A 57,436-nucleotide genomic window follows, 5' to 3' on the forward strand; every position below is an offset into this window, starting at 1 on the left:
ACCCGGAAGCTAAGCCTGCCAGCGCTGATGGTACTGCACTCGACAGGGTGTGGGAGAGTAAGTCACCGCCGCAATATTCTTCACGAGCGAAGGCCCCGAAACCCAGTGTTCCGGGGCCTTCGCCCATTCACCACCAAGCACACCCCGGTCGGGGTGTGCCTTCGCGCATTCACCCACGAAGCACCACCCACCGATAGGAGACCCCGGAACCGCGGGTTCCGGTGGCTGCCCTTCGTCGCCCCGGGGTCGGCACCATCTTCGGTCCGTGAACCCTGCGGGTCCCGCCACCCATCACGTCCATTGGGGCGCGGATGCAGCTCCCAGCATTCGTGGTGTCTTCCTTGATGCTGCCGGCTCCCCGAATGTGCTCCGGTCCTGCTTGGCATCGCGGGCACCTCGACCCCGGATGCCGACGTCTCACCAAGATCCCTCGTTGCTGGCCGGCGAGTGCGCTACCCGGTGTCAGTGCGTTGTCTCTGCGGTTGAGGGCGCGTCCCGGGCTGCGGGTCGGTCGCGGGGCTTCCGGTCGGCCACGGTGACCTTGCACAGATCGGCTGTTCCGCTCTCAGGAACCTTCGGATATTGACCTCTGGAGGGGCGGGAGTCTCGGGGGATGGGCTGGGTGATGGACCAATCGGTCGACCGCATATCATTGCACTCATGTCCTTGCATACCAGTCTTCAGCCGATCTTCGACACCGTCCTGCGGAGGAACCCCGGCGAGTCCGAGTTCCACCAGGCCGCGCACGAGGTTCTGCACTCCCTCGGAGCCGTCGTCGAGAAGCACCCCGAGTACCTCTCGCTCGCCGCGATCGAACGTCTCTGCGAACCCGAGCGCCAGATCATCTTCCGGGTGCCCTGGGTCGACGACAGCGGCCAGGTGCAGATCAACCGTGCCTACCGCGTGGAGTTCAACTCCTCGCTCGGCCCCTACAAGGGCGGCATGCGCTTCCACCCGACCGTGAACTCCGGCATCATCAAGTTCCTCGGCTTCGAGCAGACCTTCAAGAACGCGCTCACCGGCATGCCGATCGGCGGCGGTAAGGGCGGCTCCGACTTCGACCCCAAGGGTCGCAGCGATCTCGAGATCATGCGCTTCTGCCAGTCGCTCATGACGGAGCTCTACCGGCACATCGGCGAGTACACCGACGTGCCGGCCGGCGACATCGGCGTAGGCGAGCGCGAGATCGGCTATCTGTTCGGCCAGTTCCGCCGCATCACCAATCGCTTCGAGGCCGGCGTGCTCACCGGCAAGGGGCTGGCCTACGGCGGATCGATGGTCCGCACCGAGGCCACCGGCTACGGCCTCGTGTTCTTCGTCCGCGAGATGCTCGCCGTCCGCGGCATCGACCTCGGCAGCAAGTCCGTCGTCGTCTCCGGCTCCGGCAACGTGGCGATCCACGCCGCGGAGAAGGCCCAGGCGCTCGGCGCCACGGTCATCGGCATGTCGGACTCCTCGGGCTACATCGAGGACCGCGAGGGCATCGACATCGCGCTCATGAAGCAGATCAAGCTCACCGACGGGCTGCGGATCTCCGAGTACGCGGAGCAGCGCTCGAGCGCCCGCTACGTCGAGGACGGCAACGTGTGGGAGATCAGCACCGACATCGCCCTGCCGTGCGCCACCCAGAACGAGCTCGACGAGGATTCGGCCCGGGCGCTCGTCGCCGGCGGCGTGGTCGCCGTGGCGGAGGGCGCGAACATGCCGTGCACCCCGGCCGCCGTGCGGATCTTCACCGAGGGCAACGTGCTGTTCGGCCCCGGTAAGGCCGCGAACGCCGGCGGCGTGGCCACGAGCGCCCTCGAGATGCAGCAGAACGCCTCGCGCGACAGCTGGGACTTCGCCTACACCGAGCACAAGCTCGACGAGATCATGTCCGGCATCCACGAGCGCTGCGCGGCCGCCGCCGAGCAGTACGGCACCCCCGGTGACTACGTTGCCGGGGCGAACATCGCCGGCTTCGTGCGCGTCGCCGAGGCGATGCGGGCCCAGGGAGTCGTCTGAGCCGCGTACCGCCCGGCGTCCTCTCCCCGCAGACCCCGTAAGGCAGGGAACAGGGCCGAGCGGTCGCGTCGGCGCGGTCGGGACCCGGGTGCCGGGAGCCCTACGAGGAGCCGGCGCGGGGCGCGAACGTCCCGTACCCCTCCCCGAACCGGATGAGCGGACGGCCGGTGCCCCGGGCGCCGGCCGTTCCGCATGCCCGGACCTCGCCGACGATGAGCGTGTGCGTGGCGACCTCCAGCCGCTGCGTCAGCGCGAGCTCGAACCACACCGGCGCCTCGGCGACGATCGGCAGCCCGCCGGGGGAGCGGAAGGTCGGGACCGGGTCGAGGACGCCGTGGAGCGGCTGCCCGGGCTCGCCCAGCCACTGCGCCGTCCCCTTCTGCTGCGCGGACAGGACGCTGAGCGCCCAGGAGTCGGCGCGCTCGAGCGCCTCCATCATCCGCGAGCCGCTGTACACGCTCACCGCCATCGTCGGCGGGTCCCATGACACGTCGAGGAACGAGTCGACGGTGATCGCCTGCGGTTTCCCGGCGCGCAGGCATGTGAGAACCGCGACACTCCGGGAGATCTCCGCGGCCAGACCCCGGTAGGCGTCGACGAACCCCGGGTCCCCGACGGACGCGGAACGGCCTGGTAGGCGCGCCTCCGGGGACGCCGGAGACGGGTCGGCGGGTGCGGCGGACGGGCCGCCGGCGGGTGCGGGGCGAGGGTCGTCGGACATGCACTCCAGTCTAGGAGTCCTAGAATGGGGGCATGTCCGAAACCATTCCGCAGTCCGGCGGCGCCGCCACGATCGAGCGCCAGGCCCAGGAGCAGCTCGTCGAGCCCGGCGACCACGAGCGCTTCTCCCACTACGCACCCAAGGCGAAGATCATGGAGTCCATGGTCACCGGCACCCCGCTCATCGCGCTGTGCGGCAAGGTGTGGGTGCCCACCCGTGATCCCGAGCGGTTCCCGGTGTGCCCCAAGTGCAAGGAGATCTTCGAGACGATGCCCGAAGGACCCCAGGAGTAGATGACGGGTCCGCAGAGGGTCCCGGGAACCTCAGCGGCAGAGCACCTGCCACCCGCCTTCCCCGAACGCGCCGCGTGGGGAACAGCGGGCAAGCTGCGTGCCTGGCAGGCCGAGGCCCTGGAGCAGTACTTCCGCACCGAACCGCGCGACTTCCTCGCCGTCGCCACGCCCGGCGCCGGCAAGACGACGTTCGCCCTCCGGCTGGCCGCCGAGCTCCTCGCCCAGCAGAAGGTCGACCGGGTGACCGTCGTCGCGCCCACCGAGCACCTCAAGACGCAGTGGGCCGACGCCGCCGGGCGCGTGGGCATCCGGCTCGACCCGCACTTCAAGAACAGCCAGGGCCGCCACGGCGTCGGCTTCCACGGTGTGGCGGTGACCTACGCGCAGGTCGCGGCGAAGCCGGTGCTCCACCACAACCGGACCGCGGCCGCGCGCACCCTCGTCATCCTCGACGAGATCCACCACGCCGGCGACAGCCTGTCCTGGGGCGAGGCGATCCGGGAGGCCTTCGAGCCCGCCCGGCGCCGGCTGTCGCTCACCGGCACGCCCTTCCGCTCCGACACCTCGGCGATCCCGTTCGTCGAGTACGCGCCCGACGACGAGGGCATCCGCACCTCCCAGTCGGACTACTCCTACGGCTACTCCCGGGCGCTCAGCGACGGCGTGGTGCGCCCGGTGATCTTCATGACGTACTCCGGCCAGATGCGCTGGCGGACGAAGACCGGCGACGAGATGTCGGCGGTGCTCGGCGCCGAGGCGACGAAGGACATCCACGCCCAGGCCTGGCGCACCGCGCTCGACCCCAGGGGCGAATGGATCCCCGCCGTGCTCACCGCCGCGGACCGGCGCCTCACCGAGGTCCGCCGCACCGTCCCCGACGCCGGCGGGCTCGTCATCGCCACCGATCAGGAGACCGCGCGCGCCTATGCGAAGCGCCTCACGGAGCTGACCGGGGAGCCGGTCACCGTCGTCCTGTCCGACGAGGCCGGAGCGAGCCGGCGGATCGAGGAGTTCCAGGACTCCGAGCGCCGCTGGATGGTCGCCGTGCGGATGGTGTCCGAGGGCGTCGACGTGCCGCGGCTCGCCGTCGGCGTGTATGCCACCTCCTCTTCGACCCCGCTGTTCTTCGCGCAGGCGATCGGCCGCTTCGTGCGCGCCCGGCGGCGTGGGGAGACCGCCTCGATCTTCCTCCCAAGCGTGCCGATCCTCCTCGCACTGGCCAACCAGCTCGAGGCCGAGCGCGACCACGCGCTCGATCGGAAGCCGGACCCCGACGACGACGGCACGGTGACCTTCGACGACGAGGCGCTCGAGCGCGCCAATCAGTCGGAGTCCGCCCCCGACGACCTGCTCGGGGCCTTCGAGGCCCTCGACGCACAGGCGTCGTTCGATCGGGTGCTGTTCGACGGCGGCGAGTTCGGCGCCGGGGGAGCGGTCGGCTCGGACGACGAGCTCGACTTCATCGGCCTGCCCGGCCTGCTCGAACCCGACCAGGTCACCGCGCTGCTGCGCACCCGCCAGGCCGAGCAGACGAAGCGCAAGACCAACGGGGCCGGACCCGGGCCGGTCGCCGACACCGGCGACGAGCTCGAGCACCGCGCGCTCAAGGAGGAGCGGAACCAGCTGCAGAGCCTCGTCGGCGCCTGGGCGCGCCGTACGGGCAAGCCGCACGGCAAGATCCACGTCGAGCTCCGCGCCGCCTGCGGCGGGCCGGCGGTCGCGCAGGCGAGCCGCGCACAGATCCAGGCCCGGATCAAGAAGCTCCAGGCCTGGTTCGTCGGCCGCTCCTGAGCCGGCGGCTCAGCCGGAGTAGTACACCGTGGGGATCGCCGGCTCGCCGTCCTGCAGGCGGTGCGCCGAGCGCGGCAGCTCGCCGACGGACTCCGCGTGCCGCACCTGCGCGCGGCGCACGCCCTCGGCCCCGGTGAACGCGTCGTCGATCTCCCCGTCGACGACGAGGTCGACGAGCAGCGCCCGGCCGTCGAAGTCCGCCGGGAGAGCGGGAACGCCGATCGACTCCTCGGTCGCGATCGACCCGTCGTAGCTGCGCACCGCCTGCTTGATGCCGCCGTGCGAGGCCTTGGACTTCGACGCCTTCTCCACCGATACCCAGGTGCCTTCGGCTCCCTGGCGTGCGACGAGCTTGTAGACGAGACTCGCCGTCGGTGCGCCGGAGCCGGTGACCACGCGGGTGCCGACCCCGTAGGCGTCGACCGGGGCGGCCTGCAGCGCGGCGATCGCGTACTCGTCGAGATCGCTCGTCACGGTGATCTTGGTGTTCCGCGCCCCCCGCGCGTCGAGCTTCTCGCGCACCTCGTGGGCCTGGATCCCGAGGTCGCCGGAGTCGAGCCGCACCCCGCCGAGCTCCGGGCCGGCGATCTCGATCGCGGTGTCGAGCGCGGTGTCGACGTCGTAGGTGTCGAGGAGGAGGATCGTGTCCTTCCCGAGCGAGTCCACCTGGGCGGCGAAGGCCTGCCGCTCGGTGTCGTGGAGGAGGGTGAAGGAATGGGCCGAGGTGCCGATCGTGCGCAGGCCGTAGCGGCGCCCGGCCTCGAGGTTCGACGTCGATGCGAAACCGGCGATGACGGCGGCGCGCGCGGCGGCGACGGCGGCGGCCTCATGGGTGCGGCGCGAGCCCATCTCCGCGCACGGCCGGTCCCCGGCGGCGCCGCTCATCCGGGAGGCCGCCGAGGCCACCGCGGTGTCGTAGTTGAGGGCGGACAGGATGAGGGTCTCGAGCACGACGCCCTCGGCGAAGCTCGATTCCACGGACAGCAGCGGCGATCCGGGGAAATAGACCTCGCCCTCGGCGTAGCCGCGGATCGTGCCGCTGAACCGGTAGTCGGCGAGCCAGTCGAGGGTGGGGGCGTCGACGACGCCCGTGCTGCGGAGGAAGTCGATCTCTTCACCCGTGAAGCGGAAGTCCCGGAGCATCTCGAGGATCCGACCGGTGCCGGCGACCACACCGTAGCGGCGACCGTGCGGCAGCCGTCTGCCGAACACCTCGAACACGCTGCGTCGCTGCGCGGTGCCCGCGGCGAGCGCGGCCTGGAGCATGGTGAGCTCGTAGTGGTCGGTGAACAGCGCCGTCGACGGCGACGAGGGTGTGAGATCACTCATAAGGACGATCCTATTGCACACTTCCGGGCCGTCGAGCTGCGCGGGATCGCTTACAGTGGACGGGTGACATCCACCTCCGCGGGCTCCCAGGCCGTACTGGAACCTGAGGTCGAGGTCCGGACCGGGACCCGGCCGGAGACCCCCTGGGTGACCATCGTGTTCAACGATCCGGTCAATCTCATGAGCTATGTCACCTACGTCTTCCAGAGCTACTTCGGCTACTCCCGCCTCAAGTCGGAGAAGCTCATGTACGAGGTCCACGAGGACGGCCGCTCCGTCGTCGCCACCGGCTCCCGCGAGCAGATGGAGCGCGACACCGCGGCGATGCACGGGTTCGGCCTGTGGGCCGCCTGTCGCCGGGCCGACCAGGGAGACTCCTGAGTGAAGATCACCCCCGGACCCCGCGGCACCGCCCGCCTCGATCTCAGCAGCGCGGAGAAGAGCGTCTTCGTCTCCGTGTTCTCCGACACCGCCGCCCTGCTCGGCCATGACGAGGGACGGGACGCCGGTGAGCTCAGCGAGGCCGAGCAGCTCGCCCGGCTCGTCGGGATGGGCGGCGAGGTCGAGCGCCCCACCGACCCCGCACTCCTGCGGCTCCTGCCCGACGTCGACCCCGACGATCCCGAGCGCTCCGCGGAGTTCCGCCGCCTCACCGACCTCGACCTCCGCGAGTCCAAGCTCGCCAATCTCCGGATCGCCCTCCACTCGCTCGGGGCGAGCGGCCGCGTCGAGCTCGACGGTCCCGCGCAGCGCGCATGGCTGACCGCGCTCACCGATGTGCGGCTCGTCGTCGCGAGCCGGCTCGGTCTCGAGACCGACGCCGACCTCGAGGACCTCTACGCCCGCGAGGAGGAGCTGCCCGACAGCGAGGCGATGCTCGTCACCGTGTACGACTTCCTGACCTGGGCGCAGGAGCGCCTGGCCGGGATCCTGCTCGACTCCCTCACCCCACCCGAGAAAGAGGACCCCTGATGCGGCTCACCGCGATCGGCACCTCGGGCTCGTTCCCCGGACCCACCTCGGCGGCGAGCTGCTACCTCCTCGAAGCCGAGGCGGGCGGCCGCACGCACCGGATCCTGCTCGACCTCGGCAGCGGTGCGCTGGGCGCGCTCCAGGCCCACTGCTCTCCGGCCCAGATCGACGCCGTCGTCCTCACCCACCTCCACCCGGACCACTGCCTCGACGTCACCGGCCTCTACGTCCATCGCTGCTACGACCCCGATCACTTCTTCACCACCGGGGAACCCGGCGGCGGGCGCGCCCCGCTCCCGGTGTGGGGGCCGGCCGGCACCGAGCGGCGGCTCGCCGCGGCCTACCACACCGACCCGGGGCTGAGCCCGTGCGCCGAGCAGGCGCACGAGACCGACCTCACCACGGTGTTCGCCTTCCACGACATCACGCCCGGGGCCCGCTTCGAGGTGGGGCCCTTCGCGATCGAGTCCTTCCTCGTCGATCACCCGGTGGAGGCCTACGCCCTGCGGGTCACCGGGCCCGACGGCGGCGTGCTCACCTACTCCGGGGACTCCGACGAGTGCGAGGCGCTCGTCGCCGCCGCCCGGGACGCCGACGTGTTCCTGTGCGAGGCGGCGTTCCAGGAGGACCGCGACACGGTGCGCGGCATCCACCTCACGGGCCTGCGCGCCGGCCGGGTCGCGACCGCGGCCGCGGCACGGGCGCTCGTCCTCACCCACATCCCGCCGTGGACCGACACCGGGACCGTGCGCGCCGAAGCCGCGGCCGAATTCGCCGGCCCGATCGGCGTCGCCGCCCCCGGCGGCGCCTGGACCATCGACCCCATCCCGGCCGCCGGCCGGCCCACCTTCGAGGAGACCCGATGACACGACCCGACGGACGCGCAGTCGACGAGCTGCGCGAGGTGCGGATCACCCGCGGCTGGCTCGACCATGCGGAGGGGAGCGTGCTCGTCGAGTTCGGGCGCACCCGGGTGCTCTGCGCGGCTTCACTCACCGAGGGCGTGCCCCGCTGGCTCAAGGGCCAGGGACGCGGCTGGGTGACCGCTGAGTACGCGATGCTCCCGCGCGCCACGAACACCCGCAGCGCGCGCGAATCGATCAAGGGCAAGGTCGGCGGCCGGACGCACGAGATCTCCCGCCTCATCGGCCGCGCGCTGCGCGCGGTGGTCGACATGAAGGCGCTCGGGGAGAACACCCTGCAGCTCGACTGCGACGTGCTCCAGGCCGACGGCGGCACCCGCACCGCGGCGATCACCGGGGCCTACGTCGCGCTCGCCGATGCGATCTCCACCGGCCGCAGTCGCGGCTGGATCCCCGCCGCGGTCGACCCGCTCACCGACTCCGTCGCCGCGGTGAGCGTGGGGATCGTCGACGGCACCGCGGTCCTCGACCTGCCCTATGTCGAGGACTCCACCGCGCAGACCGACATGAACGTCGTGATGACCGGCTCCGGCGCCTTCGTCGAGGTGCAGGGCACCGCCGAGGGCGCGCCGTTCGACCGCACCGAGCTCGGCACCATGCTCGACCTCGCGACCACCGGCTGCGCCCGGCTCACCGAGATCCAGCGCACCGCGCTCGCCGCCCCGCTGGAGCGCTGATGACCCGGCGCTTCGTGCTCGCGACCCGCAACGAGAAGAAGCGGGTCGAGCTCGCCGCGATCCTGGGGCAGGCGCTGGGCGAGGACGTCGAGGTGCTCACCGCTGCCGACCTCGACCTGCCCGAGGTCGCCGAGACCGGCGTGACCTTCGAGGCCAACGCCCTGCTCAAGGCGCACTCGGCGGCCGCGGCCTCCGGGCTGCCGGCGATCGCCGACGACTCCGGGCTCGCCGTCGACGTGCTCGGCGGGGCGCCCGGGATCTTCTCCGCCCGCTGGGCCGGCCGCCACGGCGACGACGCCGCGAACCTCCGGCTGCTCCTCGACCAGCTCGCCGACGTGCCCGATGAGCACCGCGGCGCGGCCTTCGTGTGCGCCGCGGCCTACGTCGGACCCGACGGGGCGGAGCGGGTGCACCGGGGCCGGTTCACCGGCCGCCTCATCCGCTCGCCGCGCGGGGACAACGGCTTCGGCTACGACCCGATCTTCGTCCCCGAGGGCGAGGAGCGCACCGCCGCAGAGCTCACCGCGGCGGAGAAGAACGCCCGGTCCCACCGGTTCCTCGCTCTCACCGCTCTCGCCGCGGACCTCCCGCCGGCGCTGCGCTGAGGCTGCGCCGGCCGCCTGCCCACACCGTCCGGACGGCGGGCGTCGACTGTCCGCACGGCGAGCGCCGGCGGCGGCCCGACATTCTGCGATCACCCTGCTGACCAGGACGTGATCTCCGCTACACTGTGATCCAGACTGGCCGAACGATCGTTCGGCACTCGGGTGCGCCCGGCAGCGGCGGCATCGCCGCGGGCACAGTGAGAATGAGGAGATCCATGGGACATCGTCGCGTCATCGGAACCCTGGCGGCCGCCGCCGCGATCGCGCTCACCGCGAGCGCATGCAGCGCCGGCGCGAGCAGCACGAGTGAGGGCGAGGGCGGCGAGTCCCGCACCGACATGGTCGTCGCGCACACCGCGGAGCCGGTCAACCTCGACTTCACCACGACAGCCGGTGCCGCCATCCCGCAGGCGCTCATGGAGAACGTCTACGAATCGCTCGTGCGGATCGACCAGTCCGGTGAGCTCCAGCCCGCGCTCGCGACGAGCTGGGAGGTCAGCGAGGACCGGACCGAGTACACCTTCGACCTGCAGGACGGGGTGACGTTCTCCAACGGGGACGAGTTCACCTCCTCCGACGTCAAGTTCTCGTACGAGCGCGTGAAGTCCGACGCCTGGCAGAACCAGCTCAAGACGAAGATGGACATCGTCGAGAGCATCGAGACGCCCGACGACTCCACCGTGACGATCACGCTCACCCAGCCCTCGAACCGCTGGCTGTTCGACCTCGCCTCGCTCGTCGGTGCGGTGTTCAGCGAGGACGCCGTCAACGACCTCGCGAACCAGGCCGTCGGCACCGGACCCTTCGAGGTCTCGGCCTTCACCCGCGGCCAGGAGATCGTGTTCGACGCCCGCGACGACTACTGGGGCGAGGCCCCGGCGCTCGAGGAGGTCACCTTCAAGTACTTCCGCGACTCCGTCGCCGCGACGAATGCGCTGCGCTCGGGGGAGGTCGACGTCATCGGCAACCTCCAGGCCCCCGAGCTCGCCGGCGAGCTCGAGTCCACCGAGTTCCAGGTCATCGAGGGGACCTCGAACGGTGAGGTCGTGCTCTCGATGAACAACGCCGACGGCGTGTTCGCCGACCAGAAGGCGCGCGAGGCGGTCCTCTACGCGATCGACGAGCAGACGATCCTCGACACCGCCTGGGGCGGCTACGGCACGCTCATCGGCGGCATGGTGCCGCCCACCGACCCCTACTACGAGGACCTCACCGGGGTGTGGGAGCACGACGTGGAGAAGGCCCAGGAGCTCGTCGAGGAGGCCGGGATCGCCGGCGAGGAGATCCGCTTCGCGGTGCCCAACCTCCCGTACGCCACCGCGATCGGCGACATCGTCGTGTCCCAGCTCGAGGAGGCCGGTCTGTCGGCGACGATCGAGTCCCAGGAGTTCCCGGCGGTGTGGCTCGACCGGACCTTCACCAACCACGACTACGACATGTCGGTGATCAACCACGTCGAGGCACGCGACATCCTCACCGTGTTCGGCGAGGGGTCCTACACCGGCTACGACCACACCCGGATCGACGAGCTCGCCGCGCAGGCCGATGCCGGCACCGAGGAGGAGTACGTCGAGGGCATGAAGGAGGTCGCCCGGACGATCACCGAGGACGCCGGAGCCGGCTTCGCCTTCCTCTTCCCCAACCTCATCGTCGCCGACCCCGCGGTGCAGGGCCTGCCGGAGAACTGGGTGTCCGACGCGTTCCCGATCGCCACGCTCTCGTGGAGCTGACGGCGGGATCCTGACACCGATGCTGCGCTATGTCCTCGTCCGGGTGCTCCAGTTCCTCCTCACCGCCTGGATCGCCTCGATCATCGTGTTCGCCCTCATGCAGGTGCTGCCCGGCAACGCCGCGCAGGTGGCGCTCGGCACGAACGCCACACCCGAGGCGGTCGCCCGGCTCGAGGCCGAGTACGGGCTCGACCGCCCCCTCGTCGTCCAGTACCTCGACTGGATCGGCGGGGTCGTCATCGGCGACTTCGGCCGCTCCTACGTCACCGAGGCCGACATCACCCCGGTGATCTCGGACTCGATCCAGGTCACGCTCATCGTCGTCATCGCCTCGATGGCGCTCGCGCTGCTCATCGCGGTGCCGCTCGGCACCGCCGCCGCGGTGTTCCACAACCGTGCCGCCGGCGTGGCGATCTCCGGCGCCTCGCAGGTGGGCATCGCGATCCCGAACTTCCTCGCCGCGATCATCCTGGTGATGATCTTCTCGCTCGGCCTCGGCTGGTTCCCGTCGAGCGGCTGGCGGGCCCCGATCGAGGGGATCGGGGAGTTCCTCGAGCGGCTCGTCCTGCCCGTCACCGCGCTCGCGCTCGTGCAGGCCGCGATCCTCACCCGCTACGTGCGCTCGGCCGTGCTCGAGGTCATGCGCGAGGACTTCCTCCGCACCGCCCGCGCCAAGGGGCTCACCGCCGGCCGCGCGCTCGTCAAGCACGGCCTGCGCAACGCCGCGATCCCGGTCGTCACCGTCGCCGGCGTGCAGCTGGCCACGCTGCTCATCGGCGCCGTCGTCATCGAACAGGTGTTCGTGCTGCCGGGGATGGGCTCCGAGCTCGTCCGCGCCGTGTCCAACCGCGACCTCCTCACGGTGCAGGGCATCGTCATGGTGCTCGTCGTCCTCGTCCTGCTCCTCAACCTCATCGTCGATCTCCTCTACAGCGTGCTCGACCCGCGTGTCAGGAGGGCCGCATGACCCCCGAACCGCAGCACCCGGACCCCGCCGCTCCCGAACCGTCGGCGGCGGCGCGCACCGCTCCCGCCGCGACGGCCGGGTCAGCTCCGCGCAGTCCGATCCCGAACGGGAACGACCCTCGCAGCACCGACCAGCACGGCGCGGACCAGCACCGCACGGCCCCGGACGGCACCGACCCGGACAGCACCGATCCGACCGGCCCGGCGGCGCCCGCCCGGCAGCGGGTCGGCTGGAACGCCTCGCTCGTCATCGGGGTGGTGCTCGTCGGGATCGTCGTCCTCATGGCGCTCGTGTCCTACCTGTGGACCCCGTACGACCCGACGCAGGCCGTCCCGGACGACCGCCTGCAGGGGATGACGGGGGACCACTGGTTCGGCACCGACCGGTACGGCCGCGACACCTTCACCTGGATCATGTACGGCTCCCGGATCACCCTGCTCGTGGGCATCGTGTCCGTCGCGATCGCGATGCTCATCGGCGTACCGCTGGGCATCATCGCCGGGATGACGAACAGCGGGATCCTCTCCGGGCTCATCATGCGCGGCAACGACCTCCTGCTCGCGTTCCCGGCGCTCCTGCTCGCGATCGTGTTCTCCGCGGTCTACGGGCCGGGCACGGGACCGGCGATGGTGGCGCTCGGCATCGCCTCGATCCCGGGGTTCGCCCGCGTCGCCCGCTCGGGCACGATGCAGGTGATGAGCACCGAGTACGTCATGGCCGCGCGCGCTGCGAACCGGCGTGCGCCGGCGATCGCCGCGCGCCACGTGCTGCCGAACATCGCCGGGATGGTCGTCGTCCAGGGCTCGGTCGCGTTCGCGCTCGCCGTGCTCGCCGAGGCCGGCCTGTCGTTCCTGGGCCTCGGCACCCAGGCACCCACCCCGTCCTGGGGCCGGATGCTCCAGGAGTCCCAGCAGTTCCTCGGCACCCGGCCGGAGCTCGCACTGTTCCCCGGCCTGTTCATCGCGATCGCCGTGCTCGGCTTCAACCTGCTGGGCGACGGACTGCGCGACCGGATGGACCCCAAGCTCCGAGGACGGGAGTGAGATGAGCACACCGCACACACCCGCGGCCCGCGACACCGCGAACGGCGGCCCCGCGACGACGGACAGCACAGCGGACGCACCGCTCGTCGCCGTCGAGGACCTGACGATCAGCGCCGGCGGGCGCACCCTGCTCCACCCCACCTCGTTCGCCATCGGCGCCGGCGAGCGCGTCGGGCTGATCGGGGAATCCGGGTCGGGCAAATCGCTGACCTCGCAGGCGATCATGGGCCTGCTGCCCCAGGAGCTCACCGCGCGCGGCTCGATCGCGCTCGCAGGCGGCTCCGGCAACCTGCTGCAGCAGTCCGAATCGCAGCTCGCCCGGCTCCGCGGCCGGGAGATGAGCATGGTGTTCCAGGAGCCGATGAGCGCCCTCAACCCGCTCATGCGGGTGGGCGACCAGGTCGCCGAGGTCATGCGCATCCACCGCACCGCCGGTGCCGCACGCGCCCGGGAGCGCGCCGTCGAGCTGCTCGACAGCGTCCGGCTGCCCGACCCCGCAGCCGCCGCGCGCGCCTTCCCGCACCAGCTCTCCGGCGGCCAGCGCCAACGCGTCATGCTCGCCATGGCACTGGCGAACTCGCCCCGCCTGCTCATCTGCGATGAGCCGACCACCGCGCTCGACGTCACCGTCCAGGCGCAGGTCCTCGAACTCATCGGCGAGGCGGTCGAGAGGGAGAACACCGGGCTGCTGTTCATCACCCACGACCTCGCCGTCGTCGCCGGGGTGTGCGAGCGGGTCATGGTGATGTACCGCGGGGAGCTCGTCGAGTCCGGGACGAGCGAACAGATCTTCACCGACCCCCAGCACGAGTACACGCGCGGACTCCTCGCCGCCTCCGACCTCACCGCCACCGACGCACGCGGCCGCCTGTTCACCATTGCCACCGCCGCGCAGTACCACTCCGGCGCCGAGGCGGGCAGCGATACGGACAGCGACCCGGGCCGCACGACAGGCGCGGCGACGAGCACTCCGGCCGGCGAGGCGACGCGCGGGGGAGTGGGCACCTCGGCCGATCCCGATGCGCCGCTCATCGAGGTCACCGACCTCGTCAAGACCTACCGGCGGACCAAGTCCTCGCTGTTCGGACGCGCCGACGAGGTGCCCGCGCTCGGCGGGATCTCGCTCTCGATCCCCGCCGGCCGACGGTTCGGGATCGTCGGCGAGTCCGGCTCCGGCAAATCCACCCTGCTCAAGATCCTGTCCGGGCTCGACACCCCGACGAGCGGGCGCGTGCGCGTGGGCGACGTCGAGGTCGGTTCCGCCGGGGAAGCCGAGCTGCGCCGGATGCGCGAGGATCTGCAGATCGTGTTCCAGGATCCCTTCGCCTCCCTCGACCCCCGCATGCGGGTGGCCGACATCATCGCCGAGCCGCTCGTCCCGATGGGCGTCGCCGCCGGCGAGCGGCGCTCCCGCGTCGCCGACGTGCTGCAGGCGGTGGGCCTCGACGCCGATTCCGCGCAGCGCTACCCGCACCAGTTCTCCGGCGGGCAGCGGCAGCGTATCTCGATCGCACGCGCACTCGTGTGCCGACCGCGGATCCTCGTCGCCGACGAACCGGTGTCCGCACTCGACGTCTCCGTCCGCGCGCAGGTGCTCAACCTGCTCACCGACCTCGTCGAGGAGTACGCGCTCACACTGGTGTTCGTCTCCCACGACCTCGGAGTCGTGCGCCACCTGTGCTCCGACGTCGCGGTGATGCGCGGCGGGGAGATCGTGGAGTCCGGCCCCGTCGAGGAGATCTACACCGACCCCCAGCACCCGTACACGGCCGACCTCGTCGCCGCCACCCCGACCCTCGCGGCAGTCTTCGCCGACGCCGGATCCGACCCCAGGGAGCGACCATGACCTTCCCCCGCACTCTCGCCGACCTCTCCACCGCGGAGCTCGGCTCCGGCTACCAGGCCGGCGACTTCTCCCCGGGCGAGGTGCTCGACGCGGTCGCCGAACGGATCGCCGCGTGCGAACCGACGATCAACGCGCTGTGGCACGAGGACCTCGCCGCCGCGCGCTCCCGGGCGGAGGAATCCGGCGCCCGCTGGCGCTCCGGGCAGCCCCGCGGCGCGCTCGACGGGGTGCCGGTGACGATCAAGGAGAACATCGCCCGGAAGGGTGTGGCGATGCCCTCGGGTCACGCCGCCGGCGACCCGCAGCCCGCCGACCACGACGCTCCCATCACCGAGCGGCTGGAGGAGGCCGGGGCGATCATCGTCGGCTCCACGGTGATGCCCGACTGGGGGATGCTGTCCTCCGGGGTGTCCTCCCGGCACGGGATCACCCGGTCCCCGCTCGACCCGGCCCTCACCACCGGCGGCTCGTCCTCCGGGGCGGGTGCGGCGGCCGCCGCCGGCTACGGGCCGATCCACATCGGCTCCGACATCGGCGGCTCGATCCGGCTCCCCGGCACCTGGCTCGGTCTCGCCACCCTCAAGCCGAGCTTCGGTCGGATCCCGCTCGATGCCCCCTACCTGGGCCGCTGCGCCGGGCCGCTGGCCCGCACGGTCGACGACCTGCGCGCGGCGATGACCGTGATCGGGCGGCCCGATGCGCGCGACTACTCGCAGCTCCCGCCCTACTCGGGGGACTACCGGGTGCCGGACTTCTCCGTCAGTGGCCTGCGCGTCGCGGTGCACACCGAGGCGGGGTGCGGCATGCCCACCGACCCGGAGGTGGCCGCCGCCGTCGATGCCGCCGCGCAGCGCTTCGCGGACGCCGGGGCGCAGGTGACCCGGATCGCACCGTTCATGTCCGAGGAGCTGCTCGTCGACGTCGACCGGTTCTGGCGGGTGCGCTCCTGGGTCGACTACCACGGCCTCGACATCGAGGACCAGCGCCGGATCCTGCCCTATGTGGCCCGCTGGTGCACCGCCGGGGCCGATGTCCCCGGCGCGGAGCTGCTCCGCTGCTACCAGAGCATCCAGACGATGCGGCAGGCGACCGTCGCGGCGACCGAGCCCTTCGACCTCGTGCTGTCCCCGGTCGCGCCGGTGGCGGCGTTCCCGGCGGAGTGGCCGATGCCCTTCAACGATCCCGACCAGCCGATGGGGCACATCTCCTTCACCGTGCCCTACAACATGTCCGAGCAGCCGGCGGCGAGCGTCAACGCCGGGTACACGGCCGACGGGCGCACCGTGGGGCTGCAGCTCGCCGGCCGCCGCTTCGACGACGCCGGGGTGCTCGCCGCCGCGGAGTGGTTCGAGCGCTCCGCCGAAATCGCGGCACCGGAGCGCACCGTCGGCTGACCGCGGCCGCGGACCATCGTGCGCGGCAGCGCTCCCCGAGACCGCAGCGGCGGGCCCGGCCGAATGGCCGGGGCCGCCGCTGCATTCATCCCGCGAGGTGCGGGCCCGAAGCGCTGGGGCCGATCAGAAGAACGAGACCGAGACGGCGTCCCCCTCGATCGCGACCGAGCCGGAGACGCTGAGGTCACCGCTGCCGGTCCACGCTCCCTTGCCCTGCGTCTTGGAGTCCATTGTGAACTCGATCTTGCCGAGCGAGGAGGTGAAGAAGGAGCCGGCGGACAGATCCGAGCTCATCGTCGCGGAGACCTTGGGCTGCTTGCTGATCGTGTAGTCCACGCTGCCGTCCACCCCGTCGTCGAGCGCCTCGACGCCGGTCCGCGAGTCGGTGCCGCCGATGCCGAACGGGCAGCCCTCCGGCTCGAGGTCCTTCTTCTTCGCGCACTCGTTGAGCGCGTCCTCGACAGCCTTCTGCACGTCGGTGCTGAACGCGTCGGTGGCCTGCACGTCGATGGTCATCGACGCCGGCTGCGGCTGCTCGGTGGGGGAGAAGCCGACGGTGAGCTGATCCGATCCGGCCTGGAAGTACTTGCTCTCCGGGGTCGCCACCGCATAGGTGCCGGGCATCACCGCATACTCGGTGCGGCCGCCCTCCTCGGGGTTGAATTCCTCGCCGTTGACCGTGGCGCCCTCGATCTTGGGCAGCTCGACCGCGATCGTCTGCAGGACCGGGCCGGTGAGCACCCAGTTGTCGAAGAACAGGCCCTGGCGGCCCTCCTTGTTCGCGGTCAGGGTGAGCTCGTGCGGCTGGCCGCCGAGCGTGTAGACGGCGTCGATGGTGGCGGTGTCGCCGTTGATCGTCGTGTTCTCCACCGTCGCGTCGGTGATGACGTCCTCGGAGGCCGCGGCGAACTTCGGGTCGAGGAGCAGCTCGTTGGCACCGTCGGGCACGGTCGGCGCGGCGATCTCGTTCGCCGCCGCGATGTCCTGGTTCTCGAGCGCGGTGAGGTACTCCTGCGCGACGGTGTCCGGCCCGTACTGCGAGCGGTTGACCGAATTCACCACGATCGCGCCGATGACGACGAGGAGGATGACGACGCCCACGGCGGTGAGCGAGAGGATGAGCGGCAGCTTCGACTTCTTCTTCGCCTGCTGCTGCTCGGGCGGGACGTAACCCGGGGCCGGTGCCGGCTGCGGTGTCGCACCGGCGGCACCCATACCGGGGCCGGAGGCGGAGTAGGCCGGGGGAGGGGACCCCTGGGCCGGTCCCGAGGCGGAGTAGGCCGGGGGAGGGGTGCCGTGCTCCGGCTGTCCCCAGCCGCCGCCGGACTCGCCCTGCGGCGAGTAGCCGGGACGCGGCGGCACGCCACCGGGGCCTTTCGCCGGGGGGCCGGGCTGCTGCCAGCCCTGCGGACCGCGGGGATCGCCCGGGGAGCCAGGGGGGAGATTGCTTCCGGAGCTCATCAGGATCCGTTCCTCACAGTTGTCGGGGGGCATGGGACACTGGGATCAAAATTATCACGGAGGCCCGGACCGGGGTGTGTCGAAGCGGCAACATCCCATGACGGTTCGGGCATCATGGCATGGGTGAAGGGACCAGCGGACTCCGGGCGGGCGCCGGGCATGATCGGGCGGCACCCGGCCGTCATCGGACTGTTCGAGAGCGCCCGTGTGCTCCTCCTGCTCGTCCTCACCGCTCTCCTCCTGGCCGCCGTCGCGTGGTTCATCGGCATCGCCGAGCAGCGGCCGCTCGCCGCGATCGCCGCCTGGGCGGCCACCGGGCTCGGCGTCGTCCACGGTCTGAACGCCGACCTCGAGACGCATCGGCACTCCCTGCCGCCCACCTCGCTCACGCTGCTCGTCTGGCTGCTCGTGCTCCAGGCCGCGCGCCGGACCCGGCGCGCACTGCACGCCAACGAGCGGCTCGCCGCCGCCGGTGCCCCACTGGTGCTCACCCGCCCGCGCCTCATCGCCGGGTCCGTGCTCGCGGGCACCCACCTCCTGCTCGTCCTCGTGCTCGCGTTCGGCTTCGGAGCGATCGGTGCGAGCGTGCTCGGGTTCGCCCGGATCATCGTGCTCGTCGGCAGCGCGGTGCTGCTCGGCTTCGGATGGCGGCCCGACGCCGAGCCGGTGCGCGCCCGGGTGCGCGACCTGGCGGGGCCGCACTGGGCCGAGGCGCTGGCAGCCGGCCATGCGGTGTTCCGGAGGGCGGGGCTCGCCGCGCTCGTCGTGGGCCTGCTCGCCCTCGGCGCCGCGCTCGCGCTGCGCTGGGAGCAGGCGGCCTCCGTGCTCGCGCTCTACTCCGATGCCACCGCCGCGGCGGTCGGCCTCACCGCCGTCCAGCTCCTCTTCGCCCCGACACTCGTGGTGCTCGGCCTCGCCTGGACCTCCGGGGCGGGCGTCGTCCTCGCCTCCGGCGCGCTCGCCTCACCATTCACCGCGGTCGAGGTGCCCGTCGCCGGGTTCCCCGTGCTCGCCGCGGTGCCCCAGGACCCGGCCGGGGCGTTCGTCCTCGTCCCGCTCGCCGTCGTGCTGTGCGGGATCGTCGCGGTCATCGGGCGGCCCGCCTGGCACCTCGTCGATCTGCGAGCGGTCGCGGTGATCGGGATCGAGATGCTGCTCGCGGGACTGTTCGTCGGCCTGTTCGCGTCCGGGGCCGTGGGCCCCGGGGGCCTCGCCGGGTTCGGCCTGCAGCCGGTGCTGTTCGCCCTCGCGGTGGCCGGGGAGATCGCACTGGGAGCGGCGATCGGCTGGGGACTGGTGCGCCTGGCCGGGCGGGGCCGCGCCGCGGACTGAGCGCCGCACGCTGCATCGAGGCCCGCTGCGCTCTGAGCGGTCAGCCGGGGTACGGCTGTCCGGTCGTCTTCTCGAACCAGGTGGAGAGCCCGGAGTTGTACTCCGCCGTGCAGCCGACGGAGGCCTGCTCGGTGATCGCTTCGCGGATGCACGTCTCGTACTGCGCCTGCACCGGCCAGATGGCGATCGTGCCGAGGGTCGCCAGCAGCATGTAGAGGCAGCTGAGGGCGGCGAGGATCCCGAGGACGATCCAGCTGCCCTTCTTCTTCGTCCGGGCGCCGGCGATGAAGTAGCGGACCACCCACACGAGGGCGAGGACGGCGAAGACGCCGGCGGCCATCCGATAGGGGAGGGGGAACGTCGTGGCGAGCAGCGCCCCGCCGAAGAACAGCGCGAGGATCGTGCCTTCGCGGTTGCGCGCGGCGGCCGCGCGGGTCTCCGCGTCCTCGGTCCGGTCGGGCTCGGTGCGGGGTTTCTGGTCGACGGGGCTCACCCGTTCAGTCTGGCATAGAATGGCCGCGTGCGCTGTGTTCTCCTCGCCTCCGGATCCGGCAGCCTGACCCAGGCCGTGCTCGACGCCTTCGTCGTCCCCGATCCCGCCGGCGCGGCCGCACCCGGCCCGGCCTCCGGCCGCAGCGATGGTGCGGCGACCGGGCCCGCGAGCGGCGTGGAGATCGTCGCCGTCGGCTCGGACACCGCCTCCGCCGGAGCACTCGAGAGGGCGGCGCGCGCCGGGATCGACACCTTCGTCGTCGCCCCCCGCGACCACCCGGACCGGGACGCCTGGAACCATGCGCTCGCCGAGGCCGTCGCGGCCCACCGGCCCGACTGGGTGGTATCGGCCGGCTTCATGCGCATCCTCGGCCCGACGTTCGTCACCCGCTTCGCCCAGCGCATCATCAACACCCACCCCGCGCTGCTCCCGGCATTCCCCGGCGCGCACGGGGTGCGCGACGCGCTCGCCCACGGCGTCAAGGTCACCGGCACCACGATCCACCTCGTCGACGACGGGGTGGACACCGGGCCGATCATCGCCCAGTTCCCGGTCGCCGTCCGCGACGACGACACCGAGGACACCCTCCACGAGCGCATCCGCGCCGTCGAGCGCGCACGCATCGTCGAACTGCTCGCCTCCCTGGCCGAGCACCCCCTGGATGTCTCCGGGCGGCGCGTCACCGGCTTCGTGCCGGCGCCCGCCGGCCGGATCTGAACCGCACCCAACGAAGGAGAACCCGTGGAAGCCGTACGGCCCATCCGTCGCGCACTCATCAGCGTGTACGACAAGTCCGGACTCACCGAACTCGCCACCGGCCTCGCCGCCGCCGGCGTGACGATCGTGTCGACCGGCTCCACCGCCGCCCGGATCGCCGAGGCCGGGGTCGACGTCACCCCGGTGGAGGACCTCACCGGCTTCCCCGAGTGCCTCGAGGGCCGCGTGAAGACCCTGCACCCGCGCGTCCACGCCGGCATCCTCGCCGACACCCGCAAGCCCGAGCACCTCGACCAGCTCGCCGAGCTCGGCGTCGAGGCCTTCGACCTCGTCGTCGTCAACCTCTACCCCTTCAGCGAGACCGTCGCCTCGGGCGCGGGCTTCGACGAGTGCGTCGAGCAGATCGACATCGGCGGGCCCTCGATGGTGCGCGCCGCGGCGAAGAACCACCCGAGCGTCGCCGTCGTCACCGACCCGGCCCGCTACGCCGAGGTCGTCGAGGCCGCCGCGGGCGAGGGCTTCGACCTGGCGACCCGGCGCCGGCTGGCGCAGGCCGCCTTCGAGCACACCGCGGCCTACGACGTCGCCGTCGCGACGTGGTTCGGCGAGCAGGACTCCCGCAGCGACGAGATCGCCGGCCGGGCAGGCGGCGCCGCGGCAGGTGACGGAATCGAGACCGGCACGGCTGCGCTGCCGGGGTTCTTCGGGCTCGCCATGGAGAAGACCGCGGATCTGCGCTACGGGGAGAACCCGCACCAGAAGGCCGCGGTCTACGCCTCCCCGGGTGCCGGGGGGATCGCGAACGCCCGGCAGCTCCACGGCAAGGAGATGTCCTACAACAACTACCAGGACACCGACGCCGCGATCCGCGCCGCGAACGACTTCCGGACCCTGGCCGTCGCGATCATCAAGCACGCCAACCCGTGCGGCATCGCCACCGCCGACACCGTCGCCGAGGCGCACCGCCTCGCCCACGAGTGCGATCCGGTGTCCGCGTACGGCGGCGTCATCGCCGTCAACCGGGAGGTCACCGTCGAGCTGGCGGAGTCGATCGCCCCGATCTTCACCGAGGTCGTCGCCGCGCCGTCCTTCGCACCTGCCGCCCTCGAGGTGCTCCAGCGGAAGAAGAATCTGCGTCTGCTCGAGCTCGGTGAGCCCGCCGCCCCGGAGGCCGAGTTCCGGCAGATCTCCGGCGGCCTGCTCGTGCAGGACCGCGACGTGTTCCAGGCCCCCGGCGATTCCCCGGAGAACTGGACGCTGGCAGCCGGTCCCGCCGCCGATGCGCAGGCGCTCGCGGACCTCGAATTCGCCTGGCGCGCGTGCCGGGCGGTGAAGTCGAACGCGATCCTGCTCGCCCGCGGCGGCGCCTCCGTGGGCGTCGGCATGGGCCAGGTCAACCGGGTCGACTCCGCTCACCTCGCGGTGCAGCGCGCCGGAGGAGAGCGGGCCCGCGGTGCGGTCGCCGCTTCCGACGCCTTCTTCCCGTTCGCCGACGGCCTCGAGGTGCTCATCGCCGGCGGGGTCACCGCCGTCGTGCAGCCGGGCGGGTCGATCCGCGACGAGGAGGTCATCGCCGCGGCCGAGGCCGCAGGACTCACGATGTACCTCACGGGTACCCGCCATTTCTTCCACTGATCCTCAGTCCGCGGCCTCGGCGCCCCGCACCCGCGCCGAGGCGCGGGCCCGGGCGGCGGATGCCGGGGCTCGGCACGCCGCGCGCAGCGCCCACGTTCCGGTGCACGCCGCCCCCGGGGACACCGGGGCGGCCCGGCACGCGGCGGCGAGTGGCGATCCGGCACGACGGCATGCGGTGCGACGCCCGCCCCTGCGCCGCACCTCGAAGGGCCGCAACCCGATCGCGAAGCGCTGGATCTACTGGCGCCGCCGGTACTCGAACCCGACCCGCCGGGACTGGCTGCTCCTCATCTGCCTGCTGTGGATCCTCGCGTCCGCGGCGCTGAGCCTCGTCGACTTCCGGCTCGGCGGGATCGCGCTGGCGGCCTGTCCGCTCGCGCTCGCGGGCCTGCGCGCGATGCCGTCGCCGTGGGGCGAGATCTGGATCAACCGCTCCCGGGGCGTCGACATGGCCACGATGGTCCTCGTCGCCGTCCTGCTGCTCTCCCTCACCGTCACCGTCCCCAACGTCTGAGCGGTGCCCGGGATCGACTGTTTACAGCCGCCCGCATCCGATGTCAGGATGAATGCGTGGGCGGGGGGACCCCCGCCTGATCCCGACAGCGAAGGAGAATCACCATGGGACTCGGAGACCTGGGAAACAAGGCACAGGACGCTCTCAACACCGAGAAGGGCGAGCAGATCAGCGATCAGGGCATCGACAAGGCGCACGACGCGGCCTCCGGTGTGGGCGGCGGCAAGTTCGACGACCAGATCCAGCAGGGCCGCGACGCCGCCGACCAGCGCGTGGGCGACGACGGCGCCGACGAGAAGTGACGTTCCACCACTGACCCCCACCGCGTGAGCGCCGCCGGCGGCGGATCTGCGGACGTTCAGGGCCGGCACCCGAGAGGTGCCGGCCCTGAGCTGTGTCCGCGCCTCAGCTGATCTTCTCGACCGGGGCGTAGCGCATGAGGAGGCGCTTGGTGCCCTCCGAGCCGAAGTCCACGGTGGCGACGGTCTTGTCCCCGGCCCCGGCGACCTCGACCACGGTGCCGAGTCCGAAGGAGTCGTGGGAGACCTTGTCGCCCGGCTCCACCTGCGGCACCTCGCGGTTGGGGCGGATCCGGTTGGGGAACCCGCCCGGGGACGTCCCGGCGCGCGCCCCGCCGCGGCGACCGCCGCGGGAGCCGGACGCCCCGGACCCGTTCGCCGGGGAGCCCGCGCCGCCGGAGCGGGAACCGGGGGACCAGGCGCCGGAGAAAGCACGGTCGGCTCCGGAGGTGTTCAGCGATCCCGTGCTCTCCCAGTCGACGAGCGAGTCGCCGAGCTCGCTGAGGAAGCGGCTGGGCGGGTTGTACGTCGGCTGGCCCCACATGCTGCGGGTCTCCGCGCGGGACAGGAAGAGCTTCTGCCGGGCCCGGGTGAGGCCGACGTAGGCGAGGCGGCGCTCCTCGGCGAGCTCCGCGCTCGTGTTGAAGGACCGCTGGTGCGGGAACGTGCCGTCCTCGAGCCCGGTGAGGAACACGACGGGGAACTCGAGCCCCTTGGCGGTGTGGAGGGTCATGAGCGTGACCTCGCCGACGTCCTGATCCGGGATCTGGTCCGCGTCGGAGGACAGGGACACCTGCTCGAGGAACTCGTCGAGCGTGCCCTCGGGATTCGTCCGGCCGTAGTCCTCGGCGACCGCGACGAGCTCGGCGAGGTTGTCCACCCGCGACTCGTCCTGCGGGTCGGTGCTGCGGTGGAGCTCGGCGAGGTAGCCCGTCTGCTCGAGCACGGACTCGAGGATGCGCGACACCGGGGCGCCCTCCGCGGTGGTGCGGAGGTCGGCGAGCAGCTCGCGGAACCGGGTGATCGGGCCGAGCGAGCGGCTCGACAGGCCCGGGGCCTCCTCCGCGCGGTCGAGGGCGGCGGCGAAGCTCATCCGCTCGCGCTCGGCGAGCGCTCCGACGAGCGCCTCGGTGCGGTCGCCGATCGAGCGCTTGGGGACGTTGAGGATGCGGCGCAGGTTGACGTCGTCGTCGGGGTTCGCGATGACCCGCAGGTAGGCCAGCGCGTCCTTGATCTCCTTGCGCTCGTAGAAGCGGGTGCCGCCGACCACTTTGTACGGCATGCCGGCACGCATGAGCGCGTCCTCGATCGCGCGGGACTGCGCGTTCGTGCGGTAGAACACCGCGAAGTCGCCGTAGGTCAGGGAGTCGGAGTCCATGAGGGTGTCGATCCGCTCGGTGATGAAGCGGGCCTCGGCCTGCTCGGACTCCGCGACCCAGCCGGTCACCGGCTCCCCGGGGCCGGCGTCGGTCCACAGGCGCTTGTCCTTGCGGTCGTCGTTGTGGGAGATCACCGCGTTCGCCGCGGACAGGATGTTCTGGGTGGAGCGGTAGTTCTGCTCGAGGAGAATGACACGGGCCTGCGGGAAGTCCTCCTCGAACTCGACGATGTTGCGCACCGTCGCGCCGCGGAAGGCGTAGATCGACTGGTCGGCGTCGCCGACGACGGTGAGCTCCGCGGTGGGTGCGGGGAGGTCCGCGCCGGCGAGCTCCCGGATGAGCCGGTACTGCGCCGGGTTCGTGTCCTGGTACTCGTCGACGAGGATGTGCGCGAAGCGCGCTCGGTAGTTCGCCGCGATGTCGGGGAACGCGTCGAGCAGGTGGACGGTCTCCATGATGAGGTCGTCGAAGTCGAAGGCATTGGCCAGGCGCAGGCGCTCGGAGTAGCGGCGGTAGATCTCCGCGAGCGCCTGCTCGGAAGGATTGTTCTCCTGCGCTCGGGAGGCGTAGTCGTCCGCGGTGAGGAGGTCGTTCTTGAGGTTGGAGATCCGGTGCTGCAGGGAGCGCGGGGTGAACTTCTTCGAGTCGAGGCCGGCCTCGCGGACGCACTGCGTGATGAGGCGCAGGGAGTCCTGGGAGTCGTAGATCGTGAAGTTCGACTTCATCCCCAGGGCCTTGGCCTCACGGCGCAGGATCCGCACGCACGCGGAGTGGAAGGTCGAGATCCACATCCCGCGGGCGGCCGGCCCGACGAGCTCGGTGATCCGCTCGACCATCTCCTTGGCGGCCTTGTTCGTGAAGGTGATCGCGAGGATCTGGCCGGGGTGGGCGCGCCCGGTGCGCAGCGCGTAGGCGATCCGGCGGGTGAGCACGGCGGTCTTGCCCGAGCCGGCGCCGGCGACGATGAGGAGGGGGGAGCCGGTGTGCTCGACGGCGGCGAGCTGCTGCGGATTGAGGCCCTCGACGAGAGCGGCCGCGGTGGCCGGAGCGGCAGGGCCGGGGGCGGCGGGCTCCTGGGCCGAGGGGCCCGCGGGGGCACCGGCGGATGCGGCGGTGCTGGACGGCTCGGACGCGGGCGGAGCGTTGAGGAACTCGAACGGTGAAGTCATGGTGACACGCAATCTACCTGGCGGTGCGGACACGGGCGAGGTCGGCCGCCGCGGGCCGGCGGACGCGAAGCGACCGGGGACCGCGGCTGCGGTCCCCGGTCGTGGGCCGGGACGGACGGGCGATCGGGCAGGACCCGTCCACCGGGCGAGGGATCAGACGAAGACGGCGACGGCGACGGCGATCACCGCGGCGCCGAAGGTCAGGTGCGCCATCGCGGCCGAGGGGTGCACGACCGGGGCCGGCGGTGCGGTGTCGCCGGCGTAGCCGTCGGTGCGGGCCGGGGCGCCGGCACCGGCGTGGGCACGGGCCGCCTTCTCCTTGCGGGCGCCGATGAACGCGAAGACGGCGACGAGGATCGCGAGGACGAGCTTGATGCCGATCTTCATGTGGTTGATCTCCACGCCGTCGGTGAATTCGAGGACGGTGACGAGGAGCAGCCCGGTGACGAGCTGGAGGTAGGCGCCGTGGAGCATTCCGGACACGACTCGCGGCGCGCGCAGATTGGCGAAGTACGAGCCGATGATGATCGCCATGCCGAGCAGGTGGATGAAGACGAGAAGATCGCGAAGAATTTCCATAGGATCAACCTTAGTGGCAATAATGGTGGCTCCCGGCACGGGGTCGTCGCTGTGCCGATCCGCCTTGGTGTAATGGCAGCACGCCGGCCTTTGGAGCCGTGCAGTCTAGGTTCGAGTCCTAGAGGCGGAGCGACGTCCGGCAGGCCGGTCGCCACCGTAATTCTCTGTGCAGAGGAGCCCTCTTCCATGACTCAGCACCGCCCCGCAGCGGTCATCGTCCTCGCCGCCGGCGAGGGCACCCGGATGAAGTCCGCGACGCCCAAGGTCATCCACCCGATCGGGGGGCGGTCCCTCCTCCACCACGCCATCAACGCCGCCGCCGGCACCGCCCCGGAGCACCTCGTCGTCGTGCTCCGCCACGCCCGCGACCAGGTGGCCGAGCACGTGGCCGGGATCGCCGAGGTCATCGACCGCACCGTGCTCGTCGCCGACCAGGACGACATCCCGGGCACCGGCCGGGCTACCGAGTGCGCGCTGACCCAGCTGCCCGACGACCTCACCGGCACCGTCGTCGTGACCTACGGCGATGTCCCGCTGCTCACCGCGCACACGCTGAGCACGCTCGTCGAGCACCACGAGGAGCACCGCGGCGCCGTCACCGTGCTCTCCGCGCAGGTCGCCCGCCCCCGCGGCTACGGGCGGATCGTGCGCGACGCCGCCGGCGACCTCGAGCGGATCGTCGAGGAGAAGGACGCCGACGAGCAGCAGAAGCGCATCACCGAGATCAACTCCGGCATCTACGCCTTCGACGCCGCCGTGCTGCGTGAGTCGCTCGCGCAGGTCGGGACCGACAATGCGCAGGGCGAGAAGTACCTCACCGACGTCATCCAGATCGCCCGCGGCTCCGGCGCCCGGGTCGCCGCGCTCACCACCGAGGACGTGTGGCAGGTCGAGGGCGCGAACGACCGCGTGCAGCTCGCCCAGCTCGGCCGCGAGCTCAACCGGCGCATCGTCGAGGACTGGATGCGCGCCGGGGTCACCGTCATCGACCCCGACACCACGTGGATCGACTCCGACGTCACGCTCGCCTCCGATGTCACCCTGCTGCCCGGGGTGCAGCTCCACGGCGCCACCGACATCGCCTCGCACGCGGTGATCGGCCCGGACACCACGCTCACCGACACCGAGGTCGGAGCCGGCGCGCAGATCGTGCGCACCCACGGCCAGCTCGCGGTGGTCGGGGCCGGTGCGACCGTCGGCCCGTTCGCCTACCTGCGCCCGGGCACCCTGCTCGGTGCCGAGGGCAAGATCGGCACCTTCGTGGAGACGAAGAACGCGCGGATCGGCACCGGCTCGAAGGTCCCGCACCTGAGCTACGTCGGCGATGCGACGATCGGGGAGTACTCGAACATCGGCGCCTCCTCGGTGTTCGTCAACTACGACGGGGTGGCCAAGCACCACACCACGGTGGGGTCGTACGTGCGGACCGGCTCCGACACGATGTTCGTCGCCCCGGTGACGGTGGGGGACGGCGCCTACTCCGGGGCCGGCACGGTGATCCGGAAGGATGTTCCCCCGGGTGCACTCGCCATGACCGTCGCGCCACAGCGTAATGTTGAGAACTGGGTCGTCGAACAGCGACCGGGCACGCCTGCGGCGCAGGCGGCCGAAGCAGCCGCACAGGCGAAGAAGGAGTCCGACTAAGTGAACTCGATCACCACCGCGGGGGAGAAGAAGCTCGTCCTTGTCACCGGCCGCGCCAACATGGAGCTCGCCGAGCAGGTCGCCGAATGCCTCGGCACCGAGCTGCTGCCCACCGACGTCTACAACTTCGCCAACGGCGAGATCTACGTCCGGTTCTCCGAGTCCGTGCGCGGCACCGACGTGTTCGTCATGCAGTCGCACTGCTCGCCGATCAACGACTGGCTCATGGAGCAGCTGCTCATGGTCGACGCGCTCAAGCGCGCCTCGGCCAAGCGGATCACCGTCATCGCCCCGTTCTTCCCCTACGCCCGGCAGGACAAGAAGCACCGCGGCCGCGAGCCGATCTCCGCCCGTCTCGTCGCGGACCTCTACAAGACCGCCGGCGCGGACCGCATCATCACCGTCGACCTCCACACCGCGCAGATCCAGGGGTTCTTCGACGGGCCGGTCGACCACCTCGTGGCGCTGCCGATCCTCGCCGACTACGTCAAGGCCAACCACCCCGGCGACCTCGCCGTGGTGTCCCCGGACGCCGGCCGGATCAAGGTCGCGGAGAACTGGTCGGCGAGCCTCGGCGGCGTGCCGCTGGCCTTCATCCACAAGACGCGCGACATCTCCCGGCCCAATTCGACCAAGGCGAACCGCGTGGTCGGCGAGGTCGAGGGCCGCACCGCAGTGCTCGTCGACGACATGATCGACACCGGCGGCACGATCGTCCAGGCCGCCGACGCCTGCATGGAGGCCGGGGCCACCGGCGTCGTCATCGTGTCGACCCACGCGGTGTTCTCCGGCCCGGCCGTCGAGCGCCTGCGGGACTCGGTGGCCAAGGAGGTCATCGTCACCAACACGCTGCCGCTGTCCGAGGACATGAAGTTCGACAAGCTCACCGTGCTCTCCATCGCCCCGCTGCTCGCGCGCGCCGTCCACGAGGTGTTCGAGGACGGCTCGGTCACCAGCCTGTTCAACATCTGAAGCCCGTCCACCGTCCGAACCGGGCCTGCCCGGCCCGGACCTCCCCGCGGGGAGCCGCACCCGAGGCGCCCACCGGCCACCGAGCCGGCGGGTGCCTCGGCGTCGGTGGGACGGCACGGGAGTGCGGTCCGGAGGGCGCCGGCGGGCGACGAGTGGCGGCGGCGGCCCGGGAGGGACTACACTGGACGGGTTGCCTCGGCGAGGGAGGCCGGTTCCCCGGCACTCCGTTATCGACGCGGTCTTCACGTGACGGCTCGCTGAGTCGGCACCACGAGGATTGTTCGCCGTGGTGCCCACACCACTCACGAAGGAGCTTCACATGGCAGTCGACGCCAAACTCATCGCCGAGCGCCGGACCGAATTCGGCAAGGGCGCAGCCCGCCGCATCCGCCGCACCGACCGGATCCCCGCGGTCCTCTACGGCCACGGCCAGGACCCCATCCACCTCACGCTCGAGGGCCACGCCACGATGATGGCGCTCAAGACCTCGAACGCGCTGCTCGAGATCGAGAACCCCGACGCGACGAAGAACGAGCTCGCGATCGCCCGCGAGGTCCAGGTCAACCCGGTGACCCGCCACATCGAGCACGTCGATCTCATCATCGTCAAGCGCGGCGAGAAGATCGAGGTCGACATCCCGATCCACGTCGACGGCGAGGCCGCGCCCGGCACCATCGTGTCGGTCGACAACCAGACCCTCCTGGTGTCCGCCGAGGCCACCCACATCCCCGAGTACTTCGAGGTCTCCGTCGAGGGCCGCGAGGTGGGCGACCACCTCTACGCCGCCGACGTCACCCTGCCCAAGGGTGTCGAGCTCATCGCCGACCCGGAGATGCTCATCGTCAACATCTCCGCCGAGCTCTCCGAGGAGCAGCTCGAGGCCGAGCTCGAGTCCGAGGCCGTGGACGAGGAGGTCGCAGCCGCGACCGGCGCCGAGTCCGACGAGGACGCCGAGGCCGGCACCGAGGACGCCGAGGGCGATTCCGACGAGGAGAAGTCCGAGGACTGATCCCCGCGCGTGTGCGGACGGCCCGGGTCGTCCGCACGCACCGCGCCCGAGTGTGGGGCGTTCAGGGGAGAGTGGTGGCCACGACGGTCGCACTCTCCACCGGACGCCCCACAGTCATGTCCGGCCGCGGTGCGGACGGGGAGCCGGCCGGCCGAGGTGCGGGCCGGTACAGTGGGGGCGGCGATCCACGCGCACGGAGCGCGTGCGAGCAACGACGGAGGGAGAGCGGTGGCCGGCGACACGTGGCTCATCATCGGGCTGGGGAACCCGGGGCGGCAGTACGCCCGGACCCGGCACAACATCGGCCACATGGCCGCCGATGCGCTCGCCGCGCGGATGGGCGCGAGCTTCACGAGCACCCGCGCCAAGGCGGTCGCCGCGACCGGTCGGCTCGGGATGCGCGGGGGAGTGCCCGGACCGCGCGCCGTCGTGATGAAGTCGCTGACCTACATGAACGTGTCCGGGCCGCCGGTGGCGCAGCTCGCGCAGTTCCATTCGATCGACCCGGAGCGGATCATCGCGATCCACGACGACGTCGACCTCCCGTTCGACTCGATCAAGCTCAAGCGCGGCGGCGGCGAGGGCGGCCACAACGGCCTGCGCTCGATGACGCAGTCGCTCGGCACCAAGGACTACCTGCGGGTGCGCGCCGGGGTGGGACGCCCGCCCGGCCGGATGGACACCGCCGACTACGTGCTCAAGCCCTTCATCGCCGCGGAGCTCACGACCCTGCCGATCCTCGTCGACGACCTCGCCGACGCCGTCGAGCTCCTCACCGCCGAGGGCCTCGAGGCCGCCCAGCAGCGCTTCCACGGCCGCAGCACTGCTGTCTGATCCGTCGAGCCGACCCGGCAGGGTGACCCGGCCGGCCCGCCGCGTGGGATGCGGGACGGAGCGCGGTGCTCTCCCGGACCGTCATTCGAGGCCGAGCTCGCGCAGACCGTAGGGGTCGTCGCGCCGTGCCTGCTGCGCCCGGCTCCGGGCGAGCCTGCGGTTGTCCCCGCGGCCCAGCCACACCGCGGCGAGTCCGCCGCCGACCGCCCCGAACAGGTGCGCCTGCCAGGAGATGCCGGGATAGAGCGGCAGCACCCCGGTGAGCATCGACGCCCCGAACACCATGACCACGACGACGGCGACGACGGCGTACCCGATCCGGTGCGCCATCGACCGCACGACGAAGGCGCGGACGAGCAGGTATCCGAAGTACCCGAACACGAGCACCGAGGCGCCCACCGTCACCGTGCCGGGCAAGTTGACGAGCCAGGTGCCGACCCCGCCGACGAGCGCGATGAGCGCGGTGACGAGCCAGAAGCGGCGCGCTCCCTCGGCCGCGACGAGCAGCCCGAGGACGAGGAGCGGGACCGAGTTCGCGATGAGGTGGCCCCAGCCGGAGTGGAGGAGCGGCGCGAGGACGAGGCCGAAGGCGCTCGTCACGTCCCAGGAGCGGATGCCGTAGGTGTTGAAGGTGCCCGGCAGCACGAAATCGGCCGCGCGGATCACCCACATGAGGGCGAGGAGCGCGAGCGGGTGGACGAAGCGGGTCAGCGTCCGGCCGAGCTCGGCGGTCGGAGCGGAGGCGGGCGGGGACGAGGGCTGGAGCGGGCTCATGCGCCCAGTGTCCCAGAACCGCCTGAGCGTCGGATCGACAGGCACCCGGCCCTCCTGCGAGGGCCGGCGCGGAGCACACTCCGGACGACCGCCGCGGCCCCGCCCCGCGTGTGGCGCGCGCGTGCCGCGAGTAGACTGGAGCGCGTGCCTCTGACCGGAATCACCACCACCCTGCGCGCCCACCCGACCTTCGCCGACGCCGTCTCCGCGCTCGCCGACCCGAGCCACCGGGCCGGTACCATCAACGCCGTCAAGGGCCTGTGGCCGGCGCTCGTCGCCGACGCCGCGGCCGCCGGCACCGTGCTCGTCGTCACCGCCACCGGCCGCGAGGCCGAAGAGCTCGCGACCGCGCTCGCCGACCACCTGGCGCCCGACCGGGTGGCCGTGTTCCCGAGCTGGGAGACCCTGCCCCACGAGAAGCTCTCGCCGCGCTCCGACACCGTCGGCCGCCGCCTGTCCGTGCTGCGGCGGCTCGCCCACCCGCGCCCCGACGCGCCGCTGTCCGTGGTCATCGCTCCGGTCCGTGCGCTGCTCCAGCCGCTCGTCAAGGGACTCGGGGCGCTCACACCCGTCGAGCTCGCGACCGGTGACACCGTCGAGCTCTCCGCGCTCGCCGCGCAGCTGTCCGACCTCGCGTACTCGCGCGTGGACATGGTGTCCCGCCGCGGGGAGTACGCGGTGCGCGGCGGCATCCTCGACATCTTCCCGCCGACGGAGGACCACGCGCTGCGCCTCGAGTTCTTCGGCGACGAGATCGACGAGATCCGCCCCTTCGCCGTCGCCGACCAGCGCTCCCTGCCCGTCGCCGAGGGTGCCGAGTTCCGGCTCTGGGCCCCGCCCTGCCGCGAGGTGCTCCTGACCTCGGCGGTCCGCGAGCGGGCCCGCACGCTCATCCCGATCCTGCCCGCGGCCCGCGAGATGCTCGAGAAGATCGCCGACGGCATCGCGGTCGAGGGCATGGAGTCGCTCGCCCCCGTGCTCGCCGACGGCATGGAGCCGCTCATCGCCTGCCTGCCGGAGCACACCCGGATCGTCGTCACCTCCCCGGAGAAGGTCACCGCACGCGCCGAGGACCTCGTCGCCACGACGGCGGAGTTCCTCGCCGCCGCCTGGACCGGCGCCTCGGGCGGGGGCGAGGCACCGATCGACCTGTCCGCGGCGAGCTTCCGCACGCTCGCACAGACCCGCGAGGCCGCCGCCGCGATCGGCCTGCCGTGGTGGGAGGTCGGCGGGTTCGCCGTCGACTCCGAGCTCGTCGGCGACTCCGAGGTCGTCATCGACATCGACGCCCGCGCCCCGCGCGGCTACTCCGGCGAGGTCGAGGCGATCCTCGCCGACGTCCGCGCCCTCACCCACGCGTCCTGGCAGGTCTACGTCCTCACCGAGGGCAAGGGGCCCGGGACCCGGCTCGTCGAGGTGTTCACCGAGGCCGAGGTGCCCGCCGCCTTCGCCGACGACCTCGCCGCCCCCGGCACCCCGGGCACGGTGACGGTGACGACTGCCGCGGCGTACGGCGGCTACGTCATCGAGTCGGAGAAGCTCGCCGTGCTCACCGAGGCCGACGTGCTCGGCCGGGCGGCGGCCGCCTCGACGAAGGACATGCGCCGCCTGCCGGCCCGCCGCCGGCGCAACCAGGTCGACCCGCTCGACCTCAGCCCCGGGGACTTCGTCGTCCACGAGCAGCACGGCGTCGGCCGCTTCGTCGAGCTCGTGCAGCGCACCTCGGGCCGCGGGGAGGCCGCCCGCACCCGCGAGTACCTCGTCATCGAGTACGCGCCGTCCAAGCGCGGCCAGCCCGGGGACCGCCTCTACGTGCCCTCGGACTCCCTCGACCAGGTCACCCGCTACGTCGGCGGGGAGAGCCCGAGCGTCAACAAGATGGGCGGCTCGGACTGGTCGAAGACGAAGGCCCGCGCCCGCAAGGCGGTCAAGGAGATCGCCGGCGAGCTCATCCGCCTCTACTCCGCCCGCCGCGCCACCCGCGGCTTCGCGTTCTCCGGGGACTCTCCCTGGCAGCAGGAGCTCGAGGACGCCTTCCACTACGTCGAGACCCCCGACCAGCTCACGACGATCGACGAGGTCAAGGCCGACATGGAGAAGGAGATCCCGATGGATCGCCTGATCTGCGGCGACGTGGGTTACGGCAAGACCGAGGTCGCGGTGCGCGCGGCGTTCAAGGCGATCCAGGACGGCAAGCAGGTCGCCGTCCTCGTGCCGACCACGCTGCTCGTCCAGCAGCACCTCGGGACCTTCGCCGAGCGCTACTCCGGCTTCCCCGTGAGCGTCGGGGCGCTGTCGCGCTTCCAGACCTCGGCGGAGAGCCAGAAGGTCAAGGACGACCTCGCCGCCGGCACCCTCGACGTCGTCATCGGCACCCACCGGCTGCTCTCCGGCGAGGTCCGGTTCAAGGACCTCGGCCTCGTCATCATCGACGAGGAGCAGCGGTTCGGCGTCGAGCACAAGGAGACCCTCAAGGCGCTGCGGACGAACGTCGACGTGCTCGCGATGAGCGCCACCCCGATCCCGCGCACCCTCGAGATGGCCGTCACCGGGATCCGCGAGATGTCGACGCTGGCGACCCCGCCGGAGGAGCGCCACCCCGTCCTCACCTATGTGGGCCGCTACGAGGACCGGCAGGTCACCGCCGCGATCCGGCGCGAGCTGCTGCGCGAGGGCCAGGTGTTCTACATCCACAACCGGGTGCAGGACATCGAGCGGGTCGCCGGCCACCTCGCCGAGCTCGTGCCCGAGGCGCGGATCGCCGTGGCCCACGGCAAGATGAGCGAGGCGCGCCTCGAGCAGGTCATCGTCGACTTCTGGGAGAAGCGCTTCGACGTGCTCGTGTGCACGACGATCGTCGAGACCGGGATCGACATCGCGAACGCGAACACCCTCATCGTCGACCGCGCCGAGCGGATGGGGCTGTCCCAGCTCCACCAGCTGCGCGGCCGGGTGGGCCGCGGCCGCGAGCGCGCCTACGCCTACTTCCTCTACCCGCCCGACCACATGCTCACCGAGACCGCGCACGACCGGCTGCAGACGCTCGCCTCGCACACCGAGCTCGGCGCGGGCATGCAGGTGGCGATGAAGGACCTTGAGATCCGCGGTGCGGGCAACCTGCTCGGCGGCCAGCAGTCCGGGCACATCGAGGGTGTGGGCTTCGACCTCTACGTCCGGCTCGTCGGCGAGGCGGTCGCGAACTTCCGCGGCGACGGGCCCGTCGAGGAGCCGGAGATGCGCGTCGAGCTGCCGATCGACGCCCACCTGCCCACCGACTACGTCTCCCACGAGCGGCTCCGGCTCGAGGCCTATCGCAAGCTCGCCGCCGCGGCGAAGGAGGAGGAGATCGCCGAGGTGCTCGCCGAGCTCACCGACCGCTACGGTCCCTACCCGGCCTCCGTCGAGGTGCTCGCCGACATCGCGCGGCTGCGGATCCGCGCGCGGGCGTCCGGGGTCGCCGAGATCGTGGCGCAGGGGAACTTCATCCGCTTCGCCCCCGTCGAGCTCGCCGACTCCCAGCTCGTCCGCCTCAAGCGCCTCCACCCGAAGTCGCTCGTCAAGCCTGCGATCCGCTCGATCCTCGTGCCCAAGCCGCAGGCCGGCACCGGGTTCGACAAGCGGGACATGACCGACACCGAGCTCATCGGCTGGGTCACCGGCTTCCTCGACCAGATCCTCCCCGCCCCGGACCCGGCGCCCGCCCCGGATGCGGCCGAGGTGCCCGCCGGGACCGCCGAGGCGTCTGCCGGGACCTCCGCCGGGTCGGCCTGACATGGAGTGGGAGCGGCCGGACACGAGCACCCTCGCACCCGCCGAGGTCACGGCCTACATCCGCGCCCGCTGCCCGTGGGCGGCCGCCCACACGCACACGAGCCTGCAGAAGTACCTGCTCGAGGAGACCCACGAGCTCATCGCCGCGCTCGACGCGCACGCGGCCGCCGGGACCCCGGTGACCCGGGCCGAGGTCGTCGCGGAGCTCGGCGACGTCCTCTACCAGGTGCTGTTCCACGCTGCCCTGCTCGATGCCGCCGACGGTGACGATGACGGCGGTGAGGCGAACGGTGACGATGGCGTCGGTGACAGCAACGGCGCTGCGGGTGACCTTCTCCCGGCGACCGCGCTCCGCGGGGAGCCGGCCGCACCCCGTGCGATCGACGAGGTCGTCGCCGGGCTGACCGCCAAGCTCATCCGCCGCCATCCCCACGTCTTCGACTCCGACGGCCCCGTCGATCTCCGGGAGGTCGAGCGCCGCTACGAGGCGGTCAAGGCCGCCGAGCGCGCCGCGGCCGGCGCAGCGGGGGAGCAGCCTGCGCACCCTACCCCGGGTCCCGGGGCAGTGCCCCCGGCAGGGGCGGCGACGAGCGATCGGGCGGAGCAGGCGCGCGCCTCGTTCGCCTCGGTCCCGGTGACCCTGCCCGCGCTGACCCGCGCCCAATCCGTGCTCGGCCGCATCGACCGCCTCGAGCTGCCCGTGCCGGACGCTCCGGGCGCTCAGGTCGAGGCCGCCGCGATCGGTGCCGAGCTGTTCGACCTCGCCGTGCGCGCCCAGGCCGCCGGCATCGATGCCGAGGCCGCGCTGCGTGGGGTAACCTCCGAGGTGGAAGCGGCGGCGATCCGCGCTGCCGCCCGGGAGCCCCGGGGAGGAGAGCGCCCATGACGCACACCACCGAACCCGCGCTGTCGACGGCGCAGGCCTCCGCACGCATCCCCGTGCCGGGCACCTTCAACTTCCGCGATCTCGGCGGCCACCTCACCCCCGACGGCCCCGTGGCCACGGGCCGTCTGTTCCGCTCCGACGGGCTGGCCCACCTCACCCCCGACTCCCACCGGATGATCGACGCGCTCGGCATCCGCTCCGTCATCGACCTGCGCGAGACCAAGGAGTCCGCCTCCGCCCCGGACGCCCTCGGTGCACCGGTGCGCCCGGCGGGCCCTGCGCTCGACCACATCCGGCTCCCGCTGTTCGGCGACCGCTACTACCCGCTCGAGGCCGACCACCCCGAGCGGCTGCAGCTGCCCGACCACTCCCTGCCGACGATCTACGCGGCCGTGGTCGAGAACTGCGGGGAGCGCATCGCCGACACGATCCGGCTGCTCGCCGACGCCTCGGCTCCGGTCCTCTTCCACTGCTCGGCCGGCAAGGACCGGACCGGGATCGTCTCCGCCTTCGTCCTCACCCTGCTCGGGGTGGACCGGGCGGACGTGCTCGACGACTACCAGGCCACCGAGCGCTACCTCGGCGCGGAGTTCCTCGAAGCGATCAGCCGCAACTTCGCGCAGGCCGGGATCGTCGCGAACCTCTCCCACACCGCCACCCAGGCGCCGCGGGAGTACATGGCGGACCTGCTCGCGCGCGTCGACGCCGAGCACGGCTCCGTCGAGTCCTATCTCACCGGCCACGGGCTCGCACCGGCGGAGATCCACCGGCTGCGCGAGGTCTGTCTGACCCACGGGTGAGCCGCGGTCTCCGGCCTGCACTAGGGTGGGCCGTGGTGGAGTTCTCCGCCGTCGAACTGTGAGCGCGACAGAGGAGCAGGCATGGCCGAAATTCTTGCAGCCAATGCACGAGAGATTCTTGATTCCCGCGGCAACCCCACCGTCGAGGTGGAGGTGCTGCTCGAGGACGGCTCGGTCGGCCGGGCCGGAGTGCCGTCGGGCGCATCGACCGGTGAGTACGAGGCCGTCGAGCTGCGGGACGGCGATCCCGAGCGCTACCTCGGCAAGGGCGTGCAGGGCGCGATCGACGCCGTGCTCGACGAGATCAACGACGCGATCGCCGGCATCGAGGCCGACGACCAGCGCCTCGTCGACCAGGTGATGATCGACCTCGACGGGACCGACAACAAGTCCCGACTCGGCGCCAACGCGATCCTCGGCGCCTCGCTCGCCGTGGCCCGGGCCGCCGCGATGTCCGCCGACCTGCCCCTCTACCGGTACCTCGGCGGGCCCAACGCCCACGTCATGCCGGTGCCGATGATGAACATCCTCAACGGCGGCTCCCACGCGGACTCGAACGTCGACATCCAGGAGTTCATGATCGCCCCGATCGGAGCGGCGACCTTCCGCGAGGCCCTCCAGTGGGGTGCCGAGGTCTACCACGCGCTCAAGGCCGTGCTCAAGAAGCGCGGACTGTCCACCGGGCTCGGCGACGAGGGCGGCTTCGCCCCCAACCTCGACTCCAACGCCGAAGCCCTCGACCTCATCATCGAGGCGATCGAGAACGCCGGCCGCCGCCCGGGCAAGGACATCGCGCTCGCCCTCGACGTCGCCTCGAGCGAGTTCTGCGAGAACGGCACCTACACCTTCGAGGGCGGGTCGAAGACCGCCGCGGAGATGACCGCCTACTACGCCGAGCTCGTCGAGAAGTACCCGCTCGTGTCGATCGAGGACCCGCTCGACGAGAACGACTGGGACGGCTGGATCGGACTCACCGACGAGCTCGGCGACGCCGTGCAGATCGTCGGCGACGACCTCTTCGTCACCAACCCGGAGCGCCTGCAGCGCGGCATCGAATCGGGTGCCGCGAACTCACTGCTCGTCAAGGTCAACCAGATCGGCTCGCTGACCGAGACCTTCGATGCGGTGTCGCTCGCGCAGACCCACCAGTACACCGCGATGATCTCCCACCGCTCGGGCGAGACCGAGGACACGACGATCGCCGACCTCGCCGTCGCGACGAACGCCGGGCAGATCAAGACCGGTGCGCCGGCCCGCTCCGAGCGCGTCGCGAAGTACAACCAGCTGCTGCGGATCGAGGAGCAGCTCGGCGACGCCGCGCGGTACGCCGGGCGTGCGGCGTTCCCGCGCTTCCGCGCCTGAGCACGGGTCCGATCGCTCGGCCCGGGTGAGTTCGCCCGGATGAGCCGGAGACGGGTCCGGGCCCGCTGAGCAGGGCCGATCCGTGCGGACACACCGGGGTCAATCCCCGTCGGGGAAGGGAAGGCAGGGCACACTGGGTGTGTCGCGCCTTCCCTTCCCCTATGTGCGATTCCCGAGGTGTCATGAGCAAGCAGCGCAGGCGAGCCAGGTCGAGACCGGCCTCTGCCGCGCCCCCGCGCAGCCGCACCGGCACCTTCCGCAGCACCCGCCCCGCCGCCGTCGCGGCCGCCGATCCCGAATCGGTCGACGTCACCGCGGCCGGCCGGCGGATCTCCCTGCGCAGCCTCATGCTCATCGCCGTCGCGGTGGTGCTCGTGCTGATGTTCGCCCCGAGCATCAGCACCGGGATCCGCCAGTGGCAGCAGATCTCCGCGCTGGAGAAGGACATCGCGACCACCGGCGAGGAGGTCGAGCAGCTCAAGGACAAGCAGGAGCAGCTCCACGACCCGCGCTACATCGAGCGCGTGGCGCGGGAGGAGCAGTTCTACGTCAAGCCGGGGGAGGACGCCTACATCGTCGTCGACGACACCGTCGGCGACACCACCGCGGAAGGCGCCTCGACCGACGCCTCCGGCGACCGCGTCGACCGTCCCGTCCGGTCCCAGCCCTGGTACATCGAGCTCCTCGACTCCCTCAGATCCGTGGGCTACGCGACCAAGGAATCCGCCCCGCCGGAGGAGACCGAGCGCGGGAGCGGCGACGAGGAGCGGGACGCGGCCGCCGCGCGACACAGCACCGAGACCGGAACCGAGGACAGCCGATGATCACCCCGTGCACCACTGCCGACACCGCCACGATCCGCGAGCAGCTCGGCCGGATGCCGCGCGGCGTCGTGGGAGTCGCCGCCCGGTCGGCGGCCGGCGAGCCGCTCGTCGTCGCCACCGCGCCGCGCCTCGAGGACGGCACGCCGTTCCCCACCACCTACTACCTCACCCACCCGGACTACGTCGCCGAGTGCTCGCGCCTCGAGGCCTCCGGGGTGATGGCCGAGTGGACCGCCGAGGTCGCCGCGGACGAGGACCTCGCCGCCGCCTACCGGGCCGCCCACCGCGCCTACCTCGCCGCTCGCTCGCGGATCGGGAAGGATGCCGGGCTCGCCGAGGTCGAGGAGATCAGCGACTTCTCCGCCGGCGGCATGCCCACCCGCGTCAAGTGCCTCCATGCGCTCGTCGGCCACGCGCTCGCCGCCGGCCGCGGCGTCAACCCGATCGGCGACCGCGCCCTCGACCTCCTCGAGGGCGTGCCGAAGCCCGCCTGAACCCGCCCGGACGCCGCACGCGGCACGGGCCGGCGGCACCCGCGCCGCCTGCATCCGCAGGCCCCCGCCCGGCTCGGACCGGACGCCGACTATCCTAGAGTGAAGCCATGACACGTGTAGCCGCCTACGACTGCGGAACCAACTCCCTGCGCCTCCTCGTCGCCGACATCACCGGCGACCGGATCACCGAGCTCGCCCGGGAGACGACCATCGTGCGCCTCGGCCAGGGCATCGACGCGACCGGCGAGTTCGCGCCCGAGGCGCTCGCGCGGACCTTCGCCGCGTGCGAGGAGTACGCCGCGATCGTCGGACCGCTGGCCCCGGAGGCGCAGCGCTTCGTCGCCACCTCCGCCAGCCGCGACGCCGGCAATCGGGAGGAGTTCTTCACCGGGGTGCGCGAGCGCCTCGGCCTCGATGCCGAGGTCATCACCGGCCGGGAGGAGGCCGAGCTGTCCTACCTCGGCGCGGTATCGGGAGTCGCGGACGCGTCGACCACGGCGCCCTACCTCGTCATGGACCTCGGCGGGGGATCGACCGAGCTCGTCCTCGGCACCGACACGGTCGAGCAGGCCTTCAGCATGGACATCGGCTCGGTGCGCCTCACCGAGCGCCACCTCCGCTCCGATCCGCCCACGGAGGGCGAGGTCGCAGCCGCGCTCGCCGACATCGACGCCGCGTTCGCCGAGGCCGAGCAGCACGTCGACGTGTCCCGCGCCCGGACCTTCGTCGGCGTCGCCGGGACCATCACGACGATCACCGCTGCCGCTCTCGACCTCCCGGCCTACGACCGCGAGGCCATCCATGGAGCCGAGCTCACCGCCGAGCAGACCGCGGACACGACGCAGCGGCTCCTCGGGATGACCAGCGAGGAGCGCGTCGGGCTGCCGTACATGCATCCGGGCCGTGCCGACGTCATGGGCGCCGGCGCCCTGATCTACGCCCGGCTGGTCGAGCGGATCGGGCGGCGCGTCCGGGACGCCGGCGGCGAGCTGCGGATCCTCACGAGCGAGACCGACATCCTCGACGGCATCGCGCTGGGCCGGGCGCGCGACGCCCAGGCCTGAGATGACGCGGGTTCCGGTGGACGGCGCGCGGGCGCCTGGCGCGGTGCGCGGTGCACTCGGCGGGGTGTGCGCGCTCGCGCTGCTCCTCGGGGGGCAGGTGCCTGCGCTCGCCGTCGCCGGCGAGGTGCCCGGTCAGCGTGCGACGGCCACCTCGGCGGCGTTCCCGACCTCGGCCGCGGTGCCTTCTGCCGCCGCGATGCCCACCTCGGTGGCCGCACCCGGCACCGGGGTCGCCCCGCCGGAGACCGCGGTCGAGCCCGAGCCCGCACCGGAGGAGTCGGCTCCCGGCACCGCACCGGGCGGCGGCCCCGCGGCCGGCCCGGGCCAGTGGTTCATCGACGACTACGGCATCGACACCCTGTGGGAGCAGACCACCGGTGACGGGGTGACCGTCGCCGTGATCGACTCCGGGGTCGACGACTCGCACGAGAACCTCACCGACACCGTGCGCGATGCCCGCGACTTCAGCGGCTCGGGCACCGACGGCCGCATCCCGATCGGACCGGAGGCCAATCAGCACCACGGCACGGCGGTGGCCGGGGTCATCGCCGGCAACGGCGACGGGGCCGGGCCGACGGGGGTGGCCCCGGACGCGGAGCTCCTGTCCGCCTCGATGTGGCTGGGCTCCGGCCTGCCCGAGGGCGCGAAGTCCTCCCGCGAGCAGGCCGTCGACGCGATCCGCTGGGCCGTGGACAGCGGCGCCTCGGTCATCAACATGTCGCTCGGCTGGGACGACCCGGCCTGGCCCGAGTCCTGGGACGAGGTCTTCGCCTACGCCTACAGCAAGGACGTCGTCATCGTCGCCTGCGTCGGCAACAGCTCGCAGGGTGCGACCCAGGCGTGGTCCCCGTCCACCGTCCCCGGGGTCGTCGGGGTCGGTGGCCTGGGCCAGGACGGTCAGGTGCGCCACCCCTCGACCGCACCCGGCACCGCCGTGGACGTCATGGGCCCGGCCGAGGAGATCCCCGTCCCCTTCCACACCGGCGGCTACGCGCAGGCCGCCGGCTGCTCCTTCGCCGCCCCCGTGGTGTCCGGCGTCGTCGCACTGCTCCGCAGCGCGCACCCCGAGCTCAGCGCGGACGAGGTCGTCGCCGCGCTGGAATCGACGGCCACCGCGGTGCCCGGCCACGACGGGCGCAGCACTCCGGAGTCACCGGACCCGGTGATCGGCTGGGGGAGGATCCAGCCGGTGTCCGCACTCGAGTCCGGACCGCCCGCCGAGGTGCCCGTCGCGGCCGAGGAGCTCGCCTCCTGGGTGCATATGCACCGGCAGGCACCTGCCGAGGACGATGCGGGTCTCTCCGCATCCGCAGGCGGGCCCGAATCGCAGGCCGCGACCGAACCCGGTGGTGCGCGGCCCGCGGCCCGCACCCCCGTGCTCGGACCGGTCGTGCTCATCACCGGGGGCGTGACCGCCCTCGTGCTCGCCGCGCTCGCCCTCGTCCGGGCCCGCCGCGCCGCCCGGGCGACAGCCCCCGCGGAGTCCGCGGACGGCCCGGCAGACGATCCCGGGGAGGACCCTGCAGACGGCCCCGGGGAGGGCCGTGGAACCCGGTAGTGAAAGTTTTCACAAAGCGTTAGCATGAGGACATGGCTTTGATCAGAAACAGCAAACTGCGTCCTCGTATCCTCATCGTCGGCGGCGGCTCCGTGGGCCTGCTCGCTGCTCAGCACCTGCTCAAGAACCTGGGCCGGGGAGAGGCGACGGTCACCGTCGTCGACCCGAACCCGTACATGACCTACCAGCCGTTCCTCCCGGAGGTCGCCGGCGGCAACATCGAGCCGCGCCACGCCGTCGTGCCGCTGCGCCGCAACCTCAAGGGCGCGGAGGTCATCACCGGGGCCGTCACCCGCATCGACCACGCTGCGAAGTTCGTCGTCGTCGAGCCCGAGGGCGATGAGCCGTTCGAGCTCGACTACGACCAGATCGTGCTCGCCGCCGGCTCCGTCGCCCGCACCCTGCCGATCCCGGGTGTGGCCGAGGAGGCCATCGGCCTCAAGCGCATCGAAGAGGCCGTCGCGCTGCGTGACCACGTCCTCAACCGCATCGGCGAGGCGTCCCTCATGGAGAACGACGAGCAGCGCCGCCGCGCCCTGACCTTCGTCTTCGTCGGCGGCGGCTTCGCCGGCATCGAGGCGCTCGCCGAGCTCGAGGACCTCGCCCGCTCCGCCGTGGGCCAGTACGAGACCCTCACCGAGGCCGACCTCCGCTTCGTCCTCGTCGAGGCGATGGGTCGCGTCATGCCCGAGGTCGGGGAGGCCCAGGCCCGCTGGGTCGTCGATCACCTGCGCGAGCGCGGCATCGACGTCTACCTCGAGACCTTCCTCCAGGACTGCACCGACAAGCACTGCAAGCTCTCCAACGGCGAGGAGTTCGACGCCGACACCATCGTGTGGAGCGCCGGCGTCAAGGCCAACCCGGTCCTCGTCGACTCGGACCTGCCGATCGACGAGCGCGGCCGCGTGACCGTGCGCGCCGACCTCCGGGTCGAGGGCGAAGAGGGCGTCGTCGACGGCGCCTGGGCGGCCGGCGACAACGCCGCCGTCCCGGATCTGTCCGGTGGGGGAGTCGGCGGCTTCTGCGTGCCGAACGCGCAGCACGCCGTGCGCCAGGCCCCGGTCCTCGCCGCGAACCTGCTCGCCGCGCTGCGCGGGGAGACCGAGTTCCAGCAGTACTTCCACAAGACCATCGGCTCCGTGGCGGGTCTCGGCCCGTACAAGGGCGTGTCGCAGATGGGCAACTTCGAGGCACGCGGCCTGCTCGCGTGGCTCATGCACCGCGGCTACCACGGCTACGCGATCCCGACCGTGGACCGCAAGGCCCGTGTGTTCGGCAACTGGGCGCTCAACCTCGTCTTCGGACGCGACTCGATGCCGCTCAAGGATCTCGACGTGCCGCGCAAGGCCTTCGTCGAGGCCGCGCACTCGAAGCCGGCTCCCAAGAAGGAGCCCGCGAAGGCCTGATCACCCCGGCCTGCCGGCCCACGTGACCGACACCGCCGCGCCCCGCCTCGGACTCCGAGGCGGGGCGCGGTGCGTCTGCGCTGCGGTGGTGCGGGTCGACGGAGGGTGCGACTCTCAGTCGCACCCTGTGTAGGCTGAGATCACCGGCTCCGCGCGGTGGTGATGCACACCCGGAGCCTGCGCCCTCGTAGCCCAATCGGCAGAGGCAGCCGACTTAAAATCGGTTCAGTGCGGGTTCGAGTCCCGCCGGGGGCACCCGTTTCATGAGTCGCGTCCTCACCCTCCGGGCGCGGGCGATGAGCCCCCAGCCGGGCACGACCCCCGCGGCCAGCATTTTGATGTCGCAGGCCACGGCGATGGACTGCGGGGTGCCGGCGTGTGCTCAGTCCTGCGGGCCTCCGCAGTCGGGGAACGCCGGGCCGCTCGGTTCGTGGGCGGAGTACGCGGCGAGGAACGCACCGGCGATGATCGAGTAGCCCTCGGCGTTGGGATGCAGGCCGTCGGAGAGCGTGTCCACGGTGCCGCGGAGCGGATAGCCGAGGTCGAGGTACTCGACCGCGCGCGCCTCGGCCGCGGTCCGGATCTCGTCCCCGAGCTCGTCGAGCCGCTCGGCAGGGACGTCGTCGCGGTGGAACGGCGAGGTGGCGACGATCGGGGTGTCGGGCAGCGCATCGCGCAGGCCTCCCAGGGTCCTGGCGATCGCGGCCCGCTGATCGGCGTCGGCGGAGTTCGCCGCCGTGGACACGACGACGATGTCCGGTTCCGCCTCGATCGCCTCCGGGACCCGGTCGACGTAGGCCGTGTTCGGTCGGACCCGATTGCTCACCGCGTAGCTCGAGCCGCTGACCGCGATATTGACCTCGTTCCATCCCTGCTGCCGGGCGACGATCGTCGACCAGCGTTCCGACTCGGTGTCGACGCCGGCACCGACGGTGAACGAATCGCCCATGAACACGGCGGTGGGCTCGTTGAGGCAGCCGTGTGCGGCGGTCGGGTCGCCGCTCGGCGCGCCCTCCGCGGGGCCGTCGGCCTGGCGTGGGGCACCGGAGCAGGCGGTGAGGAGGAGTGCGGCGAGCCCGGTGACGGCGAGGAGGGTGCCGCGGACCGACTGTCGGGCGGTGCGGGGATGAGTGGTGCGCGGACGAGGTGCCACCGGGCTCCTTCGGGATGCGGGCGGTGTGCTGGGCCGCTCACGATCGTACCGGCGGTCTCGGTGTCGGTCCCACCTGCCCCGGGTGACGCGGGTTCGACCGGCGGCGGGCACCTCGGGAGCGGCAGTCCGGGGGAATGACAGGACCGGGATGCTCACACTGCGGCGGTTCACTCGCAGTTCACATGCGGGTGAATAGACTGGGAACACGGCCATTCGAAGGAGAATCATGCATCCTCACCAGCGCGAGAACCTGCGCGAGTACATCGACAAGCTGCGGCTCGAGGGGTACACGGTCCAGGAAGGACACACTGCGGACCCCGACCTCATCGACCCGGGCGGCAAGGCCGTGGAGACCTGGCGCGAAGGCTACCCGTACGACGAGCGGCTCGATCGCGAATCCTACGAGATGGAGAAGTACAAGCTCCAGATCGAGCTGCTGAAGTTCCAGTACTGGGGCCAGGACAACGGCCTGCGCCACGTGCTCCTGTTCGAGGGGCGCGACGCGGCAGGCAAGGGCGGCACGATCAAGCGCTTCACCGAGCACCTCAACCCGCGTGCGGCGCGCGTCGTGGCGCTCAACAAGCCCTCGGACCGGGAGCAGGGCCAGTGGTACTTCCAGCGCTACGTCCAGCACCTGCCCACGGAGGGCGAGATCGTGCTGTTCGACCGCTCCTGGTACAACCGCGGCAACGTCGAGCGCGTCATGGGGTTCTGCTCCGACGAGGAGTACGAGACCTTCATGCGTCAGGCCCCGGTGTTCGAGCAGATGCTTCTGGACTCCGGCATCCACGTGACGAAGTTCTGGTTCTCCGTCACCCAGCACGAGCAGCGCACGCGGTTCGCGATCCGCCAGCTCGACCCGGTGCGGCAGTGGAAGCTCTCACCGATGGACCTCGAGTCCCTCGACAAGTGGGAGGCCTACACCGCGGCGAAGGAGGCGACCTTCCTCCGTACGGACACCGACTACGCGCCGTGGGTGACGATCAAGTCGAACGACAAGAAGCGCGCCCGCCTCAATGCGATGCGCTACTTCCTCAACCAGTTCGAGTACGACGGCCGCGACGACTCGGTGGTCCACCCGGCCGACGAGAAGCTCGTGCAGCGCGGACGCGACGCCGTCGGCGACTGAGCCGCAGGGCCTCGCACGGGCAGATCCTGCCCGACTGCGCGGTATCCGAAGAACGACGCGCAATTGCGCGCTTCGTCTCGGATACCGCGCAGTTCGCGTGTGGGGTGAGAGAGAATGGGGCCGGGTGACAGGGGAAAGCCACCCGACCCCACGTGTGTGTCGGCCTGCGCTCGGTCCGCGCCGCGGCCTTGGCTCAGACGGTCTCGGTGCGCTTCGCCTCGGTGCGCTCGGCCTTGCGGGCCTTCCGGCGCGCGCCCGCGCCCATGAAGCTCAGGATCAGCGGGATCAGGGCGCCGAGCAGGATGATGACGCCGACCGCGATCCCTGCATCGATCCAGAACGGGGCGGGGAACAGGCGGATGAGCGCGTCGTCGAGGTAGAACTGCCACGTCCCCTGATCGAAGAACAGGGTGTGGAAGCCGGTGAAGAACCGGTCCCAGCCGAGCACCGCGAGGACCGCGAGCGCGGTGGCGGCGACGAACGTGAGGACGGCGCCCCAGCGGATGCCGTGGCGCAGGCCCGGGCCGGTGCGGCGGGACAGGTAGAGCGCGAACACGACGCCGACGACCGCGGCGATGACGCCGACGAGGTAGAGCAGCTGGACGAGCGCCTTGACGTCGGCCATGTGCGTGATCTCCTCGGCCGCGAACACCGGCACCCCGTTGGGCAGGACGACATCGGCGAGGTAGCGGCTCGAGTCGAGGTTGTTGAGGTAGTCGACGGCATAGGAGCCGTAGTGGAGCCGGTCGTCGGAGGTGAAGCCGTAGTCGTCGACCGGGAACCCGGGACGGTAGAAGTACTCGAACTTGAGGAACAGGCCGGAGGCGACTGCGCGCACCGCGATCGCGGCGAGGACGAACGGCATCGCGAGCGTGATCCAGATCGTGCCGATGACGTCGAGCGCACCGAATCGGCCGGTGCCGGGCACGTCGACCTCGCGCGAGCGGTCTCCGCGGACATCCGCAGTGCCCTTCCGGCCGGCCTTCCCGGTCTTCCCGGTCTTCCCGGCACCGCTCGTGCCCGCCGCCGAGGCGCCTGCGCCGGCTGCTGTGCCGCCGCCGAGGATCGCCCACTCCTCATCGGAGAGCAGCGCCGGCTTCCCGGAGCCCGCGCCCGTGTCGGCACTTGCCTGGGCAGGCTTCGCCGCGGTGTCGGTGCCGGCCGAGCGTGCCGGGGTCTCCCGGGTGGGGCCGGGGTCGTCGTGGAAGGTGTCGAAGGCCTGGGTGTCCTCGAGATGCGAACCGGAGGCCCGGTCGTCGGCCGCCGGGGCGCGGGACGGTTCGGTCCCGGAGCTCAGGCGGCGCGAGAGCAGGTCATCGGAGTTCTTCGGGTCATCGGTAGCCACCCCACCATTGTTCGTCCCCGGCCCGGCCGCGCGGCGGACCGACACGCACTAGCGCCGAACTCGGGGCGCCGCTCAGCCGCCGAGGAGCACCGCGACAACGATCATCGTCGGCACGGACAGCACCGTGGTGATGAACACCGCGTCGCGGGCCAGCCGCTCGGCCTGGTTGTACTGCATCGCGTAGATGTAGACGTTCTGCGCCGTCGGCAGCGCGGAGGTCACGACGATGCCGAGCAGGTCGAGCCCGGAGTATCCGAGCAGCGGACCGCCGATCGCCCAGGCGATCGCCGGCTGGGCGAGAAGCTTGAGCACGGTGATGAGGGTGAGCTGGCGGCGCGAGCCGGGCGCCGGCAGCGTCCAGCCGTCCTTGAGGGAGATCCCGAACGCGAGCAGCGCCCCGGGCACCGCGATCGCCCCGAGCATCCCGAGCGGCTCGTGGATCACTCCGGGCAGCCGCACGCCGGCGACCGAGCACACGACGCCCACAGCGGCACCGATGACGATCGGGTTGCGGAGCACGACGACGATCGCCTTCCACCACTCCCGGGTCGCACCCGGCCGGGTCGCGTCGAGCAGCGCCATGCTCACCGGACCGAGCACGACGAGCTGGAACAGGAGCACCGGTGCGACGTAGCTGAGATCGCCGAGCACATAGGTGGCGATCGGGATGCCGAGGTTGCCGATGTTGACGTAGCCGATCGACATCGCGCTGATCGTCGACTCCCCGAGCGAGCGCCTCCGCCACCACTTCGTCACGATGAAGCCGAGCACCGCGAGGAGCACCGCCGAACCGCCCGTCGCCAGCAGCGCGGAGGAGAAGATCATCCCGACGTCGGTGTCGGCGAGGGTGACGTAGAGGAGCGCGGGGGTCGCGGCGTAGAACACGAGCTTGGCGATGACCTGCTGCCCGGACGGCCCGAGCACCCCGCTGCGGCCGAGGAGCAGGCCGGTGAGCACGACGACGGTGATGACGCCGAAGCCCTCGAGCACTCCGATCACCGCTGCCTCCTTCTCACTCCGCACTCGGCCCGCGCACGGGCCGGTCGGCCCGCCCGTGCGCCTCGGCCCACCTGCGTGCCGCGACCCAGCCTAGACCCGCAGCCGCGGAGGCGAGCGGTCGACCGCACTGCGGGCACGGTGCGCGGCCGCTGCACAGTGCCCGCCACCCGTGCCCGCCGCCCAACGGCATGACCCCGCCACCCGTGCCCGCAGCCCGTGCTCGCCGCCGGCACCTCGCGTCCCGGTAGTCTGGGAGCCGTCATGACCGAGAACCGATCGTCCCGCCCCTCCCGCCGCCGCGGCTCCCGCTCCCGGGGCCGCGGTCACCAGGAGAACGACCGCGGCCGCCGCGGCCCGCGCGAGAACCGCCGCAGCGCCGCCCTGCGCACCGCGCGCCAGGGCTTCGCCCCGCACATCACCTATCCGCCGCAGCTGCCGGTGAGCGAGCACCGCGACACCATCGCCGCGGCGATCCGTGACAATCAGGTCGTCATCATCGCCGGTGAGACCGGCTCGGGGAAGACGACGCAGATCCCCAAGATCTGCCTCGAACTCGGCTACGGCATCGACGGGATGATCGGCCACACCCAGCCGCGCCGGATCGCCGCCCGCGCGGTCGCCGCCCGCCTCGCCGAGGAGCTCGACGCGGAGCTCGGCGGGGGCATCGGCTACCAGGTGCGCTTCACCTCGCAGGTCGCCGACAGCACCCGGGTCAAGGTCATGACCGACGGCATCCTCCTCGCCGAGCTCCAGCACGATCGCCGGCTGTCGGCCTACGAGGTCATCATCATCGATGAGGCGCACGAACGCAGCCTCAACATCGACTTCCTCCTCGGCTCCCTCGCCCGGCTCCTCAAGGAGCGGCCCGACCTCAAGGTCATCATCACCTCGGCGACGATCGACCCGGAGTCCTTCGCCGCCCACTTCGACGACGCCCCGATCATCCGCGTCTCCGGCCGCACCTACCCCGTCGAGGTCCGCTACCGCCCGCTCACCGATGACATCGCGGTATCCGACGACGACGCCGACGGCCCGGGTGCCGACGGCGACTACGAGGCCGGGGCGGCGGACCAGACCGAGGGGATCCTCGCCGCGGTCGACGAGCTCCTCGCCGAACCCCCCGGCGACATCCTCGTGTTCCTGTCCGGTGAGCGGGAGATCCGCGACACCGCCGAGGCGCTCGGCAGCCACCTCGCGCGCCGCCCGCGCACCCAGCACTGGGAGGTCATCCCGCTGTTCTCCCGGCTGTCGTCCGCGGAGCAGCAGCGGGTGTTCGCCGCCCACCGGAACCCGCGCATCGTCCTCGCCACGAACGTCGCGGAGACCTCGCTCACCGTGCCCGGCATCAAGTACGTCATCGACGTCGGCACCGCCCGGATCTCCCGCTACTCCAACCGCACCAAGGTCCAGCGCCTGCCGATCGAGCGGATCTCGCAGGCGAGCGCGAACCAGCGGATGGGCCGCTGCGGGCGCACGAGCGACGGCATCTGCATCCGGCTCTATTCGGCCGACGACTTCGCCTCCCGCCCCGAGTACACCGATCCGGAGATCCTGCGGACCAACCTCGCCAGCGTCATCCTCCAGATGTGCTCCCTCGGGTTCGCCCGCACCGAGGCCGACATCACCGGCTTCCCCTTCCTCACCCCGCCCGACCCCCGCGCGGTGCGCGACGGCCGGATGCTCCTCGGCGAGCTCGGCGCGCTGCGTCACGCCGGGGACGCGATCCGGCTCACCGGGATCGGCCGGAAGCTCGCCCGGCTGCCGATCGACCCCCGGCTGGCGCGGATGCTGCTCGCCGGGGCCGAGGCGGGATGCGGCGGGGAGGTCGCCGTCATCGTCGCCGGGCTCTCCATCCAGGACCCGCGCGAGCGCCCCACCGAGGTGCGCGCCGAGGCCGATGCGCTCCACGCCCGGTTCCGCAACGAGGCGAGCGACTTCCTCTCCCTCCTCACCCTGTGGAACCACCTCCAGGACTCCGCGGCGACCCTGTCGTCCTCGAAGTTCCGCCGGCTCTGCAAGGCGGAGTTCATCAACTTCGTCCGGGTGCGCGAATGGCAGGATCTCGTGAGCCAGCTCCGCTCGCTGCTCGGTGGGGCCGGCGTCCACATCGAGCGCTCCCGGTGGCGCCCCCTCGAGGAGGACGAATCCGGTGCCGCCGGGGCGGTCGGTGCGCCTGCCGGGGACGCCGGCGGCGGACGGCTAGGCGCTCAGCAGGGTGGGAAAGCCCAGCAGGGCGGGAAGGCCCAGGGCGGGAAGACCCGGCGCGGTGGGAAGCCCCGGGGCCCCTACGACGACGAAGCGGTGCAGATCCACCGCGCGCTGCTCACCGGCCTGCTGTCGATGATCGGCGTGCGCACCGAGACCGGGCGCGGCGACCGGGCGGGCGGACGCTCCGGGCGCGGTGAGCGCGGCGGGCCGGGCCGCGAGTACCAGGGTGCGCGCGGCACCCGGTTCGCGATCTTCCCCGGCTCCGGCCTCAGCCGGTCACGGCCGGAGGTCGTCGTGGCCGCCGAGCTCGTCGAGACCTCGCGGCTGTGGGCGCGCACCGTCGCCGTCGTCGAACCCGAATGGATCATCGAGGCCGCCGGACCGCTCGCGCTGCGCCGGCACAGCGAACCCCACTGGTCGCAGCGCAGCGGTTCGGCGATGGCCTACGAGACGGTGACGCTCTACGGGGTGACCCTGAGCAGCGACCAGCGGGTGGGCTACGGGAAGATCGATCCGGTCGTGTCCCGCGAGCTGTTCATCCGCCACGCGCTCATCGACGGCGAATGGCGGGAGAGCCACGCCTTCCTCCGCCGCAACGCCGCCGCGATCGCCGAGGCCGAGGAGCTCGCCTCCCGGGTCCGCAACCGACGCCTGCTCGCCGAGGACGAGGTGCTCTTCGACTTCTACGACGCCCGCCTGCCGGAGACCGTGGTATCCGGCGCCCACTTCAACTCCTGGTGGAAGACGGTCCGGCAGGACCAGCCCGAGCTCCTCGACATCCCGGTCGAGGCGCTGCTGAGCGACGACTCCGCCCAGCTGTCCTCCCGGGCCGCCGCCGACTTCCCGCTCGAGTGGCCCCTGCCCGACGGCACCGCCGCCCGGCTGCGCTACGCCTACGACCCCGGCTCGACGTCCGACGGGGTGACCGTCGAGATCCCCGCCGACGCCCTCGAGACCGCCGATGCCGACGCCTTCACCTGGCAGGTGCCCGGCCTGCGCCACGAGCTCGTCACCGCGCTCATCCGCTCCCTGCCCAAGGCCAAGCGCCGCTACTTCGTGCCCGCCCCCGACGTCGCCTCCGAGGTCCTCGCCGGCCTCACCCCGTACGAGGGCCGGCTGCCCGAGGTGCTCGCTGCGTCGCTCACCGCCCGCGCCGGGGGAGGGGAGCTCACCGACCTCGTGCCGATCACCGTCACCGCCGACGACTTCGACCGCACCCGGATCCCGCCCCACCTCGTCATGGAGTTCGCCGTCATGCGCGGGGAGAAGGCCGTGACCCGCGACCGGGACCTCGGCGCCCTGCGCACCGCGGTCCCCGCCCCGGCACCGGCAGCCCGCGCCACCAGCACCGGGTTCGCCGAGCGCACCGGGCTCACCGGCTGGACCTTCGGGGAGCTGCCGGGGCCGATCGAGCAGGGGTCGGTGACCCTCCACCCCGGCCTCCGCGACGACGGCGACGCGGTGACGCTCACCGTGTTCCGGGACGCAGACGAGGCGCGCCGGGAGACGCAGCGCGGCATCGTCCGACTCCTCGCCCTGCGCCAGACCGAGGCGCTCGCGCACGTCACCCGCGAGCTGCCCAATGCCGACAAGCTCGTGCTCGGCGCCCACCGGACCCCGGGCCACGACCCGCTGCAGGACGCGGTTCTCGCAGCGATCGCCGGACTGCCGGCAGTGCAGGAGGACGGTCCGGCGGTGCGGACGGAAGTCGAGTTCGAAGCGCTCGCCGTGCGGGTGAACGCTGCGATCATCGCCGCCCTCGAATCGACCGCGGCGCTCGTCGCGGAGATCCTGCGGCTCGGCGACACGCTCGACCGTGCGGTGACGAAGGCCTCCTCGCTGACCCTGCTCGCCAACCTCGCCGACGTCAAGGACCTGCGCGCCGACCTGCTCGCCGCCGGCTTCGTCTCAGCGACCCCACCGGCGCAGCTGCGCCGCCTGCCGGTGTACCTCGCCGCCGCGCTGCACCGGGTGGAGAAGATGGGGGAGTCCGCCGGCCGCGACAAGCAGCTCATGGACCGCGTCCGCGCCGTCGAGGCGAGCGTGCGCACCAAGCTCACCCGGACCACCCGCCTGGAGCCCGCCCCGACCGCGCAGCTGAGCGCCCGGCTGGGGGAGGACTGGAACCGCGTGCTGTGGGACCTCCACGAGCTGCGGGTCTCCCTCTTCGCCCCGCACCTCGGCACCGCCCACACCGTGTCCGAGCAGCGCATCGCCAAGGCGCTCGCGAAGATCTGAGGACGCGCGCAACCCGCCGGCGAAGGGGGAGATCCCGCGATTCCTGCAGTCTCCCGCACAATCCGACCAGGATCCGGGGGTGGGTGCAGGAATCGCGGGACTTCCGCATCCTGCCCCGCCGGGCGCGCTCAGCCCGGGATCAGTGGCCGAAGATCAGGCGGAGGCTGATGAGCACCATGACGATGCCGATCGCGATGTCGACGATCTGCCACACCCGGGGCCGGGCGGCGTACGGGGCGAGCGCATGGGCGCCGAACCCGATCGCTGCGAACCAGGTGATCGATCCGAGGACCGCGCCGGCGGTGAACGCCCAGCGGTCCGTCCCGAGCTGGTTCGCGAGGCTGCCGATGAGGAGCATGGTGTCGATGTAGACGCCGGGATTGAGGAAGGTCAGCGTGAGCGTGGTGATGATGACGGTCCGCAGCCGCACGGAGCCCCGGGTCGCGGTGAGCCCCTCGGGCTTCGCCGCGGAGCGGAACGAGGTGTAGGCGAACCACAGCAGGTACGCCGCGCCGCCCCAGCGGAGCAGGTCGAGGAGGATCGGCGCGCGCTCGACCACCGCGCCGATCCCCGCGGTGCCGAGCACCATGAGCAGCGCGTCGGCGACCGAGCAGATGACGACGACGAGCGCGACGTACTCGCGCCGCATGCCCTGCCGCAGCACGAAGGCGTTCTGCGGGCCGACGGCGATGATGAGGGACCAGCCGGTGAACATCCCGGTGATGACATGTGTGAGCACGCAGTCGACTCTAGATCCGGCCCGGTATCAAGTGAAGCGCAAGAAAATCATCGTGATGCACAATTGCTTCATGCATGCCGATCAGCTCGCCGCTCTCCGCGCCGCCGTCGACCACGGCTCCTTCGAGGCCGGAGCCCGTGCGCTCCACATCACGCCCTCGGCCATGAGCCAGCGCATCCGCACGCTCGAGGCGGGCGTCGGCAGCGTGCTCGTCCTGCGCACCCTGCCGGTCGCCGTCACCGAGGCCGGGCAGGTCATCCTCCGCCTCGCCCGCCAGATCGACCTGCTGGAGACCGAGGCGCTGTCCCGCCTGCCCGGGCGCACCGCGGACGCGGAGAGCGGGGGAGGGTCCGAGGTGCTCGCCCTGCGGATCACCGTCAACGCCGATTCGCTCGCCACGTGGTTCCGACCGGTCTTCGACGCCGCCGCGACGTGGACGGATGCGGTGCTCCAGGTCGAGATCGCCGACCAGGACCAGGCCGACCGGGCGGTCGCCGAGGCGCAGTCGATGGGGGCGACCTCGTCGCGCGCCCGGCCCCACCACGGCTGCCGGGTCACTCCGCTGGGAGTCATGCGCTACGTCGCCGTGGCCGTGCCCGAGCTCCTCGAACGCTGTCCGGCCGGCCCCGGAGTGCCGCAGGGGCTGCACGCCGACATCCACCGGATGCCGATGGTCGACTACGGGCCCGACGACGAGCTGCAGGGGAGGTTCCTCGCCCGCTGGGATGCCGTCCGCCCGCAGCGGCGCACCCTCGTGCCGAGCTCCGCGGAGTTCCTCGCCGCTGTCGAGGCGGGGCTCGGCTGGGGCATGCTCCCCGAGCTCCAGCTCGCCGGCAGCACCGCCGAGCTCGTGCCCATCGCGGCTGCCGGCCGGAACCACATCGACGTGCCGATCCACTGGCACCGGTGGAAGATGCCCTCGGACGTGCTCGAGCGCCTCGAGACCGCAGTCGTCGATGCCGCGCGCGTGCTGCGGCCGTTCGAGGAGGGGGTGCGGCGCCGCAGGTGAACGACCGCGGGACACGGGGGATGAGACGCCGGGGTCGGGAGGCTGGTGATGCGACCCAGGGGATGAGGTGCAGGCGATGAGCGACTGCGGGCCGGGTGCCCCGTCAGGCGGGGCCGGTGAGGCCGAAGAGCAGCCAGCTCACCGGCAGCAGGGCGGCGCAGGCGAGTGCGCCGAGCGCCCAGCCCACCCGCCAGCGCCACGTCCGGCGCCGCGTGCCCACCCACAGGCACACGAGCGTGCCGAGCAGGGAGACGAAGCCGGCGAGCGTGAGGAGCACGAGCCCGACGATCGTCCACGTGTCCGTGCCGAGGCTGACGACGTAGAAGCCGATCTGCCCGATGAGCAGGGAGAACTGGACGGACAGCCACACCAGGGGGAGCGCGCCGAGCGCGGCGACGATGAGCGGCAGGCGGCGCAGCCAGCGGTCGCCGGCGGTGCGGTCGCGGGCGACCCGCGAGTACTCGGACTCTTCCATCACCGCCCACAGTAGCCGCTGACACGATAGGGTGCAGGTGACCCGGCACCCACCCGGTGCTTCAGCTTCCCGAGGAGCCGCCCGTGCGAATAGCGCTGTTCGCCACCTGCATCGTCGACGCGATGTACCCCGATGTCGCCAAGGCCACCGTGCGCATCCTCGAGCGGCTCGGCCACGAGGTCGTGTTCCCGGCCGGCCAGGCCTGCTGCGGGCAGATGCACATCAACTCCGGCAAGTTCCGCGAGGCCTACCCCGTGGTCCGCAACCACGTGGAGGCCTTCGAGGCCGAGGACTGGGACCACGCCGTCGCCCCGAGCGGCTCCTGCGTTGCGAGCCTCGGCCACCAGCACCCGATGATCGCCGAGCACAACGACGACCCGGAGCTCTCCGCGCGCGCCTCCGCCGTCGCCTCCCGCACCTACGAGCTCGCCCAGCTCCTCACCGATGTGCTCGGCGTGACCGACGCCGCCGCGCAGCTCGGCTCGTACTTCCCGTACTCCGTCGTCCACCACAGCTCCTGCCACGGCATGCGCCTGCTCCGGCTCGGCGACCGGCAGCTCGACCTGCTCCGCAGCGTCGAGGGGGCGACCGTGGTGGAGCCGGAGCACCCGGATGCGTGCTGCGGGTTCGGCGGCACGTTCTCGGTGAAGAACCCCCAGGTGTCCGCGGCGATGCTCAGCGACAAGGTCGACGCGCTCGTCACCACCGGGGCCTCCGTGTGCTCCGGCGGGGACGCCTCGTGCCTCATGCACATCGGCGGCGGGCTGCAGCGCACCCGCGAGCTCATGCCCGCTCAGGCCGGCGTGCCGCGCACCGTCCACCTCGCGGAGATCCTCGCCTCGACGAAGGAGGACCCGCTCGTGCTCGAACCCCTGGACGCCCCCGCGTCCCGGACACCGGCGCGGAGCAGCCGCGCCTCCCGGCTGCGCGCGGCGCTGAGGAGCACACCGACCGACCGGACGACGGGAGCCCTGCGATGAGCGTCACCCACCTCGGCATGCCGACCGTGCCCGGCAAGGGCAACATCGTCGAGCCCTCGCCGTTCCCGCAGGTCGCCGAGCTCGAGCTCGGCAAGATCCAGATGCGCACGAACCTGGCGCGGGCCACCTCGACGATCCGCGGCAAGCGGCTCGCCCGCGTCGCCGAGGTGCCGAACTGGGAGGAGCTGCGCGACCACGGCTCGGCGGTGAAGACCGCGGTCATGGACCGTCTGCCGGAGCTCCTCGAGCAGTTCGAGCACAACGTCACCGCGCGCGGCGGCCACGTCCACTGGGCGCGCGACGCCGACGAGGCGAACGCGATCATCGCCCGGCTCGTCGAGGAGCACGCCCCGGTGCTCGACACCGGCCGGCGCGAGGTCATCAAGGTCAAGTCGATGGCGACGCAGGAGATCGGCCTCAACGAGCACCTCGAGGAGATCGGGATCGACGCCTACGAGACCGATCTCGCCGAGCTCATCGTGCAGCTCGGCCACGACCGGCCCAGCCACATCCTCGTCCCCGCCATCCACCGCAACCGCCGGGAGATCCGCGAGATCTTCCTGCGCGAGATGCCCGACGTCGATCCTGATCTCACCGACGACCCGACCGCGCTCGCCGAGGCGAGCCGCAAGCACCTGCGCCGCAAGTTCCTCTCCACCCCGGTCGCGGTGTCCGGGGCGAACTTCGGCATCGCGGAGACCGGCACCCTGTCCGTCGTCGAGTCCGAGGGCAACGGCCGGATGTGCGTGACCCTGCCCGAGACCCTCATCACCGTCATGGGGATCGAGAAGATCCTGCCGCGGTTCGCCGACCTCGGCACCTTCATGCAGCTCCTCCCGCGCTCCTCGACGGGCGAGCGGATGAACCCCTACACCTCGTTCTGGACCGGCGTGACCCCTGGCGACGGACCGCAGAACGTCCACGTCGTGCTCCTCGACAACGGCCGCACCCGCGCCCTCGCCGACGAGCACGGCCGGCAGGCCCTCCACTGCATCCGCTGCTCGGCATGCATGAACGTGTGCCCGGTCTACGAGCGCACCGGCGGGCATGCCTACGGCTCGGTGTACCCCGGGCCGATCGGCGCGATCCTGTCCCCACTGCTCACCGGCACCGACGCCGGGGCCAACGACACCCTGCCGTACGCCTCGAGCCTGTGCGGGGCCTGCTACGACGCCTGTCCGGTGAAGATCGACATCCCGCAGATGCTCGTGCGCCTGCGCAACGAGGACACGGAGACGAAGGCCCGGAAGACCGGTCGGCTGCCCCGCACCCAGCTCGACGCCGCGCTCACCGCGGCCTCCTGGGTGATGTCCGACGGCCGCCGGATGGCGGTCGCGGAGAAGAGCCTGCCGCTCGCCCACCTGCTCACCGGCTCCGAGGGCATCCGCAGCCTGCCCGGCGTGGCGGGGAAGTGGACGCACTCGCGCACCCTGCCGCAGCCGCCCGAACAGTCGTTCCGGTCCTGGTGGAAGAAGGAGCGTGGCACCCGATGAGCCCGCAGACCGCCCGCGCCGAGGTGCTCGCACGCATCCGCTCCGCGCTGCGCCGCGAGGATGCCACTGCCGGCGGCGCGTCCGCCGAGCCGTCCGGCCCGGCCGGAACCTCGGCCGCCGCATCCGCCGCCGCCGCGCAGGTCGGCCCCGCGCCGGCCGACCCCGGCCCCCACCCGGACGGGGACGCGCTCATCGAGCTGCTCACCGACCGGCTGCTCGACTACGACGCGAGCGTCTCCCTGCTCACCGCGGCCGAGGTGCCCGCCCGCATCGCCGAGCTCCTCACCGGGGCGCGCACGATCGTCGTCCCCCATGACCTCGACCCCGCCCACCTCACGGCCCTCACCGCCGAGGTGCTCCCCGACTCCGCCGATGCCCCGCTCGACCTCGCGACCCT

General features: G+C 72.0%; 49 protein-coding genes, 2 tRNA genes and 1 rRNA gene (1 of these 52 cut by a window edge). 40 read left to right on the forward strand and 12 right to left on the reverse strand.

Annotated elements, in window-relative coordinates; genetic code table 11:
- A 5S ribosomal RNA gene (gene rrf / locus ABD883_RS13810) occupies positions 1-74 on the forward strand; the annotation flags it as partial.
- 592 nt (positions 75-666) lie between these two features.
- Complete coding sequence (gene gdhA, locus ABD883_RS10780) at positions 667-2,004, forward strand: NADP-specific glutamate dehydrogenase (RefSeq protein ID WP_137320426.1); 1,338 nt, start codon at positions 667-669, stop codon at positions 2,002-2,004.
- A gap of 100 nt (positions 2,005-2,104) precedes the next feature.
- Here the strand turns inward: gdhA and ABD883_RS10785 are convergent, their stop codons facing one another.
- Positions 2,105-2,725: a flavin reductase family protein gene (locus tag ABD883_RS10785; protein WP_265809460.1), complete on the reverse strand. Its 621-nt coding sequence runs from the start codon at positions 2,723-2,725 to the stop codon at positions 2,105-2,107.
- A gap of 32 nt (positions 2,726-2,757) precedes the next feature.
- Between ABD883_RS10785 and ABD883_RS10790 the strand changes: the two genes are divergently transcribed.
- Together ABD883_RS10790 and ABD883_RS10795 are read left to right on the forward strand one after the other, a co-directional pair.
- The gene (locus tag ABD883_RS10790) at positions 2,758-3,018 is read left to right on the forward strand and encodes a DUF3039 domain-containing protein (RefSeq protein WP_137319122.1); all 261 of its coding nucleotides are present in this window, start codon (positions 2,758-2,760) and stop codon (positions 3,016-3,018) included.
- Positions 3,019-4,809: a DEAD/DEAH box helicase gene (locus ABD883_RS10795; protein ID WP_265809461.1), complete on the forward strand. Its 1,791-nt coding sequence runs from the start codon at positions 3,019-3,021 to the stop codon at positions 4,807-4,809. It begins immediately after the preceding gene.
- A 9-nt stretch (positions 4,810-4,818) separates the two neighbouring features.
- Here the strand turns inward: ABD883_RS10795 and ABD883_RS10800 are convergent, their stop codons facing one another.
- The gene (locus ABD883_RS10800; protein WP_247618785.1) at positions 4,819-6,138 is read right to left on the reverse strand and encodes a nicotinate phosphoribosyltransferase; all 1,320 of its coding nucleotides are present in this window, start codon (positions 6,136-6,138) and stop codon (positions 4,819-4,821) included.
- A 63-nt stretch (positions 6,139-6,201) separates the two neighbouring features.
- Here ABD883_RS10800 and clpS point away from each other — a divergent pair, with 63 nt between their 5' ends.
- The 10 genes from clpS (at position 6,202) to ABD883_RS10850 (ending at position 16,295) form a co-directional block, all read left to right on the forward strand.
- The gene (clpS, locus tag ABD883_RS10805) at positions 6,202-6,519 is read left to right on the forward strand and encodes an ATP-dependent Clp protease adapter ClpS (protein ID WP_137319125.1); all 318 of its coding nucleotides are present in this window, start codon (positions 6,202-6,204) and stop codon (positions 6,517-6,519) included.
- Positions 6,520-7,110, forward strand: a complete 591-nt coding sequence (locus tag ABD883_RS10810; RefSeq protein ID WP_137319126.1) for a DUF2017 domain-containing protein — start codon at positions 6,520-6,522, stop codon at positions 7,108-7,110.
- Positions 7,110-7,976 carry an MBL fold metallo-hydrolase gene (locus tag ABD883_RS10815; RefSeq protein WP_137319127.1) on the forward strand — a complete coding sequence of 289 codons (867 nt, stop codon included), beginning with the start codon at positions 7,110-7,112 and terminating at the stop codon, positions 7,974-7,976. Before ABD883_RS10810 ends, ABD883_RS10815 begins: the two co-directional genes overlap by 1 nt.
- A complete protein-coding gene (gene rph / locus ABD883_RS10820) occupies positions 7,973-8,710 on the forward strand; it encodes a ribonuclease PH (RefSeq protein WP_137319128.1) in 738 nt (245 codons plus the stop codon). The genes ABD883_RS10815 and rph overlap by 4 nt, the downstream gene beginning before the upstream one ends.
- Positions 8,710-9,315 carry an RdgB/HAM1 family non-canonical purine NTP pyrophosphatase gene (gene rdgB, locus ABD883_RS10825; protein WP_247618787.1) on the forward strand — a complete coding sequence of 202 codons (606 nt, stop codon included), beginning with the start codon at positions 8,710-8,712 and terminating at the stop codon, positions 9,313-9,315. The genes rph and rdgB overlap by 1 nt, the downstream gene beginning before the upstream one ends.
- 215 nt (positions 9,316-9,530) lie before the next feature.
- Positions 9,531-11,045 (forward strand): ABC transporter substrate-binding protein, encoded by a 1,515-nt coding sequence (locus ABD883_RS10830; protein WP_247618788.1) that lies wholly within the window; start codon positions 9,531-9,533, stop codon positions 11,043-11,045.
- 19 nt (positions 11,046-11,064) lie between these two features.
- Entirely contained in the window at positions 11,065-12,012 is a 948-nt protein-coding gene (locus ABD883_RS10835) for an ABC transporter permease (RefSeq protein WP_137319131.1), read from the forward strand.
- A complete protein-coding gene (locus ABD883_RS10840; protein WP_137319132.1) occupies positions 12,009-13,055 on the forward strand; it encodes an ABC transporter permease in 1,047 nt (348 codons plus the stop codon). The genes ABD883_RS10835 and ABD883_RS10840 overlap by 4 nt, the downstream gene beginning before the upstream one ends.
- A gap of 1 nt (position 13,056) precedes the next feature.
- Positions 13,057-14,901, forward strand: coding sequence for a dipeptide ABC transporter ATP-binding protein (locus ABD883_RS10845; RefSeq protein ID WP_137319133.1), 1,845 nt, complete (start codon positions 13,057-13,059; stop codon positions 14,899-14,901).
- Positions 14,898-16,295, forward strand: coding sequence for an amidase (locus ABD883_RS10850; RefSeq protein ID WP_345032057.1), 1,398 nt, complete (start codon positions 14,898-14,900; stop codon positions 16,293-16,295). Before ABD883_RS10845 ends, ABD883_RS10850 begins: the two co-directional genes overlap by 4 nt.
- A gap of 123 nt (positions 16,296-16,418) precedes the next feature.
- On the opposite strand, the gene ABD883_RS10855 is transcribed toward ABD883_RS10850, so the two are convergent.
- Complete coding sequence (locus ABD883_RS10855; RefSeq protein ID WP_137319135.1) at positions 16,419-17,657, reverse strand: hypothetical protein; 1,239 nt, start codon at positions 17,655-17,657, stop codon at positions 16,419-16,421.
- Between the two features lie 222 nt (positions 17,658-17,879).
- Here ABD883_RS10855 and ABD883_RS10860 point away from each other — a divergent pair, with 222 nt between their 5' ends.
- On the forward strand, positions 17,880-19,088 hold the full coding sequence (locus ABD883_RS10860; RefSeq protein WP_175406910.1) for a cell division protein PerM: 1,209 nt from the start codon (positions 17,880-17,882) through the stop codon (positions 19,086-19,088).
- Positions 19,089-19,128: 40 nt separating this feature from the next.
- Here ABD883_RS10860 and ABD883_RS10865 read toward each other — a convergent pair whose 3' ends face one another.
- Complete coding sequence (locus ABD883_RS10865; protein WP_137319137.1) at positions 19,129-19,581, reverse strand: hypothetical protein; 453 nt, start codon at positions 19,579-19,581, stop codon at positions 19,129-19,131.
- A gap of 27 nt (positions 19,582-19,608) precedes the next feature.
- Between ABD883_RS10865 and purN the strand changes: the two genes are divergently transcribed.
- The 4 genes from purN to ABD883_RS10885 all read left to right on the forward strand — a co-directional run bounded on the left by purN (position 19,609) and on the right by ABD883_RS10885 (position 22,749).
- Complete coding sequence (gene purN, locus ABD883_RS10870; RefSeq protein WP_137319138.1) at positions 19,609-20,298, forward strand: phosphoribosylglycinamide formyltransferase; 690 nt, start codon at positions 19,609-19,611, stop codon at positions 20,296-20,298.
- Between the two features lie 24 nt (positions 20,299-20,322).
- Complete coding sequence (purH, locus tag ABD883_RS10875; protein WP_295688165.1) at positions 20,323-21,933, forward strand: bifunctional phosphoribosylaminoimidazolecarboxamide formyltransferase/IMP cyclohydrolase; 1,611 nt, start codon at positions 20,323-20,325, stop codon at positions 21,931-21,933.
- 175 nt (positions 21,934-22,108) lie between these two features.
- On the forward strand, positions 22,109-22,447 hold the full coding sequence (locus ABD883_RS10880) for a hypothetical protein (protein ID WP_247618793.1): 339 nt from the start codon (positions 22,109-22,111) through the stop codon (positions 22,445-22,447).
- Positions 22,448-22,551: 104 nt separating this feature from the next.
- Positions 22,552-22,749 (forward strand): antitoxin, encoded by a 198-nt coding sequence (locus ABD883_RS10885; protein WP_137319140.1) that lies wholly within the window; start codon positions 22,552-22,554, stop codon positions 22,747-22,749.
- Between the two features lie 103 nt (positions 22,750-22,852).
- Here ABD883_RS10885 and pcrA read toward each other — a convergent pair whose 3' ends face one another.
- Positions 22,853-25,294 (reverse strand): DNA helicase PcrA, encoded by a 2,442-nt coding sequence (pcrA, locus tag ABD883_RS10890; RefSeq protein WP_265809470.1) that lies wholly within the window; start codon positions 25,292-25,294, stop codon positions 22,853-22,855.
- Between the two features lie 153 nt (positions 25,295-25,447).
- A complete protein-coding gene (locus ABD883_RS10895) occupies positions 25,448-25,873 on the reverse strand; it encodes a hypothetical protein (protein ID WP_265809471.1) in 426 nt (141 codons plus the stop codon).
- A gap of 58 nt (positions 25,874-25,931) precedes the next feature.
- Between ABD883_RS10895 and ABD883_RS10900 the strand changes: the two genes are divergently transcribed.
- The 5 genes from ABD883_RS10900 to pth all read left to right on the forward strand — a co-directional run bounded on the left by ABD883_RS10900 (position 25,932) and on the right by pth (position 30,332).
- A tRNA-Gln gene (locus ABD883_RS10900) sits at positions 25,932-26,003 on the forward strand.
- A 56-nt stretch (positions 26,004-26,059) separates the two neighbouring features.
- A complete protein-coding gene (gene glmU / locus ABD883_RS10905; protein ID WP_137319143.1) occupies positions 26,060-27,517 on the forward strand; it encodes a bifunctional UDP-N-acetylglucosamine diphosphorylase/glucosamine-1-phosphate N-acetyltransferase GlmU in 1,458 nt (485 codons plus the stop codon).
- Entirely contained in the window at positions 27,518-28,489 is a 972-nt protein-coding gene (locus ABD883_RS10910) for a ribose-phosphate diphosphokinase (RefSeq protein WP_137319144.1), read from the forward strand. It abuts the gene before it with no gap.
- Between the two features lie 319 nt (positions 28,490-28,808).
- Positions 28,809-29,498 carry a 50S ribosomal protein L25/general stress protein Ctc gene (locus ABD883_RS10915; protein WP_137319145.1) on the forward strand — a complete coding sequence of 230 codons (690 nt, stop codon included), beginning with the start codon at positions 28,809-28,811 and terminating at the stop codon, positions 29,496-29,498.
- Between the two features lie 228 nt (positions 29,499-29,726).
- Entirely contained in the window at positions 29,727-30,332 is a 606-nt protein-coding gene (gene pth / locus ABD883_RS10920) for an aminoacyl-tRNA hydrolase (RefSeq protein WP_247618796.1), read from the forward strand.
- A gap of 81 nt (positions 30,333-30,413) precedes the next feature.
- On the opposite strand, the gene ABD883_RS10925 is transcribed toward pth, so the two are convergent.
- Positions 30,414-31,106 carry a rhomboid family intramembrane serine protease gene (locus ABD883_RS10925; RefSeq protein WP_137319147.1) on the reverse strand — a complete coding sequence of 231 codons (693 nt, stop codon included), beginning with the start codon at positions 31,104-31,106 and terminating at the stop codon, positions 30,414-30,416.
- Positions 31,107-31,250: 144 nt separating this feature from the next.
- On the opposite strand from ABD883_RS10925, the gene mfd reads away from it, so the two are divergent.
- The 10 genes from mfd (at position 31,251) to ABD883_RS10975 (ending at position 43,526) form a co-directional block, all read left to right on the forward strand.
- Complete coding sequence (mfd, locus tag ABD883_RS10930; protein WP_295688143.1) at positions 31,251-34,877, forward strand: transcription-repair coupling factor; 3,627 nt, start codon at positions 31,251-31,253, stop codon at positions 34,875-34,877.
- A gap of 1 nt (position 34,878) precedes the next feature.
- On the forward strand, positions 34,879-35,763 hold the full coding sequence (locus ABD883_RS10935) for a MazG nucleotide pyrophosphohydrolase domain-containing protein (RefSeq protein WP_295688141.1): 885 nt from the start codon (positions 34,879-34,881) through the stop codon (positions 35,761-35,763).
- Positions 35,760-36,563, forward strand: coding sequence for a tyrosine-protein phosphatase (locus ABD883_RS10940; protein WP_247618799.1), 804 nt, complete (start codon positions 35,760-35,762; stop codon positions 36,561-36,563). Before ABD883_RS10935 ends, ABD883_RS10940 begins: the two co-directional genes overlap by 4 nt.
- 81 nt (positions 36,564-36,644) lie before the next feature.
- Positions 36,645-37,925 (forward strand): phosphopyruvate hydratase, encoded by a 1,281-nt coding sequence (eno, locus tag ABD883_RS10945; protein ID WP_137319151.1) that lies wholly within the window; start codon positions 36,645-36,647, stop codon positions 37,923-37,925.
- Positions 37,926-38,107: 182 nt separating this feature from the next.
- Positions 38,108-38,749 carry an FtsB family cell division protein gene (locus tag ABD883_RS10950; RefSeq protein ID WP_175406911.1) on the forward strand — a complete coding sequence of 214 codons (642 nt, stop codon included), beginning with the start codon at positions 38,108-38,110 and terminating at the stop codon, positions 38,747-38,749.
- Entirely contained in the window at positions 38,746-39,243 is a 498-nt protein-coding gene (locus ABD883_RS10955; RefSeq protein WP_137319153.1) for a DUF501 domain-containing protein, read from the forward strand. The genes ABD883_RS10950 and ABD883_RS10955 overlap by 4 nt, the downstream gene beginning before the upstream one ends.
- 107 nt (positions 39,244-39,350) lie before the next feature.
- A complete protein-coding gene (locus ABD883_RS10960; protein WP_295688125.1) occupies positions 39,351-40,307 on the forward strand; it encodes a Ppx/GppA phosphatase family protein in 957 nt (318 codons plus the stop codon).
- 43 nt (positions 40,308-40,350) lie between these two features.
- Positions 40,351-41,865, forward strand: coding sequence for a S8 family peptidase (locus ABD883_RS10965; RefSeq protein ID WP_295688123.1), 1,515 nt, complete (start codon positions 40,351-40,353; stop codon positions 41,863-41,865).
- 32 nt (positions 41,866-41,897) lie between these two features.
- Complete coding sequence (locus ABD883_RS10970; RefSeq protein WP_137319155.1) at positions 41,898-43,271, forward strand: NAD(P)/FAD-dependent oxidoreductase; 1,374 nt, start codon at positions 41,898-41,900, stop codon at positions 43,269-43,271.
- A 181-nt stretch (positions 43,272-43,452) separates the two neighbouring features.
- A tRNA-Leu gene (locus tag ABD883_RS10975) sits at positions 43,453-43,526 on the forward strand.
- 127 nt (positions 43,527-43,653) lie between these two features.
- On the opposite strand, the gene ABD883_RS10980 is transcribed toward ABD883_RS10975, so the two are convergent.
- Positions 43,654-44,424, reverse strand: a complete 771-nt coding sequence (locus ABD883_RS10980) for an SGNH/GDSL hydrolase family protein (RefSeq protein WP_345032076.1) — start codon at positions 44,422-44,424, stop codon at positions 43,654-43,656.
- Positions 44,425-44,650: 226 nt separating this feature from the next.
- On the opposite strand from ABD883_RS10980, the gene ppk2 reads away from it, so the two are divergent.
- Entirely contained in the window at positions 44,651-45,553 is a 903-nt protein-coding gene (gene ppk2 / locus ABD883_RS10985; RefSeq protein ID WP_345032078.1) for a polyphosphate kinase 2, read from the forward strand.
- Positions 45,554-45,746: 193 nt separating this feature from the next.
- Here ppk2 and ABD883_RS10990 read toward each other — a convergent pair whose 3' ends face one another.
- Positions 45,747-46,898, reverse strand: coding sequence for a TIGR01906 family membrane protein (locus ABD883_RS10990; RefSeq protein ID WP_345032080.1), 1,152 nt, complete (start codon positions 46,896-46,898; stop codon positions 45,747-45,749).
- A gap of 72 nt (positions 46,899-46,970) precedes the next feature.
- Complete coding sequence (locus ABD883_RS10995) at positions 46,971-47,897, reverse strand: AEC family transporter (protein ID WP_295688108.1); 927 nt, start codon at positions 47,895-47,897, stop codon at positions 46,971-46,973.
- Between the two features lie 261 nt (positions 47,898-48,158).
- Between ABD883_RS10995 and hrpA the strand changes: the two genes are divergently transcribed.
- A complete protein-coding gene (gene hrpA / locus ABD883_RS11000) occupies positions 48,159-52,343 on the forward strand; it encodes an ATP-dependent RNA helicase HrpA (RefSeq protein ID WP_345032085.1) in 4,185 nt (1,394 codons plus the stop codon).
- 139 nt (positions 52,344-52,482) lie between these two features.
- Here the strand turns inward: hrpA and ABD883_RS11005 are convergent, their stop codons facing one another.
- On the reverse strand, positions 52,483-53,082 hold the full coding sequence (locus ABD883_RS11005) for a LysE/ArgO family amino acid transporter (protein WP_425548440.1): 600 nt from the start codon (positions 53,080-53,082) through the stop codon (positions 52,483-52,485).
- A 70-nt stretch (positions 53,083-53,152) separates the two neighbouring features.
- Here ABD883_RS11005 and ABD883_RS11010 point away from each other — a divergent pair, with 70 nt between their 5' ends.
- On the forward strand, positions 53,153-54,091 hold the full coding sequence (locus ABD883_RS11010; RefSeq protein WP_345032087.1) for an ArgP/LysG family DNA-binding transcriptional regulator: 939 nt from the start codon (positions 53,153-53,155) through the stop codon (positions 54,089-54,091).
- A 103-nt stretch (positions 54,092-54,194) separates the two neighbouring features.
- On the opposite strand, the gene ABD883_RS11015 is transcribed toward ABD883_RS11010, so the two are convergent.
- On the reverse strand, positions 54,195-54,566 hold the full coding sequence (locus tag ABD883_RS11015; RefSeq protein WP_295689980.1) for a hypothetical protein: 372 nt from the start codon (positions 54,564-54,566) through the stop codon (positions 54,195-54,197).
- A gap of 83 nt (positions 54,567-54,649) precedes the next feature.
- On the opposite strand from ABD883_RS11015, the gene ABD883_RS11020 reads away from it, so the two are divergent.
- The 3 genes in view from ABD883_RS11020 to ABD883_RS11030 are tightly spaced (each overlapping or abutting the next) and all read left to right on the forward strand, a layout consistent with a single transcriptional unit that may run on beyond the window.
- A complete protein-coding gene (locus ABD883_RS11020) occupies positions 54,650-55,546 on the forward strand; it encodes a heterodisulfide reductase-related iron-sulfur binding cluster (RefSeq protein WP_345032089.1) in 897 nt (298 codons plus the stop codon).
- Entirely contained in the window at positions 55,543-57,039 is a 1,497-nt protein-coding gene (locus tag ABD883_RS11025; RefSeq protein WP_345032092.1) for a lactate utilization protein B, read from the forward strand. The genes ABD883_RS11020 and ABD883_RS11025 overlap by 4 nt, the downstream gene beginning before the upstream one ends.
- Positions 57,036-57,436, forward strand: partial view of a LutC/YkgG family protein gene (locus ABD883_RS11030; RefSeq protein ID WP_345032094.1) — the 5' portion only. The gene runs 310 nt beyond the window's last position; the window shows 401 of its 711 coding nt (coding positions 1-401); it begins with the start codon at positions 57,036-57,038; its stop codon lies off the right edge, out of view. Before ABD883_RS11025 ends, ABD883_RS11030 begins: the two co-directional genes overlap by 4 nt.

The organism is Brevibacterium pityocampae (assembly GCF_039541555.1).
Classification (GTDB): domain Bacteria; phylum Actinomycetota; class Actinomycetes; order Actinomycetales; family Brevibacteriaceae; genus Brevibacterium; species Brevibacterium pityocampae.

What these genes read in the sequence shown, in the direction of transcription:
- ABD883_RS10960 (WP_295688125.1), top strand. Translation starts at nt 39,351, where the DNA reads ATGACACGTGTAGCCGCCTACGACTGCGGAACCAACTCCCTGCGCCTC.
- ABD883_RS10830 (WP_247618788.1), top strand. Translation starts at nt 9,531, where the DNA reads ATGGGACATCGTCGCGTCATCGGAACCCTGGCGGCCGCCGCCGCGATC.
- glmU (WP_137319143.1), top strand. Translation starts at nt 26,060, where the DNA reads ATGACTCAGCACCGCCCCGCAGCGGTCATCGTCCTCGCCGCCGGCGAG.
- ABD883_RS10915 (WP_137319145.1), top strand. Translation starts at nt 28,809, where the DNA reads ATGGCAGTCGACGCCAAACTCATCGCCGAGCGCCGGACCGAATTCGGC.
- ABD883_RS10885 (WP_137319140.1), top strand. Translation starts at nt 22,552, where the DNA reads ATGGGACTCGGAGACCTGGGAAACAAGGCACAGGACGCTCTCAACACC.
- ABD883_RS10895 (WP_265809471.1), bottom strand. Translation starts at nt 25,873, where the DNA reads ATGGAAATTCTTCGCGATCTTCTCGTCTTCATCCACCTGCTCGGCATG.
- ABD883_RS11015 (WP_295689980.1), bottom strand. Translation starts at nt 54,566, where the DNA reads ATGGAAGAGTCCGAGTACTCGCGGGTCGCCCGCGACCGCACCGCCGGC.
- rph (WP_137319128.1), top strand. Translation starts at nt 7,973, where the DNA reads ATGACACGACCCGACGGACGCGCAGTCGACGAGCTGCGCGAGGTGCGG.
- ABD883_RS10790 (WP_137319122.1), top strand. Translation starts at nt 2,758, where the DNA reads ATGTCCGAAACCATTCCGCAGTCCGGCGGCGCCGCCACGATCGAGCGC.
- ABD883_RS10925 (WP_137319147.1), bottom strand. Translation starts at nt 31,106, where the DNA reads ATGAGCCCGCTCCAGCCCTCGTCCCCGCCCGCCTCCGCTCCGACCGCC.
- ABD883_RS10845 (WP_137319133.1), top strand. Translation starts at nt 13,057, where the DNA reads ATGAGCACACCGCACACACCCGCGGCCCGCGACACCGCGAACGGCGGC.
- eno (WP_137319151.1), top strand. Translation starts at nt 36,645, where the DNA reads ATGGCCGAAATTCTTGCAGCCAATGCACGAGAGATTCTTGATTCCCGC.
- ABD883_RS10970 (WP_137319155.1), top strand. Translation starts at nt 41,898, where the DNA reads ATGGCTTTGATCAGAAACAGCAAACTGCGTCCTCGTATCCTCATCGTC.
- ABD883_RS10835 (WP_137319131.1), top strand. Translation starts at nt 11,065, where the DNA reads ATGCTGCGCTATGTCCTCGTCCGGGTGCTCCAGTTCCTCCTCACCGCC.
- ABD883_RS10785 (WP_265809460.1), bottom strand. Translation starts at nt 2,725, where the DNA reads ATGTCCGACGACCCTCGCCCCGCACCCGCCGGCGGCCCGTCCGCCGCA.
- ABD883_RS11010 (WP_345032087.1), top strand. Translation starts at nt 53,153, where the DNA reads ATGCATGCCGATCAGCTCGCCGCTCTCCGCGCCGCCGTCGACCACGGC.
- ABD883_RS11025 (WP_345032092.1), top strand. Translation starts at nt 55,543, where the DNA reads ATGAGCGTCACCCACCTCGGCATGCCGACCGTGCCCGGCAAGGGCAAC.
- pcrA (WP_265809470.1), bottom strand. Translation starts at nt 25,294, where the DNA reads ATGACTTCACCGTTCGAGTTCCTCAACGCTCCGCCCGCGTCCGAGCCG.
- ABD883_RS10800 (WP_247618785.1), bottom strand. Translation starts at nt 6,138, where the DNA reads ATGAGTGATCTCACACCCTCGTCGCCGTCGACGGCGCTGTTCACCGAC.
- ABD883_RS10850 (WP_345032057.1), top strand. Translation starts at nt 14,898, where the DNA reads ATGACCTTCCCCCGCACTCTCGCCGACCTCTCCACCGCGGAGCTCGGC.
- ABD883_RS10955 (WP_137319153.1), top strand. Translation starts at nt 38,746, where the DNA reads ATGATCACCCCGTGCACCACTGCCGACACCGCCACGATCCGCGAGCAG.
- hrpA (WP_345032085.1), top strand. Translation starts at nt 48,159, where the DNA reads ATGACCGAGAACCGATCGTCCCGCCCCTCCCGCCGCCGCGGCTCCCGC.
- ABD883_RS10815 (WP_137319127.1), top strand. Translation starts at nt 7,110, where the DNA reads ATGCGGCTCACCGCGATCGGCACCTCGGGCTCGTTCCCCGGACCCACC.
- ABD883_RS10935 (WP_295688141.1), top strand. Translation starts at nt 34,879, where the DNA reads ATGGAGTGGGAGCGGCCGGACACGAGCACCCTCGCACCCGCCGAGGTC.
- ABD883_RS10795 (WP_265809461.1), top strand. Translation starts at nt 3,019, where the DNA reads ATGACGGGTCCGCAGAGGGTCCCGGGAACCTCAGCGGCAGAGCACCTG.
- ABD883_RS10940 (WP_247618799.1), top strand. Translation starts at nt 35,760, where the DNA reads ATGACGCACACCACCGAACCCGCGCTGTCGACGGCGCAGGCCTCCGCA.
- ppk2 (WP_345032078.1), top strand. Translation starts at nt 44,651, where the DNA reads ATGCATCCTCACCAGCGCGAGAACCTGCGCGAGTACATCGACAAGCTG.
- rdgB (WP_247618787.1), top strand. Translation starts at nt 8,710, where the DNA reads ATGACCCGGCGCTTCGTGCTCGCGACCCGCAACGAGAAGAAGCGGGTC.
- ABD883_RS10840 (WP_137319132.1), top strand. Translation starts at nt 12,009, where the DNA reads ATGACCCCCGAACCGCAGCACCCGGACCCCGCCGCTCCCGAACCGTCG.
- ABD883_RS10950 (WP_175406911.1), top strand. Translation starts at nt 38,108, where the DNA reads ATGAGCAAGCAGCGCAGGCGAGCCAGGTCGAGACCGGCCTCTGCCGCG.